The 53,934-nt window shown below is 62.5% G+C and carries 59 protein-coding genes, 1 tRNA gene and 2 pseudogenes (1 of these 62 only partly in view); 27 read left to right on the top strand and 35 right to left on the bottom strand.

From position 1 onward, the window contains the following. Nucleotides 1-208 carry the 3' portion of a LysR family transcriptional regulator gene (locus tag ACLFKU_RS31070; RefSeq protein ID WP_176123511.1) on the top strand. 800 nt of this gene lie to the left of the window's left edge, so only the last 208 of its 1,008 coding nucleotides appear in the window; its start codon lies off the left edge, out of view; it ends in the stop codon at nucleotides 206-208. 426 nt (nucleotides 209-634) lie between these two features. On the opposite strand, the gene ACLFKU_RS31065 is transcribed toward ACLFKU_RS31070, so the two are convergent. The 9 genes from ACLFKU_RS31065 to ACLFKU_RS31025 all read right to left on the bottom strand — a co-directional run bounded on the left by ACLFKU_RS31065 (nucleotide 635) and on the right by ACLFKU_RS31025 (nucleotide 8,288). Next, nucleotides 635-1,054: an ExbD/TolR family protein gene (locus ACLFKU_RS31065; protein WP_368586700.1), complete on the bottom strand. Its 420-nt coding sequence runs from the start codon at nucleotides 1,052-1,054 to the stop codon at nucleotides 635-637. 16 nt (nucleotides 1,055-1,070) lie between these two features. Further along, on the bottom strand, nucleotides 1,071-1,802 hold the full coding sequence (locus tag ACLFKU_RS31060) for a MotA/TolQ/ExbB proton channel family protein (protein ID WP_013088998.1): 732 nt from the start codon (nucleotides 1,800-1,802) through the stop codon (nucleotides 1,071-1,073). Between the two features lie 29 nt (nucleotides 1,803-1,831). Then, on the bottom strand, nucleotides 1,832-2,569 hold the full coding sequence (locus tag ACLFKU_RS31055) for an energy transducer TonB (RefSeq protein WP_410851655.1): 738 nt from the start codon (nucleotides 2,567-2,569) through the stop codon (nucleotides 1,832-1,834). A gap of 330 nt (nucleotides 2,570-2,899) precedes the next feature. Beyond that, nucleotides 2,900-3,157: a bacterioferritin-associated ferredoxin gene (locus ACLFKU_RS31050; RefSeq protein ID WP_026228088.1), complete on the bottom strand. Its 258-nt coding sequence runs from the start codon at nucleotides 3,155-3,157 to the stop codon at nucleotides 2,900-2,902. 147 nt (nucleotides 3,158-3,304) lie between these two features. Then, a complete protein-coding gene (gene murI, locus ACLFKU_RS31045) occupies nucleotides 3,305-4,192 on the bottom strand; it encodes a glutamate racemase (protein WP_410851654.1) in 888 nt (295 codons plus the stop codon). 164 nt (nucleotides 4,193-4,356) lie between these two features. Further along, nucleotides 4,357-4,836: a bacterioferritin gene (gene bfr, locus ACLFKU_RS31040; protein ID WP_013089002.1), complete on the bottom strand. Its 480-nt coding sequence runs from the start codon at nucleotides 4,834-4,836 to the stop codon at nucleotides 4,357-4,359. A 200-nt stretch (nucleotides 4,837-5,036) separates the two neighbouring features. Next, nucleotides 5,037-6,560 carry a fumarate hydratase gene (locus ACLFKU_RS31035; protein ID WP_410851653.1) on the bottom strand — a complete coding sequence of 508 codons (1,524 nt, stop codon included), beginning with the start codon at nucleotides 6,558-6,560 and terminating at the stop codon, nucleotides 5,037-5,039. Between the two features lie 48 nt (nucleotides 6,561-6,608). Further along, nucleotides 6,609-7,178: a TIGR00645 family protein gene (locus tag ACLFKU_RS31030; protein ID WP_217709947.1), complete on the bottom strand. Its 570-nt coding sequence runs from the start codon at nucleotides 7,176-7,178 to the stop codon at nucleotides 6,609-6,611. Between the two features lie 207 nt (nucleotides 7,179-7,385). Next, entirely contained in the window at nucleotides 7,386-8,288 is a 903-nt protein-coding gene (locus ACLFKU_RS31025) for a DMT family transporter (RefSeq protein WP_410851652.1), read from the bottom strand. A 470-nt stretch (nucleotides 8,289-8,758) separates the two neighbouring features. Between ACLFKU_RS31025 and acs the strand changes: the two genes are divergently transcribed. From acs to ACLFKU_RS30990, 7 genes are all read left to right on the top strand, one after another. Continuing rightward, the gene (acs, locus tag ACLFKU_RS31020) at nucleotides 8,759-10,741 is read left to right on the top strand and encodes an acetate--CoA ligase (protein WP_410851651.1); all 1,983 of its coding nucleotides are present in this window, start codon (nucleotides 8,759-8,761) and stop codon (nucleotides 10,739-10,741) included. A gap of 156 nt (nucleotides 10,742-10,897) precedes the next feature. Continuing rightward, nucleotides 10,898-11,326 (top strand): DUF4212 domain-containing protein, encoded by a 429-nt coding sequence (locus ACLFKU_RS31015; protein WP_368586706.1) that lies wholly within the window; start codon nucleotides 10,898-10,900, stop codon nucleotides 11,324-11,326. Nucleotides 11,327-11,330: 4 nt separating this feature from the next. Continuing rightward, on the top strand, nucleotides 11,331-13,349 hold the full coding sequence (locus ACLFKU_RS31010) for a sodium:solute symporter family protein (RefSeq protein WP_410851650.1): 2,019 nt from the start codon (nucleotides 11,331-11,333) through the stop codon (nucleotides 13,347-13,349). 70 nt (nucleotides 13,350-13,419) lie between these two features. Further along, nucleotides 13,420-13,510, top strand: a tRNA-Ser gene (locus ACLFKU_RS31005). A 121-nt stretch (nucleotides 13,511-13,631) separates the two neighbouring features. Further along, nucleotides 13,632-14,270 carry a DUF1902 domain-containing protein gene (locus ACLFKU_RS31000; protein ID WP_410851649.1) on the top strand — a complete coding sequence of 213 codons (639 nt, stop codon included), beginning with the start codon at nucleotides 13,632-13,634 and terminating at the stop codon, nucleotides 14,268-14,270. After that, the gene (locus ACLFKU_RS30995) at nucleotides 14,270-14,458 is read left to right on the top strand and encodes a type II toxin-antitoxin system HicA family toxin (protein ID WP_410851648.1); all 189 of its coding nucleotides are present in this window, start codon (nucleotides 14,270-14,272) and stop codon (nucleotides 14,456-14,458) included. The genes ACLFKU_RS31000 and ACLFKU_RS30995 overlap by 1 nt, the downstream gene beginning before the upstream one ends. 86 nt (nucleotides 14,459-14,544) lie before the next feature. Continuing rightward, nucleotides 14,545-14,742 carry a hypothetical protein gene (locus ACLFKU_RS30990; protein ID WP_410851647.1) on the top strand — a complete coding sequence of 66 codons (198 nt, stop codon included), beginning with the start codon at nucleotides 14,545-14,547 and terminating at the stop codon, nucleotides 14,740-14,742. Nucleotides 14,743-14,849: 107 nt separating this feature from the next. Here the strand turns inward: ACLFKU_RS30990 and ACLFKU_RS30985 are convergent, their stop codons facing one another. Then, on the bottom strand, nucleotides 14,850-15,860 hold the full coding sequence (locus tag ACLFKU_RS30985) for a P63C domain-containing protein (RefSeq protein WP_410851646.1): 1,011 nt from the start codon (nucleotides 15,858-15,860) through the stop codon (nucleotides 14,850-14,852). Between the two features lie 246 nt (nucleotides 15,861-16,106). Beyond that, nucleotides 16,107-16,511 (bottom strand): hypothetical protein, encoded by a 405-nt coding sequence (locus ACLFKU_RS30980; protein ID WP_410851645.1) that lies wholly within the window; start codon nucleotides 16,509-16,511, stop codon nucleotides 16,107-16,109. Nucleotides 16,512-16,602: 91 nt separating this feature from the next. Between ACLFKU_RS30980 and ACLFKU_RS30975 the strand changes: the two genes are divergently transcribed. Further along, a complete protein-coding gene (locus ACLFKU_RS30975; RefSeq protein ID WP_410851644.1) occupies nucleotides 16,603-16,938 on the top strand; it encodes a DUF3892 domain-containing protein in 336 nt (111 codons plus the stop codon). A gap of 130 nt (nucleotides 16,939-17,068) precedes the next feature. Here the strand turns inward: ACLFKU_RS30975 and ACLFKU_RS30970 are convergent, their stop codons facing one another. Beyond that, nucleotides 17,069-17,329, bottom strand: a complete 261-nt coding sequence (locus tag ACLFKU_RS30970; protein WP_410851643.1) for a hypothetical protein — start codon at nucleotides 17,327-17,329, stop codon at nucleotides 17,069-17,071. 831 nt (nucleotides 17,330-18,160) lie between these two features. On the opposite strand from ACLFKU_RS30970, the gene ACLFKU_RS30965 reads away from it, so the two are divergent. After that, nucleotides 18,161-18,469: a DUF3892 domain-containing protein gene (locus ACLFKU_RS30965; RefSeq protein ID WP_410851642.1), complete on the top strand. Its 309-nt coding sequence runs from the start codon at nucleotides 18,161-18,163 to the stop codon at nucleotides 18,467-18,469. 268 nt (nucleotides 18,470-18,737) lie between these two features. Here ACLFKU_RS30965 and ACLFKU_RS30960 read toward each other — a convergent pair whose 3' ends face one another. The 4 genes from ACLFKU_RS30960 to ACLFKU_RS30945 form a co-directional block, all read right to left on the bottom strand. Further along, the gene (locus tag ACLFKU_RS30960) at nucleotides 18,738-18,860 is read right to left on the bottom strand and encodes a hypothetical protein (protein ID WP_410851641.1); all 123 of its coding nucleotides are present in this window, start codon (nucleotides 18,858-18,860) and stop codon (nucleotides 18,738-18,740) included. A 185-nt stretch (nucleotides 18,861-19,045) separates the two neighbouring features. Beyond that, on the bottom strand, nucleotides 19,046-19,174 hold the full coding sequence (locus ACLFKU_RS30955) for a hypothetical protein (RefSeq protein WP_410851640.1): 129 nt from the start codon (nucleotides 19,172-19,174) through the stop codon (nucleotides 19,046-19,048). A gap of 16 nt (nucleotides 19,175-19,190) precedes the next feature. Then, the gene (locus tag ACLFKU_RS30950; RefSeq protein WP_410851639.1) at nucleotides 19,191-19,355 is read right to left on the bottom strand and encodes a hypothetical protein; all 165 of its coding nucleotides are present in this window, start codon (nucleotides 19,353-19,355) and stop codon (nucleotides 19,191-19,193) included. A gap of 481 nt (nucleotides 19,356-19,836) precedes the next feature. Beyond that, nucleotides 19,837-20,352, bottom strand: a complete 516-nt coding sequence (locus ACLFKU_RS30945) for a helix-turn-helix domain-containing protein (RefSeq protein ID WP_410851638.1) — start codon at nucleotides 20,350-20,352, stop codon at nucleotides 19,837-19,839. An 82-nt stretch (nucleotides 20,353-20,434) separates the two neighbouring features. Here ACLFKU_RS30945 and ACLFKU_RS30940 point away from each other — a divergent pair, with 82 nt between their 5' ends. Then, a complete protein-coding gene (locus tag ACLFKU_RS30940; protein ID WP_410851637.1) occupies nucleotides 20,435-20,656 on the top strand; it encodes a helix-turn-helix domain-containing protein in 222 nt (73 codons plus the stop codon). 26 nt (nucleotides 20,657-20,682) lie between these two features. Beyond that, on the top strand, nucleotides 20,683-21,015 hold the full coding sequence (locus ACLFKU_RS30935; protein WP_410851636.1) for a hypothetical protein: 333 nt from the start codon (nucleotides 20,683-20,685) through the stop codon (nucleotides 21,013-21,015). Here the strand turns inward: ACLFKU_RS30935 and ACLFKU_RS30930 are convergent. Continuing rightward, entirely contained in the window at nucleotides 21,012-21,218 is a 207-nt protein-coding gene (locus ACLFKU_RS30930) for a hypothetical protein (protein WP_410851635.1), read from the bottom strand. The two genes, ACLFKU_RS30935 and ACLFKU_RS30930, sit on opposite strands and share 4 nt — an antisense overlap. Before the next feature lie 200 nt (nucleotides 21,219-21,418). Here ACLFKU_RS30930 and ACLFKU_RS30925 point away from each other — a divergent pair, with 200 nt between their 5' ends. From ACLFKU_RS30925 to ACLFKU_RS30910, 4 genes and pseudogenes are all read left to right on the top strand, one after another. Continuing rightward, nucleotides 21,419-21,679: a hypothetical protein gene (locus ACLFKU_RS30925; RefSeq protein ID WP_410851634.1), complete on the top strand. Its 261-nt coding sequence runs from the start codon at nucleotides 21,419-21,421 to the stop codon at nucleotides 21,677-21,679. 54 nt (nucleotides 21,680-21,733) lie between these two features. Next, nucleotides 21,734-22,435, top strand: a complete 702-nt coding sequence (locus tag ACLFKU_RS30920) for a phage antirepressor KilAC domain-containing protein (RefSeq protein ID WP_410851633.1) — start codon at nucleotides 21,734-21,736, stop codon at nucleotides 22,433-22,435. Beyond that, nucleotides 22,432-22,692, top strand: coding sequence for a helix-turn-helix domain-containing protein (locus ACLFKU_RS30915; protein ID WP_410851632.1), 261 nt, complete (start codon nucleotides 22,432-22,434; stop codon nucleotides 22,690-22,692). The genes ACLFKU_RS30920 and ACLFKU_RS30915 overlap by 4 nt, the downstream gene beginning before the upstream one ends. Nucleotide 22,693: 1 nt before the next feature. Beyond that, nucleotides 22,694-22,798: pseudogene (locus tag ACLFKU_RS30910) on the top strand (hypothetical protein); the annotation flags it as partial. Here ACLFKU_RS30910 and ACLFKU_RS30905 read toward each other — a convergent pair. The 7 genes from ACLFKU_RS30905 to ACLFKU_RS30875 all read right to left on the bottom strand — a co-directional run bounded on the left by ACLFKU_RS30905 (nucleotide 22,753) and on the right by ACLFKU_RS30875 (nucleotide 28,452). Continuing rightward, nucleotides 22,753-23,145, bottom strand: coding sequence for a PriCT-2 domain-containing protein (locus ACLFKU_RS30905; protein ID WP_410851671.1), 393 nt, complete (start codon nucleotides 23,143-23,145; stop codon nucleotides 22,753-22,755). The pseudogene ACLFKU_RS30910 and the gene ACLFKU_RS30905 sit on opposite strands and share 46 nt — an antisense overlap. A gap of 755 nt (nucleotides 23,146-23,900) precedes the next feature. Continuing rightward, a complete protein-coding gene (locus tag ACLFKU_RS30900) occupies nucleotides 23,901-24,284 on the bottom strand; it encodes a hypothetical protein (protein ID WP_410851631.1) in 384 nt (127 codons plus the stop codon). Further along, a complete protein-coding gene (locus tag ACLFKU_RS30895; RefSeq protein WP_410851630.1) occupies nucleotides 24,281-24,796 on the bottom strand; it encodes a hypothetical protein in 516 nt (171 codons plus the stop codon). Before ACLFKU_RS30895 ends, ACLFKU_RS30900 begins: the two co-directional genes overlap by 4 nt. Further along, complete coding sequence (locus ACLFKU_RS30890) at nucleotides 24,796-25,011, bottom strand: helix-turn-helix transcriptional regulator (protein WP_410851629.1); 216 nt, start codon at nucleotides 25,009-25,011, stop codon at nucleotides 24,796-24,798. The genes ACLFKU_RS30895 and ACLFKU_RS30890 overlap by 1 nt, the downstream gene beginning before the upstream one ends. A gap of 102 nt (nucleotides 25,012-25,113) precedes the next feature. Next, nucleotides 25,114-26,025, bottom strand: a complete 912-nt coding sequence (locus tag ACLFKU_RS30885) for a hypothetical protein (protein WP_410851628.1) — start codon at nucleotides 26,023-26,025, stop codon at nucleotides 25,114-25,116. Between the two features lie 102 nt (nucleotides 26,026-26,127). Continuing rightward, nucleotides 26,128-27,363 (bottom strand): tyrosine-type recombinase/integrase, encoded by a 1,236-nt coding sequence (locus tag ACLFKU_RS30880; RefSeq protein WP_410851670.1) that lies wholly within the window; start codon nucleotides 27,361-27,363, stop codon nucleotides 26,128-26,130. A 333-nt stretch (nucleotides 27,364-27,696) separates the two neighbouring features. Then, nucleotides 27,697-28,452 carry a hypothetical protein gene (locus tag ACLFKU_RS30875; RefSeq protein ID WP_410851627.1) on the bottom strand — a complete coding sequence of 252 codons (756 nt, stop codon included), beginning with the start codon at nucleotides 28,450-28,452 and terminating at the stop codon, nucleotides 27,697-27,699. A 227-nt stretch (nucleotides 28,453-28,679) separates the two neighbouring features. Between ACLFKU_RS30875 and ACLFKU_RS30870 the strand changes: the two genes are divergently transcribed. Beyond that, nucleotides 28,680-30,647: a hybrid sensor histidine kinase/response regulator gene (locus ACLFKU_RS30870; RefSeq protein ID WP_410851626.1), complete on the top strand. Its 1,968-nt coding sequence runs from the start codon at nucleotides 28,680-28,682 to the stop codon at nucleotides 30,645-30,647. A gap of 34 nt (nucleotides 30,648-30,681) precedes the next feature. On the opposite strand, the gene ACLFKU_RS30865 is transcribed toward ACLFKU_RS30870, so the two are convergent. Further along, entirely contained in the window at nucleotides 30,682-31,377 is a 696-nt protein-coding gene (locus ACLFKU_RS30865) for a response regulator (protein WP_368586710.1), read from the bottom strand. A gap of 609 nt (nucleotides 31,378-31,986) precedes the next feature. Between ACLFKU_RS30865 and ACLFKU_RS30860 the strand changes: the two are divergent. Further along, a pseudogene (locus tag ACLFKU_RS30860) lies at nucleotides 31,987-32,698 on the top strand (ATP-binding cassette domain-containing protein); the annotation flags it as partial. 335 nt (nucleotides 32,699-33,033) lie between these two features. Here ACLFKU_RS30860 and ACLFKU_RS30855 read toward each other — a convergent pair. From ACLFKU_RS30855 to ACLFKU_RS30830, 6 genes are read right to left on the bottom strand one after another with little or no spacing between them, the layout of a single operon-like run. Then, entirely contained in the window at nucleotides 33,034-33,426 is a 393-nt protein-coding gene (locus ACLFKU_RS30855) for a Na+/H+ antiporter subunit G (protein WP_410851625.1), read from the bottom strand. An 8-nt stretch (nucleotides 33,427-33,434) separates the two neighbouring features. Beyond that, nucleotides 33,435-33,710: a K+/H+ antiporter subunit F gene (locus ACLFKU_RS30850; protein WP_368586712.1), complete on the bottom strand. Its 276-nt coding sequence runs from the start codon at nucleotides 33,708-33,710 to the stop codon at nucleotides 33,435-33,437. After that, the gene (locus ACLFKU_RS30845) at nucleotides 33,704-34,198 is read right to left on the bottom strand and encodes a Na+/H+ antiporter subunit E (RefSeq protein WP_410851669.1); all 495 of its coding nucleotides are present in this window, start codon (nucleotides 34,196-34,198) and stop codon (nucleotides 33,704-33,706) included. Before ACLFKU_RS30845 ends, ACLFKU_RS30850 begins: the two co-directional genes overlap by 7 nt. Continuing rightward, nucleotides 34,198-35,994 (bottom strand): monovalent cation/H+ antiporter subunit D, encoded by a 1,797-nt coding sequence (locus ACLFKU_RS30840; protein WP_410851624.1) that lies wholly within the window; start codon nucleotides 35,992-35,994, stop codon nucleotides 34,198-34,200. The genes ACLFKU_RS30845 and ACLFKU_RS30840 overlap by 1 nt, the downstream gene beginning before the upstream one ends. Then, nucleotides 35,991-36,323: a Na+/H+ antiporter subunit C gene (locus ACLFKU_RS30835; protein ID WP_410851623.1), complete on the bottom strand. Its 333-nt coding sequence runs from the start codon at nucleotides 36,321-36,323 to the stop codon at nucleotides 35,991-35,993. Before ACLFKU_RS30835 ends, ACLFKU_RS30840 begins: the two co-directional genes overlap by 4 nt. Next, nucleotides 36,323-39,124 carry a monovalent cation/H+ antiporter subunit A gene (locus tag ACLFKU_RS30830; RefSeq protein WP_410851622.1) on the bottom strand — a complete coding sequence of 934 codons (2,802 nt, stop codon included), beginning with the start codon at nucleotides 39,122-39,124 and terminating at the stop codon, nucleotides 36,323-36,325. The genes ACLFKU_RS30835 and ACLFKU_RS30830 overlap by 1 nt, the downstream gene beginning before the upstream one ends. Nucleotides 39,125-39,471: 347 nt before the next feature. Here ACLFKU_RS30830 and ACLFKU_RS30825 point away from each other — a divergent pair, with 347 nt between their 5' ends. Then, on the top strand, nucleotides 39,472-40,737 hold the full coding sequence (locus tag ACLFKU_RS30825; protein ID WP_410851621.1) for an MFS transporter: 1,266 nt from the start codon (nucleotides 39,472-39,474) through the stop codon (nucleotides 40,735-40,737). Nucleotides 40,738-40,797: 60 nt separating this feature from the next. Then, on the top strand, nucleotides 40,798-41,883 hold the full coding sequence (locus ACLFKU_RS30820; protein WP_410851620.1) for an asparaginase: 1,086 nt from the start codon (nucleotides 40,798-40,800) through the stop codon (nucleotides 41,881-41,883). Nucleotides 41,884-41,919: 36 nt separating this feature from the next. Here the strand turns inward: ACLFKU_RS30820 and ACLFKU_RS30815 are convergent, their stop codons facing one another. Next, on the bottom strand, nucleotides 41,920-42,912 hold the full coding sequence (locus ACLFKU_RS30815; protein ID WP_410851619.1) for a chemotaxis protein CheV: 993 nt from the start codon (nucleotides 42,910-42,912) through the stop codon (nucleotides 41,920-41,922). A gap of 350 nt (nucleotides 42,913-43,262) precedes the next feature. Between ACLFKU_RS30815 and ACLFKU_RS30810 the strand changes: the two genes are divergently transcribed. The 3 genes from ACLFKU_RS30810 (at nucleotide 43,263) to ACLFKU_RS30800 (ending at nucleotide 46,777) form a co-directional block, all read left to right on the top strand. Then, nucleotides 43,263-43,838, top strand: a complete 576-nt coding sequence (locus tag ACLFKU_RS30810) for a DUF4142 domain-containing protein (protein ID WP_410851618.1) — start codon at nucleotides 43,263-43,265, stop codon at nucleotides 43,836-43,838. A gap of 106 nt (nucleotides 43,839-43,944) precedes the next feature. Then, complete coding sequence (locus tag ACLFKU_RS30805; protein ID WP_410851617.1) at nucleotides 43,945-45,684, top strand: tetratricopeptide repeat protein; 1,740 nt, start codon at nucleotides 43,945-43,947, stop codon at nucleotides 45,682-45,684. A gap of 67 nt (nucleotides 45,685-45,751) precedes the next feature. Next, complete coding sequence (locus ACLFKU_RS30800) at nucleotides 45,752-46,777, top strand: aldo/keto reductase (protein WP_410851616.1); 1,026 nt, start codon at nucleotides 45,752-45,754, stop codon at nucleotides 46,775-46,777. An 84-nt stretch (nucleotides 46,778-46,861) separates the two neighbouring features. On the opposite strand, the gene ACLFKU_RS30795 is transcribed toward ACLFKU_RS30800, so the two are convergent. Further along, a complete protein-coding gene (locus ACLFKU_RS30795; protein WP_410851615.1) occupies nucleotides 46,862-47,605 on the bottom strand; it encodes an SDR family oxidoreductase in 744 nt (247 codons plus the stop codon). Nucleotides 47,606-47,723: 118 nt separating this feature from the next. Between ACLFKU_RS30795 and ACLFKU_RS30790 the strand changes: the two genes are divergently transcribed. Both ACLFKU_RS30790 and ACLFKU_RS30785 read left to right on the top strand, forming a co-directional pair. Beyond that, nucleotides 47,724-48,614, top strand: coding sequence for a LysR family transcriptional regulator (locus tag ACLFKU_RS30790; RefSeq protein ID WP_368586723.1), 891 nt, complete (start codon nucleotides 47,724-47,726; stop codon nucleotides 48,612-48,614). A gap of 134 nt (nucleotides 48,615-48,748) precedes the next feature. Beyond that, a complete protein-coding gene (locus tag ACLFKU_RS30785; protein ID WP_368586724.1) occupies nucleotides 48,749-50,281 on the top strand; it encodes an amino acid racemase in 1,533 nt (510 codons plus the stop codon). 134 nt (nucleotides 50,282-50,415) lie between these two features. Here the strand turns inward: ACLFKU_RS30785 and ACLFKU_RS30780 are convergent, their stop codons facing one another. After that, entirely contained in the window at nucleotides 50,416-51,387 is a 972-nt protein-coding gene (locus ACLFKU_RS30780; protein ID WP_410851668.1) for a LysR substrate-binding domain-containing protein, read from the bottom strand. 97 nt (nucleotides 51,388-51,484) lie between these two features. Between ACLFKU_RS30780 and ACLFKU_RS30775 the strand changes: the two genes are divergently transcribed. Both ACLFKU_RS30775 and ACLFKU_RS30770 read left to right on the top strand, forming a co-directional pair. Beyond that, complete coding sequence (locus ACLFKU_RS30775) at nucleotides 51,485-52,498, top strand: zinc-binding alcohol dehydrogenase family protein (protein ID WP_410851614.1); 1,014 nt, start codon at nucleotides 51,485-51,487, stop codon at nucleotides 52,496-52,498. Between the two features lie 24 nt (nucleotides 52,499-52,522). Further along, nucleotides 52,523-52,948: a GlcG/HbpS family heme-binding protein gene (locus tag ACLFKU_RS30770; protein WP_410851613.1), complete on the top strand. Its 426-nt coding sequence runs from the start codon at nucleotides 52,523-52,525 to the stop codon at nucleotides 52,946-52,948. Between the two features lie 285 nt (nucleotides 52,949-53,233). Here ACLFKU_RS30770 and ACLFKU_RS30765 read toward each other — a convergent pair whose 3' ends face one another. Continuing rightward, a complete protein-coding gene (locus ACLFKU_RS30765) occupies nucleotides 53,234-53,716 on the bottom strand; it encodes a cupin domain-containing protein (RefSeq protein ID WP_368587572.1) in 483 nt (160 codons plus the stop codon). Nucleotides 53,717-53,934: the final 218 nt, after the last annotated feature.

The following is a 53,934-nucleotide window of genomic DNA, read 5'->3' as shown; positions in this document are numbered from 1 at the left end:
GAGTTTTCCGACGCCGCAACTGTACGCGGTGTTCGTATCGCGCCAGGGCATGGTGCCGGCGGTGCGCGCGTTCGTCGATTATCTGGTCGAGATGCTCGATCCGGATGAAGGTAAGCACATCATGGGCGAGTGTCCGGCGCACGGCAACAAAACGGTGGCGCAGGCGTCGGTTGCGGCGGCGGCTCCGGTTGCGTCGACGGTGGCTTGATAAGAAGCTCGAGGAAACTCAAGAGTCGCACGGTACGCTGCGGGCGCTATCGCGCTTCGCAAATCGCTTTTAGCATTTAAGCGTGGCCTGTTATGGTTACTTTCAATGGCCGTTTGCTTGAATGCGCGCGCGCACAGGAATATAGTGAAATCCCTTTCGCTAAGGAGTCTCCTATGCGAAAACTCATGGCCGCTATCATAGCGGGCCTGATAGGGCTGACCGCGTTGTCCGTGTCGACCACGGCCCTCGCATGCGGTGATAAAAGCTATCAGTCTTCGGCCGATGGCAAATGATCCCGCCGCCCGAAGGCGCCGAGCGCGCACAAAAAAGGCCTTCATCCGACGATGAAGGCCTTTTACTTTCTGGCCGTGTTTCAACATGGTTTTCGCGTGGAGGAGCGTTCCGCTTCGCGTGTCACGCTACCCGTTACTTCGCTTTGGGCTGCGTGACGAAACCGATCTTCGTCAGTCCTCCAGCCTGCGCGGCGGACATCACCTGAGCGACCTTCTCGTACGGCACCTTGCGGTCCGCATCGAGATGCAGCTCCGGCTGCGGGCTCGCCTGCGAGGCCGCGGCGATCTTCGCGGCGAGCGCCGCGTCGTCGACCTTAGTGTTGTCCCACAGCACGTTGCCGTCCGCGTCGATCGACACCGTCACCTGCGCGGGCTTCGTGTCTTCCTTCTGACTGCTCGCATGCGGCAGATCGATCTTGACCGCGTGGCGGATCACCGGAATCGTCACCATGAAGACGATCAGCAGAACCAGCATCACGTCGACGAGCGGCGTCATGTTGATTTCGTTCATCAGGCCGTCGTCATCGTCTCCGGCGAAAGGGCTCATTGCCATCGGAATGCCTCGTCGATCAGTTGGCGCGGGTCGCGAGACGCAGGCCGTCGCCGCGCTTGGTCGACGACAGACGGGCACCCGTTACGAAGAACGCATGCAGGCCGTGCGCGAAACGGCTCAGCTTCGCGACGATCGCCTTATTGGCGCGCGTCAGCGCGTTGTAGCCGAGCACCGCCGGAATCGCGACGAACAGACCGAACGCGGTCATGATCAGGGCTTCGCCGACCGGGCCGGCGACCTGGTCGATCGATGACTGGCCGCTCGCGCCGATCGCGAGCAGCGCGTGATAGATGCCCCACACGGTGCCGAACAGGCCGACGAACGGCGCGGTGCTGCCGATCGACGCGAGAATCGCGAGACCGCTCTGCATGCGCGCGACGCTTTCGTCCATCGTGTCTTTCAGGCAGCGCGTGATCCAGTCCGACACGTCCATGCGGTCATGCAGATGCGGCTGCGTCTGGTGATGATGGTCGGCCGCTTCCTGGCCCGACAGCGCGAGTGCGAGGAACGGGTTGTCATGCGGCGTCGAGGCACCGCCGCCGAGCTTCTTCACGCCGTCGGCGAGATCGTCCGAATGCCAGAATGCCTGCTCGGCGTTCTTCGTCAGGCGCTTCAGACGCACCACATTCCAGCCTTTGACGACGATCACGCTCCACGACATCACCGACATGATCAACAGTGCGAGCGCGATACCGCGCGTCACGAAATCCCCTTGCGCCCACACGTGCGCCAATCCGTAGTTTTGCATCGCAATTCCTTGTTTTTTGAAAGCTTGTTTCAGTCGGTGAGATTGAAGTTGAAAGGCTGGGTGTACGCGGCCCTGACGGGCTCGCCATTCTCGAGATACGGTTTGCAGGCGCTCGCGCGCACGGCGGCGACGGCCGCGTCGTCGAGACGGCTAAAGCCGCTGCTCTTCTTCAACTCGATACCTTCGAGCTTGCCGGTCAGGCCGACCACGAAATGGACGTACGCCGTGCCGGCCTCGCCGCGGCGCCGCGACAGCGCGGGGTAGTCCGGATGGGCGATGTTGCAATCGAGATGCGACACGTTCTTTGGCGCGCTGATGTCCATCGTCTGTTTGCCGATCGCGGGCGCTGCCGCGGCGGGCGGCGTCGCTGGTGCGGCAGGCGCGGGCGGTGTCGGATCGGGCGCCGCGACGGGCGTCGGCGACGGCGCAGCGGCCTCGGGCAACGGGGTCGGCGTCGGCTTCGGCGTGGGCGCTGGCTTCGGCTGGACTTTGGGCTTCGTATGGACGGGCGGCGTCGGCTGAGGCGGCGGCGGTGCGATCGATTGCAGCGCGACCGGCGCGGCGACTGGTGCGGGCGGCAGCAGTTCGGCGGTCATCACGCGCGATTCGAGCGCGACCTGCACAGGCTCGTGACGCAGCGTCATGATCACGGCGAGCAGCGCGACGTGAACCACGGCGACCACGGCGGTGGCCGCCAGTGCGCGGGAATTCGGTCGGGCGGACGACGCCAGCGGGGCGCCTGCGGTAACGGGGTGCGGAGCCTGCATGGTCAGTGTGGCAGCGCACCGTTCAGGCGGCGCGGTGGACAGGACATCGTCATGTTCGGAAAATCAGCAGCGAAATGAACAAAGTAGTCACGAAACCAATCAGCAATTCCATCTCAGACTCCTTTCGAAAGGGAGAGCGGGGTTAGCTGGCTGGTACGAATACTGGCTTGCTGACGGCAGTGGGATAACGCGGTATGGCGGACTGTACTGCGGTTGTGTTGCAGGTATGCGGCACTCTTTCAATGCCGCATTAAGCGTTACATTAAACGTGCATGAAGTAGGGGGCTTTGGACACACCGACACGGCTTGCACCGCGCCCCGCTAGCTAACTTAGGCTGCCTTGCGCTCGTAGAACGTGACCTGCACAACCTCGGCGACGCTCTGCACCTGCTGATGACGCTCGACCACGCCGCAACGACTCGCGCACACGCCGCTTTGCAGCATCACGTCGCGCACGGATTCCTCGCACTTGCCGCAGCACGAGGCGACGCCAAGTTCAAACTGCAACTCGTCGAACGAGTCGATGCCGTCCGCAATGGAGGAGCGGATTGTGCGGTCGGAAACGGATTTGCAGACACAGACGATCATGGCAGGCGTCATAGCTAACCTTAATGCGAATTATTATCATTTTGTTTGGTTCGTTTGGCAAGCGTCCCGTGCGATTTTTTGTAACAAAACCAGCCTCTTAGAATGGATTCCGTCGGAGGAACGGGCAGCGGGCGCCCTGATCTAGCGCTACGCGGCGCGGGAATCCGATGCGACCGTGCGGCGGGACGGTATCGATACCTGCTCGACCACGGCCTCGATCCGAAGCAGTGTGGCGGCCAGTTGCTGCTGATGGATGCCGTCGTCGGTGGAGTAGAAGCTTGGTGGTGGCGTGCTTGCGGCCGGCGTGGCGGCGCGCAGGCCGTGCTGCTCGAGCACGCGTTCGAGCTGGCGCGCGATCGCCACGCTCGTGTCGATCAGCGCGAGCCGCTCGCCGACGATGTCGCGGATCGCCGCGTCGAGAAACGGGTAATGGGTGCAGCCGAGCACCAGCGTATCGGCGCCGGCGTCGAGCATCGGTTGCAGGTAGCTGCGCAGCAGTGCGCGCAGCTCGGCCGAGCCGACGTCGCAGCGCTCGACCGCCTGGACGAGCCCGTGCCCGGGTTGGCACAGAAAGCGGCAATCGGCGGCGTAGCGTTCGAGCAGCCCCTGGAAGCGGGCGCTGCGCAACGTCGCCTGGGTCGCCAGCACGCCGGCGACGCGGCTTTTCGATTGCAGTGCCGCGGGCTTGACGCCCGGTTCGACGCCGATGAGAGGAATCGGCAGCTTTTCGCGCACCAGCGCGATCGACTGCGCGGTCGCCGTATTGCACGCGACCACGAGCGCCTTCGCGCCTCGTGCGGCGAGCCATTCGCCGATCGCTAGCGTGCGGTCGGTGATGAAGTCGTCGTCGCGCTCGCCATAGGGCGCGTACAGCGAATCGGCGACATACAGCAGCGCCTCGTCAGGCAGTTGCGCGCGCACCGCACGCAGCACCGACAGTCCGCCGAGCCCCGAATCGAAAATACCGATCGGCGCCTGCGACGCGGCGCCAGCGGCAACACTGCGGACAGTCGGGGACGGCGCGGGGACGGGCATAGTGAAGAAAACGATCGTGACGTGGCGGTCGAAGAAACAGGGGGAGCCAGCGGCGAAGCGCGAGCAGGCGCGCAAGTATATCGCCCACGCGGTACGGTCCGGCGCGAATGCCTGCTGGGCAGGTGTCGGGCCGCTACCGCGCGGGATGCTTCAACGTGCCTCGCTCACGACTCGACCGAGCCCATCGCGCTTTGCTGGTAGTTCTGGATACCGACCTTGTCGATCAGATCGAGCTGGGTCTCGAGCCAGTCGATGTGCTCTTCGGTGTCGTCGAGAATCTTCGTGAAGATTTCACGCGAGATGAAATCGCGCACCGATTCGCAGTAGGCAATCGCCTCCTTGCAGGTGCTTTGCGAAACCTGTTCGAGCTTCAGATCGCATTCGAGGATCTCTTTGGTTTCCTCACCGATCAGCAGCTTGTGCAGGTCCTGTAGATTCGGCAGACCGTCGAGCATGAAGATCCGTTCGATCAGCATGTCGGCATGCTTCATTTCGCCGATCGACTCGTCGTACTCGTGCTTGCCGAGCTTGTCGAGGCCCCAGTGGCCGTACATCCGCGCATGCAGGAAGTACTGGTTGATCGCGGTCAGCTCGTTCTTCAGCTGCGCGTTCAGATATTCGATGACCTTCTTGTCGCCTTGCATGTTATTTCCTTTTTCGGGGACCTTGAATTTCCAACAACAATAAACGCCATGCCCAAAAAAGCCAAGAATCCGTCACAACTTTTGGCGCCGTTCGCGGCCTCGTACGTGCGGCGCCTTGCGCATGCATGATGCGGGCAAAAAAAAGCCGGGACCGCAGCCCCGGCTTTTCGACTGATCTGAGTGGCGTTAATCGCGACTCATTAAGCCGTGGCGACCGGAATCTTGCCGATCTTGGCCTGCCATTCCTTCGGGCCGGTCTGGTGCACGGAGGTGCCGTTCGAATCGACGGCGACCGTGACCGGCATGTCTTGCACGTCGAACTCGTAGATCGCTTCCATGCCGAGGTCTTCGAACGCGAGCACCTTCGCGCTGCGGATCGCCTTCGACACGAGATACGCGGCGCCGCCGACAGCCATCAGATACGCGGCCTTGTGCTTCTTGATCGCCTCGATCGCGACCGGGCCGCGCTCGGCCTTGCCGATCATCGAAATCAGGCCCGTTTGCGCGAGCATCGTCTCGGTGAACTTGTCCATCCGCGTCGCGGTGGTGGGGCCTGCCGGGCCGACCGCTTCGTCGCGCACCGGATCGACCGGGCCGACGTAGTAGATTACGCGGTTGGTGAAATCGACCGGCAGCTTCTCGCCCTTCGCGAGCATGTCGGCGATGCGCTTGTGCGCGGCGTCGCGGCCCGTCAACATCTTGCCCGACAGCAGCAGCGTCTGGCCCGGCTTCCAGCCGGCCACTTCTTCCGGCGTCAGCGTGTTCAGATCGACGCGCTTGCTGGTTTCCGTGTTCGGTTCCCAGTGCACCTTCGGCCATGCGTCGAGCGACGGCGCTTCGAGCCTGGCGACGCCCGAACCGTCGAGCGTGAAGTGCGCGTGGCGGGTCGCCGCGCAGTTCGGGATGATCGCGATCGGCTTGGACGCGGCGTGCGTCGGCGCAGCCATGATCTTGACGTCGAGCACAGTGGACAGGCCACCGAGACCCTGCGCGCCGATACCGAGCGCGTTGACCTTCTCGTGCAGTTCGACGCGCAGCTCTTCGATCCAGTCCTTCGGGCCGCGTGCGATCACGTCCTGGATGTCGATCGGGTCCATCAGCGATTCCTTCGCCATCACCATCGCTTTCTCAGCGGTGCCGCCGATGCCGATGCCCAGCATGCCCGGCGGGCACCAGCCGGCGCCCATCGTCGGCACGGTCTTCAGAATCCAGTCGACGATCGAGTCCGACGGGTTCAGCATCGCGAACTTCGACTTGTTCTCCGAGCCGCCACCCTTGGCCGCGACCTGCACGTCGACCTTGTCGCCCGGCACGATCTCGTAGTGGATCACGGCCGGCGTGTTGTCCTTGGTGTTCTTGCGCGCGCCTTCGGGCGGGCTCACGATCGATGCGCGCAGTACGTTGTCCGGGTTCAGGTAACCGCGGCGCACGCCTTCGTTGATCATGTCGGTGACACTCATCGTGGCGCCGTCCCAGCGCACGTCCATGCCGACCTTCACGAACACCGTGACGATGCCGGTGTCCTGGCAGATCGGGCGCTTGCCTTCGGCGCACATGCGGCTGTTGGTCAAGATCTGAGCGATCGCGTCTTTCGCTGCGGGGCTCTGTTCGAGCTCGTAAGCGCGGCCGAGCGCTTCGATGTAGTCGAGCGGATGGTAGTAGCTGATGTACTGCAGCGAATCAGCGATGCTCTGGATCAGATCTTCCTGTTTGATGACGGTCATGGCTAGCTCAGTGGGGAGGCGCTTGTTGTCGGATCGCAGCGCGTGCGGTCAGTCTTGCGCCTTCAGGGGAGTGGAAACCTTGATGCCGCCCACGGCGTGCAATGCCGCGGGCTCTTCGAAATGCTTGGGATGCGTGTGGGTGGTGAGGCGGTCGACGAGCGCCATCACGAGCGCGGAAACGAGGAACGTGACGTGGATGATCACCTGCCACATGATCGTGTGCGTCGTGTTCTGGTCGGGGCTGATGAAGGTCTTCAGCAGATGGATCGACGAGATGCTGATCAGCGCCATCGACAGCTTTACTTTCAGCACGCCGGCGTTCACGTGATCGAGCCATTCCGGTTCGTCCGGATGGCCGTCGAGGCCCAGGCGCGACACGAACGTTTCATACCCGCCGATGATCACCATGATCAGCAGGTTCGAGATCATCACCACGTCGATCAGGCCCAGCACGACGAGCATGATGCTGGTTTCGTCGAGCTTCATCGCGTCCGACACCAGATGCCAGACTTCCTTCAGGAACAGCACGACGTAGACTGCCTGCGCGACGATCAGCCCGAGATACAGCGGCACCTGCAGCCAACGGCTCATGAAAACGAGGTGGGGCAGCGCGCGCATAGGGCGGCGCGGACGGGCAGAGGCGGGTCGCGAAGCGGACATAGGCAACGGTCAGATGAAGCGGGGGTGATGTAACACGGGCCAGGCGCCGACGGCGGCGCGGGGCGCGGCCATCGAAGGAACGCGAGACTCGCGTCGGGCGCCGTATTGTACAGCGTCGGTCGAATCTGCTGCTCCGCGGCGGGCAGCGCGCCGGCCATACTGGAATTACGATGCGACCGGCGGCACGCTGCGCGCCTTCAGGCTCGCGAGAGCGATACCCGCGACCACGCAGGCAAGCGCGATGCCGTGCGCGAGCGTGGGCCGCTCGCCGAGGAACACGATGCCGTAGAGCGCCGCGGCGACCGGCAGCACCGCGCTGAACACGCCGGCGAGACTGCCTGGCACGTGGCGGATGCCTTTCATCCACAGCCAGAACGAGAAGATGCTCGCCGACAGCCCGTACCACAGCACCAGCATCCAGACGCTCGACGGCACCGCGCGATAGTCGAAATGCGCGAGCGCGCCGGCGCCGAGCGGCAGCATCAGCAACAGGCCGAACAGATGCGTGTACGCGCAGATGTCGATCGGCGCGAGCGTCTGCGTGAGGCGGCGCGACAGGATGACGTACAGCGATTCGCAGCACACGGCGCCGAGCACCATGAAGTTGCCCGCGAGCGAGCCGGTGCCGGCCGTCGCATACGCGCCCGCCTCGCCGTGCGCGACATTGATGACGACGACGCCGACGATCGCCAGCACGATCGATGCGATCGCGCGGCCATCCGGCCGCTCCTTCAGGATCAGCCACGACAGCAGTGCGACGACCGCCGGAATCGTGCTCGTGATCACGCCGGCCGCGACCGCGCTGGTGCGCGCGACGCCGTTGAGCATCAGCAGCGTGAAGCCGAAGGTGCCGAATAGCGCTTGCAAAAACAGGTTGATCCATTCGTCGCGTTTGACGCGGCGCAGTTTTGTCACGCGCAGCAGCGGCCATAGCACGGCCATCGCGATCACGAAACGCAGCAGCGCGAACAGCGGGACGGGAACGAAGGCGACGATCGATTTACCGATTCCGACATTGCTGCCGACCAGCAGCATCGAGGTAATGAGAAGCAGGGCGTAGCGATTCAAGCTGGAATCCGGGCGGCTAGTTCAGTTAGCATTGTCATTGTAAGAGGCCGTGCGATAGAGCGTAAGTGTGCGAAAGCAAGCGATCTGGCGGTGCATCCAGTTCGCATCAGCGGCATGCGATGTGCTGCGGATGAACGTAGAACGGGCGATCTTTTCCGCGCGCATCTCGTCTGATCAACGTGCAAGCACGTCGGTGGCCCGCCCGATCTAAGGGTTTTCGCTTGCAGATCAACACGATGCACGTAAGTGGCCGGTAAGTTGCGGCGCTTATGGTTGAGCCTGACGCGGGTGATGGATCGAGCAGGGCGCCCGCAAGCACGGATGTTGCGATGCCGCACGCACGCGCGTTTGACGGCATTGCGAGGTGGGAGACAGCGCCGCTCGTGGCGGCTCGAACAGGATAAGTCCCGCGCGCGCGATGCGCGCCGGTACAGGTTTTTCCGTTTTTCATCTTCACCAAGGGGTTGTCGATGTCTGCGATTGAATCGGTTCTTCAGGAACGCCGCGTTTTCCCGCCCTCCGCTGACACGGCGAAGGGTGCCACGATCTCCGGCATGGACGCGTACCGGGCGCTCGCCGCCGAAGCGGAGCGCGACTACGAAGGCTTTTGGGGGCGTCTTGCGAAGGAGACGCTAAGTTGGCACAAGCCATTTACGAAGGTGCTCGACGAATCGAAGGCGCCGTTCTACACGTGGTTCGAGGACGGCCAGCTGAACGCGTCGTATAACAGCATCGACCGTCACGTCGAGGCGGGCAATGGCGGGCGCGTCGCGATCGTGTTCGAAGCCGACGACGCCACCGTCACCAACGTCACCTATCAGGATCTGCTGCAACGCGTATCGCGCTTCGCGAATGCGCTAAAAAAACGCGGCGTGAAGAAGGGCGATCCGGTCGTCATCTATATGCCGATGTCGATCGAGGCCGTCGTCGCGATGCAGGCATGCGCGCGTATCGGTGCGACGCACTCGGTCGTGTTCGGCGGCTTCTCGTCGAAGTCGCTCAACGAGCGGCTCGTCGACGTCGGCGCGGTCGCGCTGATCACGTCCGACGAACAGATGCGCGGCGGCAAGGCCTTGCCGCTGAAGAGCATCGCCGACGAAGCGCTCGCGCTCGGTGGCTGCGAGAAGGTCAAGAGCGTGATCGTGTACCAGCGCACCGGCGGCAAGGTCGCGTGGGACGCGGCGCGCGACCTGTGGATGCACGAACTCACGCAGGGCGAGTCGGACCAGTGCGCGCCCGAATGGGTCGACGCCGAGCATCCGCTCTTCATCCTCTATACGTCGGGCTCGACCGGCAAGCCGAAGGGCGTGCAGCACAGCACTGGCGGCTATCTGCTGTGGGCCGCGCAAACGCTGAAGTGGACCTTCGACTGGCGCCCCTCCGACGTGTTCTGGTGTACCGCCGACATCGGCTGGATCACCGGCCATAGCTACATCACGTACGGACCGCTGACGCTCGGCGGCACGCAGGTCATGTTCGAAGGCGTACCGACCTATCCGAACGCCGGACGCTTCTGGCAGATGATCGCGAAGCACAAGGTCACGCTGTTCTATACGGCGCCGACGGCGATCCGCTCGCTGATCAAGGCCTCCGAGGCCGACGCGAAAGTGCATCCGAAGAGCTACGACCTGTCGACGTTGCGCATCATCGGCACGGTCGGCGAGCCGATCAATCCGGAAGCGTGGGTGTGGTACTACGAGAACGTCGGCGGCGGCCGTTGTCCGGTCGTCGATACGTGGTGGCAGACCGAAACCGGCGGCCACATGATCGCGCCGATGCCCGGCGCGACGCCGCTCGTGCCGGGTTCGTGCACGCTGCCCCTGCCGGGCATCATGGCCGCGGTCGTCGACGAAACGGGCCAGGACGTGCCGAACGGGCAGGGCGGCATTCTGGTGGTCAAGCGTCCGTGGCCGGCGATGCTGCGCAACGTGTGGGGCGATCCGGACCGCTACAAGAAGAGCTACTTCCCCGAGGAACTCGGCGGCAAGCTCTACCTCGCCGGCGACGGCGCGGTGCGCGACAAGGAAACCGGCTACTTCACGATCATGGGCCGCATCGACGACGTGCTGAATGTGTCGGGCCATCGCCTCGGCACGATGGAGATCGAGTCGGCGCTGGTCGCCAATCCGCTCGTCGCGGAAGCTGCCGTGGTGGGCCGCCCCGATGCGACGACCGGTGAGGCGGTATGCGCGTTCGTCGTGCTCAAGCGTGCGCGTCCGCAAGGCGAAGAGGCCGTCAAGCTCGCGAACGAACTACGCAACTGGGTCGGCAAGGAGATCGGTCCGATCGCGAAACCGAAGGACATCCGCTTCGGCGAGAACCTGCCGAAGACGCGGTCGGGCAAGATCATGCGTCGTCTGTTGCGCTCGCTCGCGAAGGGCGAGGAGATTACGCAGGACGTGTCGACGCTGGAAAACCCGGCGATTCTCGACCAGCTCGGCGAGTCGATTTAAAGCGTTGTAAGCGGGTCCGCTGGACGGCGGCGGTGTGTCGATCGACACACCTGCCGGTGTATCGAGCAGACCCGTCGTTCGAGCGGACGGCCTGCACCATGTCATTGGGCGGACAATCCCAATTGCCTCGCCGTTGCCTTTTTGATACATAGGCGCATGGCCGCGCCGCACCTATCCTCCCATGCCACGTTGAACCCCCCGCCCGAACCGCCTCCGGTCTCGGCGGCGATGGCGCTCGCGCATCGCAAGTACTGGCGCTTCAACCTCGCGCTGATCGCGGTGCTGATGACGCTCGGTTTCTTCGTCTCCTTCGTCGTGCCGTTGCTGGCGCCCGCGCTCGCGCAGGTGCGCGTTGGCGGCTTCAGCCTGCCGTTCTACTTTGGCGCGCAGGGCGCGATCCTGATCTACCTCGCGTTGATCGTCGTCTATATCGTGCTGATGCAGCGCGCCGATCGTCAGTTGCAGCGCGCGTTCGAAGCGGATTCGCAGCGCGATGCCGCAAGCGCTCCCGCCGCGGATTCCACCCGCGGCGCGAACGATGAAGTCAACGTCGGCACGGATGCGCCGGCCGCGCGCGGACGCTGAACCGATGAAGCTCACGCATCGGCTGATCCGCTCGTACACGCTCTATACGCTCGGCTTTCTGCTGTTCGTCTATGTGATGTGGCGCATCGAGCGCAGCACCGGTCCCGGCGTGTGGATCGGCTATGTGTTCCTGTTCGTGCCGATCGCGGTGTATGCGGTGATCGGCGTGCTGTCGCGCACGTCCGATCTGGTCGAATACTACGTGGCCGGGCGGCGCGTGCCGTCGGCGTTCAATGGCATGGCGACCGCGGCCGACTGGCTGTCGGCCGCGTCGTTCATCGGTCTCGCGGGCTCGATCTACGCGACCGGCTACGATGGCCTCGCGTACCTGATGGGCTGGACCGGCGGCTATTGTCTCGTTGCGTTCCTGCTCGCGCCGTATGTGCGCAAGCTGGCGCGCTACACGATTCCCGACTTTCTCGGCACGCGCTATTCGAGCAACGCGGTGCGCGGCCTCGCGGCGCTCGCCGCGATCCTGTGCTCGTTCGTTTATCTGGTCGCCCAGATTCAGGGTGTCGGGCTGATCGCGACGCGCTTTATCGGCGTCGATTTCGCGGTCGGCATTTTCTGCGGGCTCGCGGGCATTCTGGTGTGCTCGTTTCTGGGCGGCATGCGCGCGGTGACGTGGACCCAGGTCGCGCAGTACATCATCCTGATCCTCGCGATGCTGATCCCGGTGTCGATGATCGCCCACAAGGACGGCCTCGGCTGGGTGCCGCAATTCAGCTATGGGCGCCTGATGGAGCGCATGGAAGGGCTCGAGAAACAGGTGCGCGACGCGCCGCTCGAGGAGCGCGTGCGCGACGACTATCGACGCCGTGCCGCGCTGATGCAGATGCGGCTCGATACGCTGCCGCAATCGTTCATCGACGAGAAGCAGCGGCTCACGCAGGAGGTCGGCGATCTGCGCCGCCATAACGGTCCGTTGCGCGAGATCAAGGAACGTGAGCGTGCGCTCGAACAGTTTCCGCGCGATGCCGCCGCTGCGCAGATCGTCTGGAGCCAGAAGCGCGACGACATGCTGATGCGGGCGACCGCCCCGGTGCCAATGCACGAACCGTTTCCTGCTGTCGCCGATGAAGACCGGAGCACGCATGCGCGTAACTTTTTGTCGCTGCTGCTGTGTCTGTCGCTTGGCACGGCGAGCCTGCCGCATATCCTGACGCGCTATAACACGACGACGTCGGTCGCGTCGGCGCGCCGCTCGGTGGGGTGGACGCTCTTTTTCGTCGCGCTGTTCTATCTGACCGTGCCGGTGCTCGCGGTGCTGATCAAGTACGAGATCCTGTCGAATCTGGTCGGCCATCATTTTGCCGATCTGCCGCAGTGGCTGATGCAATGGCGCAAGGTCGAACCGAGCCTGATCAGCCTTGCCGACACGAACGGCGACGGCATCGTGCGCTGGAGCGAGATCCAGATGCAGCCCGATATGGTCGTGCTCGCGGCGCCCGAGATCGCGGGGCTGCCGTATGTGATGTCGGGCTTGATCGCGGCGGGGGCGCTGGCGGCGGCGCTATCGACCGCGGATGGTCTGCTGCTGACGATCGCGAATGCGTTGTCGCACGACGTCTATTACCACATGGTCGATCCGAATGCGTCGAGCCAGCGGCGCGTGACGATCTCGAAGATTCTGCTGCTGGGTGTCGCGCTGTTCGCGTCGTATGTGGCGTCGCTGAATACGGGGAATATTCTGTTTCTGGTCGGCGCGGCGTTTTCGCTGGCGGCGTCGAGTCTGTTTCCGGCGCTGGTGCTCGGCGTGTTCTGGAAGCGCACGACGCGCCTCGGCGCGGTGGCGGGGATGGTCGCGGGGCTCGTCGTGTGCATCTACTACATCGTGTCGACGTATCCGTTCTTCACGCAGATGACGGGCTTCACGGGTGCGCGCTGGTTCGGCATCGAGCCGATCAGCTCGGGCGTGTTCGGCGTGCCGGCGGGGTTTCTCGTGGCGATCGGGGTGAGTTTGATCGATCGCAAAGCGGACGCTTATACGATCGCGCTGGTCGACTATATCCGGCATCCGTAGGCGGTTTTCTCGCGGCGTTGGCGGGGGTGTGGCGCACGGCGCGAAGTTTGCTATAATTCGGCTCCCCGCCGGAGAGATGGATGAGCGGTTTAAGTCGCACGCTTGGAAAGCGTGTATAGGTTAATAGCCTATCCGGGGTTCGAATCCCCGTCTCTCCGCCACCCTTCCAACAAGGCCTTGCGGCCTATCAAGTTTCCTCGCTGTGCCAATCAGGCGGCTTGTGCCATTGCGGGCAGCATCGGGCGATCATCGCCGGGAAGCGATTTGCCTACGAATGAGGCGGTGTCCGCCAACGATGCCGATGCGACAAGGCTTTTGCAGAACATCAGTCGGCCAGTCCACCATCCGGCCCACCATTGGCGCGCCCACTCCTCAGCCGCGAATCGCTCTTATTTACCACGGGCGCCGCATGCGCGAGCCTGGCGGGCTGTCATCCTCGCCGTGCGGAAAGAGGATGAAGCGGTGCCGGCGGCAATTGTGCGAAAATCACTGAGAGTGGGGCGACGCGTGGCATGCAGAATGCATGTCCGTCGGCAGATGGGGCGAAATGTTGTCGTCAATCAGACACGTCGTGAGAAGTTTTTCGAAGACTGCTTCGTTAACCCTATAGACGCCGGCGATTTGCGGCGATACCTTTCACCGAAGAAGGATGGCTACCTAGCCAAGGATGCCCAAGGATTCGCGGAGGGCGATATGTTACAAGTAAAAGTTACAGCGTTTCACGACGCTGAGGCGGACGTCTGGGTTGCTGAAAGCGAGGACGTTCCTGGTCTGATTACAGAAGCCGATACGCTCGAAGCCCTTATTCGCAAACTGCGTGCGCTCATTCCTGAGCTACTGGCCGCGAATGGGAAGGATGCACGGCAGGACGTTCCGTTTACAGTCGAGGTCAAGGACGTTGCCCATGCAATGGAGGCCTGATGGACTTCGCGCCAGAAGTGAAAAAAATCCTGCGCGATAATGGCTGCAAGTTCTACCGAGAGGGAAGGGGTGATCATTCCATCTGGGAAACGCCGGGCGGTCATCGATTTCCGGTCGACAGCAAGATCAAGTCTCGGCACACGGCCAATGGCATCATGAAGCAGGCCGGCATCAAGCATCATTTCTGAGAGAACCCCGCCCAGTGCGGGGTTTTTTTACTTCCAGTTTGCGCCCTGCGCCGGGGCGACCCTCAAGTTTTTATCTGCCGTGCCGAATGCTCGGTCATGAGCCAAGAACAAAACCCAAAGTTGCCTACTACGCCATCGAAGCGGCATCAGTCGCGATGGATGCCTTCTGCGAGGCCAACAATATCGACGTTCTCGACCTGACCGAAGAGCAGGCCGACTCATTCCTCTATGCGGCGCTCAGCGAAGCTTTCTCGCCGCACACGAAAATGAGTGACATCTGGTAGGGCGCGACGGACAGAACGGTCGGCGAGGTCACCGGCGGCTAAGCCATCGACAGCTGATCGCGCAGCTGTTGCTCCTGGAGCCTTGCGTCGGCTCAGTCCAGGAGCGATTATTCATTGCCGAAATCAAATTCCTGTTGATCGCCGAAGAGGGTACGGACGTGTCGCTCGTATTCCTCTTTTGACTTGGAGATTCGGGCGATCCCTAAAAGCTGACCAAGGTGAGTACGGAGCGCGCGGGTGCCTATCTCAGATAGAAATTGATGGAGTTTTTTAGTCCGATCGCCGCTCTTCGCCTTATTTGCCTGAATTAGCTCTAGGAGCTTGCCGTTGCTCCGGGCCAACGGGGAATACACATGAGTCAGCGTCAGCTTTTTAAACTCCCACGGCCGGCCGCGCTCGAATTTGGGAATCTGATAAAGCTTGTACCACTCGTTATATAACTGCGGCGGAAATTCCTTCTCGTATTCCTTCGCTTCCTGTTGAACGTACAGCTTGAACGCCGTAACGATTTCTTCGCGAGTCGCGTCGTAACCGGACAGTGCATAGACCAAACCTTTGATGCCAGCCTTTGCAGAGGCATTCAGAACGATGTGCGCCTGTTTCGCGACGTGCATCTGCTGAGACTGCAGTTGGCCATCCGCCTCCGCCTTGATAATCGCCTTGCATACGTCAATCAAAATGGTGACGTCGTAGCCGTATACGGTCATCGGTGGCTGGTCGAGACCCGGGGGTACCCCGTTAAAGATCAATGGGTTATTGATTTTTTCGACGAGATCGAGGCCCAGGGCATTTGAGATGGCCTTGCCCTGCACAAATCGCTGAAATGCCGCACCACTATCGCTCTTGAGGCCAATGCTTGCGCTCATTCCCCGTTGACTAATCACGGCCGTCTTCTGCTCGTCATTCAACACATAACAGTCGACATCGATCCCGAAGTCTTCTTTGAAGCTACCCCTGTGAGTCGCTTGTGGCGGCTTCATGCCCCAACGGGCAACCGCCGCTTTCTTGGCGATCAGACTGCGCTCTTCGCTCGAAAGCGATTCGGCCCGCGCAACGCCGCCTTTGGCGCGTCCGGCCGTCTTCTTCGCCGCAACCTGCTTCTTATCGTCTTTTTTCATGCAAGCATCCCAGAAATTTGGATGCTTGCATCCTAGCCGCTAATATACGAAAAAGCAAGCATGTAAGATTCGGTGATGCTTGCTTTGATGTTGCTGCCGTCAATCTCTCAAGTTTGCACCGCGTGGCTCATCCTGTAGTAGTGTTCGTCTCAGGCAGCTAGCCCGCGCCGGATGATGACGGATTTGCCCATCTCGAGAAGTAAGGTCCCTGTCGGCGTGGTTGAACCACAGAGCATTGACTGTCCCTCAGGAGGAAATATGCCTGTTACCAACGAGCAATTGGCAGAGCTTCTGGTTGGCATCGCCCGGTCTCAAAAGGCGATTATCGATGCCGTCGCGAACCATCTTGGTCAGAACGGAAACGCATTTCGCATGGGAGCCGTGATTCCGACCGTCCAAGGCTATGCGGGTCTGGGGAACCGTCAAGCGCCGCCCACCCTTCATGACCTGCCAGCCCGCATTCTGCTCCAGATCCAAGGAACTCCACGGGCTGGAGCGCAACCTCTCGAAGAGTGGGTAGAGCAGGAACTCACCCGGATCGTAGGTCCGTGATGAAGATCCAGCTTGGCCGGTTTTGGAGAGCTCCCCCGCGTCGGCGACATTGGCTGAAAAATCAATTCGAGATTTAGAATCTGATTTCGTAGAAGGCATTGAAAATCACGTTTGTTTTCGGGAATCCAGCTCTTTTGATGTGCGCCAATACATCTCGCATAAGTCACGGGTAAACCTTCAATTCCCTCGCATGATGGATCGTGCAATATCAAACTCCATCATAAAGAGCGGAGGTTTTATGGCGCAGCGTATTCAGGTTCTCTGCATCAGGAAGACAAGAAAGCAGAGAAGGCACGAAGCCATTTCGCATATCGGCGGAAAGAACCCCGACGGGAGCCGGTGGAAGATCAGCGAGAAAGACGCGATTAACGGGATTGAGACGGGTAGGTGGAGCTTCTATGTCGGCGTAAATGGCCAGCCGGTTGATGTGCTCGTCTGGAAAACGCCGGAAGGCCACAAATTCCTCAGGACCGGGCACGACGTGACCACTGCGGACAACCTTCTCAGCCTGCCCCAGTGCCGGTAAACGTTTCACGCCTCGCGGCGCTCGACTATGTCTGGCTTGCCGAAAGGGTGGCCCAGTCGGCTGGCTTGGCCAGATTTGAAATCTAGGCAAGGCGCGCTGCAGGCCGGGTTGGAGAGTTGCGAATTGAAAATTACTCGCCTTCCAGCGGATCGCGTTCACCCAGCGCCTCGTCAATTAGCCGCCTGGCTCGTTGCATGGCTTGGCCGGCGGCCGCAGTTGCGGGGTGCATCGAGTGGTAGTGCTCCGGTTTTGCGATCGGCGCGCCGGTGCGCACGTCGTCCCGGTGGGAAAAGATGCGCTCGACAAGCAGCGTGACATTGGAGCCGCCGCGTAAGTCGTCGCGCGCTGTCACCGTGATGCTGAAGCCTCGGTGCATCTGTCTATCGAACATGTCATGTCCAGGCGGTACAAGCGATAGGTCAAGTTTAGCGCGGTGGGTAGGCTGACGGATCCGTCTCCTGCACGACTATCGATTCGAGGTCGAGCTCGCGACACCGACGAAAAGGGTGTGAGTTCACAATTCACACGGCTATAGCTCGAGCGGCTCCTCGACGACAGCCCGCTCGATGCGGGCTGGGCGCTAACGGCCATCGTTGCGATGACCGGCTGTCGCGCTGAGCGTGCGTCAGACTTCGCCGGCTAGCACCAGTGACGCTGGAACGACACTTCGTCACGGAGCCTTACGATAGATCTCCACGAGACCCTTGAATAGCTCGGCGAGATATTCGGTGTCGCCTTGGGCCCGACCTTCATGAGTTTGGCCCATTCCGATGGGGGCAGCTGATAGCTGAATGGACTGGGATTCGATGAGCTTGTGAAAAGTTGCAATTGCGTGTTCACGCGCCGCAAGTTCGTTTAATGGCATTTAAATACCCGTTCTGGTGTAGTTGAGGAAATGGCAAGCTATCACGAAAATTGCGGCGAGACGATGCGACGCCTTGACGCCGACGAAAAGGGTGTGAGTTGAACTCACCTGCCTTGGCGGCGCTCTAACTCGAGCGGGTCCTAGACGCATGCTGCGGGCCTCGTCAGCATCGGTGCGGATTATTCCGTATTTGAAATCTGATTTCGCAGAAAGCATTGAAAATCATTTTTGTTTTCGTTAAACCGGCTTTATGTATTAATGTACGTTAATGCACATCAACTAAAGCCTCAGGTAAACCTGTAATTCCTTAATGTGCACGATCATACAATATCAAAATCCATCATAAAGATTGGGGGTATGGCAATGCGTATTAAGGTTTTCTGCATCAGCAAGACGAATAAGGAGGGTAGGCACGAGGCTATTTCGCATATCGGCGGAAAGAATGCCGACGGGAGTAGGTGGAAGATCAGCCAGAAAGACGCTATTAACGGGATTGAAACGGGTAAGTGGAAGTTCTATGTTGGCGGAGATGGCCAGACTGCTGATGTGCTCGTCTGGCAAACCCCGCAAGGCCACAAATTCCTCAGGACCGGGTGCGACGGGGCCACTGCGGACGATCTTCTCAGACTGCCCGAGTGCCCAATGAATGCCTCTCCTTGTTTCTGATTGCGGGAGTTTCCGGTATCGGTCAGCGCCGCGCGTCTAGTCTGCGGCGCTAAACACCGCGGACGCGCCACACAAGGCCCCGAACGTTCCCGCCGCGGATTGTGCGTTCGGGGCCTTTCTCTTAACGAAGCGGCTTCACGCGCTCCGGTTTCCTGCGGTAAATCCTTTCCGTTAGGCGCCAATGACGCGGTCGTCCCGCGTGAAATAGTCGAGTTCATCGAACGTACGCGTCCCGGCGGTGTGCTGCGGTCGTTGTTGGGTGCTCACTTCAACCTCCTTCAAGTTGCGATTTGACGCCCGGCGCGATGATATTTAGCGCCAGCCGTATCAGTTCGATCGACGTCGGGTCATCGTGGCGCAGCTCGAGCAAATCTTTAGCGTTTTGGCTCAAGACTTCTCTCCGTTAGCGCGGGGTCACAAGCTTGCCGGCCGAGAACGCCGCCTGAATCCGGGCACGAGGGCGGTGAGCGATGTCAGTGAGTGTCATCACCATCAAAGTTCGGTCTACCAACGCGAGGAAGCGAACGTGGCCGTCGAGACTCTTCGCCGCGGCCCGGTGCATTGCCTTGCGGGCGTTCACTTGCTCACCTGGACGGTAAGAGCAGCGTTGATGCGCTCGGAGACCGTATTCAGACCGCTGAAAACGGCATAACCGATGATCGATACTGACGCGACGACGATGAGGATTGCAGGTGCGTATTTCATTATGGTCTCCTATGGTCTAGCACCCGGGAATCGAAGCGACGCCCTGAATTCCCTCGGGCCGCCACGACATGAAAGTTTTTGAATCAATCTGCGACATGTAGAACGCCGTCTGCAGCGCACGGACGAAGTCAAACCAGATCTTGAGCATGGTGAAAACGATCACGCGGCGCACCAGCTGCACGGGAGCCCTACGATTCCTTCCGGCGTCTCGTGCGCCACATCCCCTTCACGGCAATCCGGGTTACGGCAAGTCGCGTCGTGCACTTCGTTGCTCTCCGCCTGATTCATCGCATTTGCAAATGCAACGAGTTGGCCGGACGGGATGAATCGCGTGGCGATCGAGATAACTTGGTCTGCAGTTAGGTTGCTCATTTCGGGTCTCCAAGGGCGCTAAGTGGTGCGCCCATGGAGATCACTCTATACATCGACGAATATATTGTCAATGCATCTATGAATAGACTCGCGCGAAAAAAAGCCCGCGCGTTGCGGGCTTCCATGCGGAGCTGAATCCGGGTCAGTCCTCCCGGGCCGTGATGACCCGTACCGCCATGAGAAGGTGTCGAGCGACTTCGTCTAGGGCATCTTCGGCGTCTTTCGGTACTGGCTTTGCATCCGGTATAGGGATAGACGTCTTGACGCGCCTTTGACGGTAGGTTGATAGATCAACTACGCCTCTTTCTCTCATGAGTTCTTGCGGCATTTGGACCTCTGGCTTGATCAACGTGATCCGCCAATTTCTGCTCTTGTAGACGCAGCTCGCGGATCACATCGACATCCTGCATTCCCAACATTTGGCCTGCAAGCGTCAGAAGTTCGAGGTGCCCCGCAAGCACCTTTCGTCCGACGATTCCGAGGCCGTCCAGGCGCTCGACACACCGAATCAATGATTCCGCTACGTCGGAAAGAGGCTCTCTTGCCTCGCTTATCGATGAATTGGGCCCGACGCCGGATTGATCAATCAGCCACGTAACGCTTATGCCAAGTGCATCAGCCAGTTTCTTGGCGGTTCCGATATCAGGAGTATTTCCCTTCAGGATCCGGTTGATAGTCGGCTGAGGCACGCCTGAGAGTCGCTCAAGAGCTTTCTGGCTCTCGATCGCCCGGGCCTTCATGGCCTTGTCTAGGTTATCGCCAATGTTCATGGCCGGACTATACGCCCGCGCATATTCAGGCTTCAAACATTTATCCGCAGATGCATTGACAGAGCTATTCATAGACGTATAGACTGTGTGGGCGTTGATAACCTTTGGACCCCCGAACATGGACGCCCAACCTCCCCGCGACATGCTCGCGGAAATCAAGAACTTCACCGGCATGACGGAAGTCGCGTTATCGGCTTCACTCGGCGTATCTCAGCCAACCGTGAACCGCCTGCTAAATGGTCAGGAACGCTGCTCCTCAACCACGTTGCTCGCGATCCTTCGACTGCATACCGCCTTGAAGGCCGGCAAGTTAAAGCCGACTGAGCCGGCCGCAGCCTGACTAACTGCATCAAGGAGGCTGTCTAAATGACTAAAAAACAGAGTGGTTCCAGCGTAACGATTGACGTGAATGGCGCAGGCCTCGGCAAGGTCATGGTCGACGGTGTCGAGGTTCCGTGCGTCAAGGCTGTTTCGAGCATCGTCGAGGCCAATAAGGTGCCGGTCGTGACGTTTGATCTGGCCGTCAGCCGCGCCTGCAAGATCCAATATGAGGCCGCAGCGATCCGTATTAATAGCTTGACCATCCCGCTGCCCATCGAACTGGAGCTGTGGAAATACCTCGCAGCGAAATACGGCCGGGAGATCGACGTGACGACGCTCGGTTCGACAGCGCGCGAGTGGATCCTGCGTGATCGCTAGATCAGTTTGATCACGATGCCGGTCAGGAGGATTTCGAATGTTCGATTGCCATCCCCCACAGGTGTAAGCCGTCGACCATCCGCAAGTCGGAACTCGGGAGTGCTGTAAATCGGTGGATCTGCATTGCGAATCACGGTGCGGTAGGCGACAACCTGATAGATGTTCCCGTCTTCGTCTTTTGCTTTGAATATTTCCGTAACCATGAGGGTTCCCGTAGAGGATGGTTGTGTGAGAACTACCAATTCTACTGGCGAAAGCCGGAACCCTCACCCAAATGCCGGAAAGACTGTGCACTGAAGCGCGCAGTCGGTTAACCCAGATCATAAATTGCGACCGGGCAGCATAAAACGCCAGAAAGGCGAGCGAAATTAGAAGAGAGCGGCCCATAACATGGACCAAAAGAGTGAACGACAGACAGATAGGTGACGGCATGGCACGCGGAACGACTAGCAATGCGATCGGCAAGCTGACCGCTGAAGTCAAGACGAAAATCCCCGAAGACGAAAAAGAGGCGCTTGAGCGTATTGCTTTCGAGGCTGGCCTGAACGTCGCCGAGTTTTTGCGCGAAATGATAATGATCCGAATCCACGGGCGCGACCATGTTGTAAGGCTACACCGGGCCCGGCTGAATGTCGTGGCGGGAATAGGTCCTGACGAGGACTGAATTAGGCCCACATCAAGTAGCCAATAGGTCCCAGCCAGTACGGAGAGAAGCACCATGAATCAAATCTCATGCGTTAGTAGTCCTACGATGTCGAGCCGGGAAATCGCCGAGCTCGTCGAAAAGCGTCACGACAACGTGAAGCGAACTGTCGAAACACTCGCGGAGCGTGGCGTGATCGAACTTCCTCAATTTGAGGAAGTTAAAAACCACCTCGGCCAAGGGGTCACCGAATACCGAATCGGCAAGCGCGACAGCTATGTAATCGTCGCGCAGCTCTCGCCGGAGTTCACCGCACGCCTGGTTGATCGCTGGCAGGAACTTGAGGCCAAGGTCGCCGCGCCCACATTCAACGTCCCCTCGACCCTGTCCGGCGCTCTGCGTCTCGCGGCCGAACAAGCGGAACAGATTGAGCAGCAGGCCGCGCAGATTGCGGCTCAGAAGCCCGCCGTCGAGTTCGTTGGCAGATACGTTGAGGCGGATGGCAGCAAGGGTTTCCGCGAGGTGTGCAAGCTGCTCGGCGCGAAGGAGACCGAATTCCGCGCATTCCTCCCAGATGCCGACATTGTCTACAAGCTGGGTGGCCGGCTCGTTCCATACCAGCCACACATCGATGCGGGTCGATTCGAGATCAAAGCTGGCGTGACGCAGGACGAGTACGCCTACGCATTCAATCAAACACGGTTCACACCCAAAGGCGTCGAGTGGATCGCCGGAAAGTGGATGGCACACAAGCTCAATGGAGCGACCGCAGCATGAGTTTTCACCTCGTCAATCTCGCCTGGCAGAAGGACCTCAAGCACTCGCCGAAGATCGTTCTGCTGGCGCTCGCCGATTTCGCCGTTCAGTCGACTGGCGAGTGCGAGCCATCCATCCGTGTTCTGTCGGCGAAGTGCGGGTTGTCGGCTTCGGCCGTTCGCGCGCAGATCCTGCATCTGGAAAGAGCGGGTCTACTGGATGTTTTCCCCGTGATGGGGACGAACATCTACCGTGTGAAGTTGGGGGCGGCTGCTTAACATGGCACTCGCCGACGTCATCCACATGCCGGAGTACCGCTCGCCGCAGCTCGAGCAAGGCTACACGCGCATTGCAAACGAACTGCTCGAGGCAATCACGCTCGCGCCGTTCAGCCAGAACCAGTACAAGGTCATTATGACCGTATGGCGGATGACCCACATGACGAGCGTGCCGATCGTCGCGACGTTCGTCGTGCGGCCGAAGCTTTCCCATTCCTTTTCGCACAGGCCCGGCTTATACATCGGTTCGCCGTCATCCTTGACGCGCTCGTCTTGCGCCGACCAGTGGTCCCACAGTTCGAGCCATTCGTCATCTCCTTCGCCCTGGTGATGCAGGATCATGCCGAGTTTCAGCCAGCGGGCGCGATCCCATGCAGCGGCGTTCGGATCGAGCTGCGGCAGCAACTCGTGCTTGACGCGCTGCAGGGTCCAACGCAGATCGGGCTGCTTCATCTCCATGAAGCTGAAGTCGTCGTCGTTGCGCGCCTCGGTCGCAATCAGCATCGCCGCTTCAGCGCTGGCCTTCGCCAGGAAATAGTCAGGGTTGAAGTAGCCGCAGCCACGGTGCGACCAGGACTTATATTCGGCTCCCTGGTTCTGCACGGGGCAATACATGGCGCGCTCGGCCTGCGCCGAACTGGGATCGAGCTTTGCTCGAAAAAATGAGGCAATCGCGGGTGTCACCGCGCGGTGCTCGGCGCGCGACATATCACGCCCGCCGGGAATGATAATCCTCAGGCGCGGTGCTTCCGGCGTGTGCGAGCGCGTGGTATGCGCCAGGTAATCGAAGGGCGCGAGCACCTCGCCCCGGAGCAGAGCAAGGTACAGCTCTGCCGTGTCCTCGTCAAAATCGAGCACCACGGCCGAACCATACTTGAGTGCATCACGGGTGCGCCTGTGCCCGTCGAAAGCACCCCATGCGATGAACGGATCGCCCGTTTTTGCTGCGTTGCGCTCCGCTTTGCTCAGAGCCATGAAGTGGTGATGCGACATCGGGTTTTGCATCGGCTTCGAGACAAACGCTTCGAGCGCGTCGAAACTGATCGGCTTCGTAGGGCGGACAACACCCAGGTTCCCTTTGCCGGTGGACGCCGACAGAAGGCGTTCCGGAAGGGTTGGGGAAATTTGGCTATCTGCCATGAATTTATAAGATAAGTAATCCTTAAGATACCGGTCACCTGTTTCTCACAGGTGACCGACGCTTTCTTTCAGTTACCGAGCATGAAGCAGATATCCGGATCGAACGTTGCGCCGGGGGCGGACGGGGGATCGTAGATACCGGCAGTGACCGCAGCAGAAAAACGGGAAAGACGGGAAAAATGGCGTACAGGTCTCAGGCCCCACCCCTCGAATTCCATTGCGACAATATCCGCGATATCCCGGTAGGCGCTGAGAGAGGTCACCCGGCGCAAGCAAGGGATATCGACGGCCAAAGGCGGCACGCCGAGTGCGCGTTCGCGCCACCCATAGGAGAAACGGAAGGGTCCGAGCCAGCGCGACCTTGCCCAGATCGTGTCGAGTGCTCCCAACAGCTCGCGAGGGGTATTGTGGAAATCGAGCGCGAGAAAGTCAGCCGAAAAAGAATTCCTCATGCCGGGCTCCTCGTCAGTTGTTCGACCAAATCAGCCGGCCGCATGAGACGACCGCGCGGCAACTCCACCGGCTGAAGGTAGAAAAGGATGCCGCTCTGGTAGAAACACGTGCGGACGTCAAAGGCGATGGCGTTGGAGCCGCCGCAGAAATCGTGACGGAGATTGATGTCAATTCGGGTAGGGCTGCCGCCCGGGGAAAAGCCCAGGCCGGGCAGTGACCGGTCACGATGAAGCGCCTTGAATGCCGTCTGTTGATCGCTCCAGGTCTCAGGGCGATTCGACTTCGTGCTGCGACGCGTGACGGCGTTGATCGGCGTCTTGACCCACCTGTGACACTGGCCGTCCAGTACATTTTTCCAGGCGCACCAGCACGACTCGGCCTTCAGGGCCGCGGGGAGATGCCCGAACTGAACCTGCGGCGAAGCGGGCCTTTCCGGCGGCGAGGCCGCAGCGCGGGATGCACTCACAGGCGTCGTTGGATGGGCGAGGGTGTAGGAAAAGGAACGATCCATTACGCTGCGCCCCCGCCAAGGAGGACAACGCGCAGCTCGCCCACATTCCAGCGGGTCGAGCCGCCGATCTTGCGCGGGGCGGGAAGTGCGCCGCGCTTCGAGCGCTCCCACACGGTGGCGACATTGCACGCGCACAGCGCGGCCACGGTGCGCACGTCGACGCAGGCCGCGTCCGGCAACGCGTCGAAGGTCTTCAGGTCAGTCTTGTGAGCCATCAGTTTTCTCCAGTACCCGTCGGGATTGACGGGCAGGGAGAAGCGTATCGGGGCGGACGTTGCACAGCACCTCAAGTCACCTCAAATGCACCACATTCTCATTTAGGACGCCGCGAGAACCTCCAAGATTTTTGTCGTCGACAGATTGGGACGTCGTCCGCTAATCGCCTGTATGACCGCCGCCCGATCCGCTGGGCCGGTCGGGTCATTGAGTTCGAGCACAGAGAGCAGCACCTTGACACAACGCCGGCATGCGGCCGAAAGGCTTTCATCGGCGTCGCCCCTGTTGGCTGCTGCGAACACTTTATTGAGTGTCACTTTGCGCAGGCCTTTCACAAGGTCGGCGTCGATGATTTCCTCGATGACCTTGCTTTGGGATATGTCGCGTGTCTCTTTGATCGTCTCCAGCATCGCCGCTATGACAGCCAGGCAGTCGCCGGTGGTGATGTGCGAGCCCGATTCCCGTGCGATCTGCTCGACAGCCTTTCGCCAAGCGTCGACCCACGGGTGATACGTAAGCCCCCGTCGTTGGGCTATCTCAAGCCACTGATACATCGTGCGGCCAGGTGCGGGTTTCGCCTGATGTACAGCCTCGAATGCAAAGCGGAGCTCCCGATATGCCTCGGCCAAGGTCTTCCGCCCGGTCACCTTGCCGGTAGCCGCATCCCGAACCGTGAGTTCGTCAAGGCTCGTCTCTGCGACTTCTTCCGCTCGATACTGCTCCGTGACCCTGAAGTCCCTAGGATTGACCCTGCAGAAGACGAGGGCCGCCTGCGCGGGCGTCGCAGTCTGCTTCCGGTTGAACCAGTATTCCGTGCTCATCGCTTCGGCCCACCAGGCAACGACGTACCCGGGGTCCGACGGCGCCATCACGGGCGCGACGTCCACCCATGCTGCAACTGTGTATGGTTCGCCGGCTGGAACGCCCGGAACTCCATCAACGTCCGCGGCTGAAACCCGGTCTTGACCGGAATCCTGGACGACGTTTGCGGCGACAGACTTTATTTCGGACATGCACCGAGGTCCTGTTTCGTTGGGATTGTTTGGCCTGCGTTCATGCGGCACCACGTGCCCACGCACCGATGTCGCCGATTCTGTCTGGCATGGGAGCGGCGCCTACGCCGTTCGCTGCATCGGAATGACGGCCCCCTTCGGAAGCGGTGTCGCTATGAAAACGGCCCAGTCGTTCATCAGGCACCGCCGCCGCTCCAGCACGTCACCGCGCCAGTAGGCCGCTTCGGATTCGTCACCCTTCACGTGCGCGAGTGCGACTTCGGCCAGTTCGCGCGGATAGTCCGTGCGCTCGCCCGCCCAGTCACGGAAGGTTGAACGGAAGCCGTGCGGCGTAGCTTGCAGTCCGGCGCGGCGCAGGATCGCCAGCAGTGTCATGTCGGACAGCGTCCTGCCGGTCGGGCTGGGGAAGACGAGGGCACCGTCATCATCGGGACGCGGCAGGGCCTGGAGCAGCACCACGGCCGCATCGGACAGCGGCACGCGATGCTCTTTCTTTGCCTTCATCCGTTCGGCCGGAATGCGCCAGACCGCCTTGTCGAGGTCAATTTCGGTCCACGTTGCTCCGCGGGCCTCGCCCGAGCGGGCGGCAGTCAGGATGGCAAACTCCAGACAGCGCGCGGCCGTCGTCAGCGTGCCGCGCAGTGACACCATGAATGCACCCATGTCGTCGATGGCCATCGCCGGATGGTTGCGAACCCGCTTCGTCTTGCTGGGTGCGGCCAGCAGCTTGTCCAGATTGCCGCGCCACGTCGCGGGATTCTCGCCTGCGCGATAGCCCTTGACGCGTGACCAGTCGAGCACGTTCTCGATCCGGCCGCGCAGCCGCGACGCGGTTTCCGTCTTCGTCGTCCAGATGGGTTCGAGCACGGCGAGCACATGCTCGCGGCCGACATGCGCGACCTGAAGCCTGCCGATCAACGGATAGGCGTATTCTGCAAGCGTGTTACGCCACTGGCTCGCATGCTTCGGGTTGCTCCATTCGGCCGACTTCGCCTCGATGAAGCGCTTCGCCGCGTCTTCAAAGGTGATTTCGCGCGCCTGCATGGCCCGTAGCTGGCTATTACTTTCCTTGCGCGCGAGCACCGGGTCCACGCCACGACCGATCTCCTCGCGCTTCGCACTGGCGTGTTCGCGGGCAGTCTTGAGCGATACGGCCGGATACGCGCCGAGGCCGATCTCGCGCCGCCTCGCGCCAACCATCACGCGCAGGATCCATGAGCGTGCGCCACCCGGCGTGACCTGTAACGCCAGGCCCGCTACCCCGCCGACCATGTGTAAGCCGGGTTCGGTCAGGCGTGACACCGCCAGCGCGCCCAGCTCTCTTGCAATCTTCGGCATTCGTCTACCCCCCAATCTACCCACCATAAAATTTACGGTTAAAGGCGACAAAAAGCAATGGGGTCGGATAATTTAACGGCGCGCCTAAACGATAACCGACTGATTACACGTGAAAATTCCCGGCTGATTGCGACAAAGGACAACAGTCTGGCGGACCCTCTCTCCGCCAAACTGCCTTTTCTGGCAGCCCACCAGTCCAAGCCAGACACTCCAAAAGCCTTAGGGTTGGTCACAGCTTAGCCAGCCAGTGATTTCTTCCTGCAGCACGACCTCCAGCGCGTAACGATCAAGCAAAACGCCCATCGCGCTTGCGTGCTGATGCCTGCGTATCGATCATCGATTCCGGTCGGACAATCGCCCGACAAACTTCCATCCCTGATCCGCTACCCAAACATAAGTGAAGCCCGACGGACCGTCGATGAAAACGGTCATGGGCCGATCCGATCTTGCCGCCTCCTGTTGTCGCTCAGTCGACGCGGGAGTGATTCGCGCTTCGTCCTGTTTCAATGGCACGGCGCGCTCTTCAAGCCGCCAACCGTCTTCATTGACGTAAGTGAGCCGCGACGTTCCCCCTGACGGTGTTTGCAGCGTCAGTGTAAGCCGGCCTCCGTTGACGTCCGCTGGCTGGGCGCCATGGGAGTCCATGCTCGCCGTCACCGATGCATCCGCACCCGCGATGACGACACCCTCTACGGGCGTAGCAGCCAAAACCATGCTGCACGCAGCTTCGAGGGTCATGAGTGCTGCGAAGGCGAACACCGCGCGTTTGATAAGCGGGTTTTTCATGTTAAGTACCTCCTTGCTGGCCGCGCTGTAGGCGTCGTCCATTCGTGCTGTTGAGGGTGTGTCAAACGGTACGTTCGGTCGAGGAGCGGCCGTCTCTCGATGAGCTTCACTATCGACCGAACCGTCTTCGAGCAAAACCCACACTCCGGGGGGACCGTCTCCCCCCAAGCGGAGCCGTTTCAATTGCAGGTAGGTCACGCAGAGATCGCTTTTCACGCCCAATGAGCCCTCGGCCTTGGCCGTGCCCGACAGCCGCTTCCATATGAGGAAAGCCGGGATCGCGGGCGATGGATGCGTCGGCATTTCCGCGCATTCCCGGCTATGTCCTCGTGTCGGCGATTTACATGATCAGTGAATAAGCCGCGGACTCGAGCGTCGAAAACGTACGCCGCCCGGCGGGCACCGATGCGCCGATTGTTCGGGGGGAAGGCGCGACCTAGAATGATTGAGCTACCTTCATCAACGCGCCCGGCCAGCGCCGATCGCGACCAACGACGATGAACCTGTTCAGCTTGCCGCAGGCGTCTGCCTTGAAACGCCTGCAACAGCAGCCCGCGCTCGCGACATTCATCGCGCGGCTCGTCGAAACATTGTGCTGGCCCGCGCGTTTCGCCGACCCCGAGGTCGAGCGCCAGTTCACCATCGAATATGGACGCGGTTTCGCCGATTTCCGCCGCGCGGCGATCATTCTCGGTACGTTGGTGTGGATGTGCTTCGGCTGGTGGGAGATCAGTCTTGCGCGTCATAGCGAGGCATTCCGGCCGTACTTCGCCGAGATCTTCTTTTTCCGCGTCGCGGGAACGCTCGCCGCAACGGCCGCAATCGTGCTGTCGTTCCGGCCGACGTTCGTGCGCGATGAGACTGCGCATCGGGTCATGCTGTCCGGGATGGCGGTCATGTTCGTCTGCCTGACCGTGCAGACTTTCCTCGCACCACGGCCCTTCAACTACACCCATTTCTTCGTCGGCTTCTACCTGATCCTGTTCTATCAATTCGGTTTTCTGCGTTTGCGTGCGAAGGCGACGTTACTGCTGACGCTCGGCGCAACCGGCGCGATCCTGCTGGCCCAGCTTGTGTCGCAAGGAATCGATCCGGACCTCTTCTGGGCGGGCATGTTCTACATCGCCAACGTCGTGGTGATCGGACATAGCGTGAACGTGAATGCGGAGCGGCATGTGCGCGATCGCTATCTCGCCGTGCAGGCGCTCGCGCACAGCAATGGCGCGTTGCAGGATGCCAATGTGGAACTCGCGCGCAAGCATCAGGATCTGGAGCAGGCGCGGCGCGAGCAGCAGACGCGCTCGGATGCGCTGATGGCGTTGCGCGAGCAGCAGAAAGAAGCCGCCGAGCAGGCGAGCCGCGCCAAATCGCGCTTTCTCGCCGCGGCGGCGCATGATCTGCGGCAACCGATGCACGCGCTGAACATGTTCCTCGCGGCTGCCGACGAGGCGCTCGCGAAGCACGACATCGAGACTTCGACCGCACTGATCGGCGATGCACGCAAGGCGTCGGCGCTGAGCGCGCGGCTCTTCAATGCCGTGCTCGATCTGTCGAAGCTCGAGTCGGGCCACGTCAAACCGAGCTATTCGGGTGTCGATCTGGACCGCGTCGCGCAGGATGTCGTCGAGCAGCTGGCGCCGTTCGCGGCGAGTCTCGGCGTGAAGCTGCGCTACTCGCGCGGCGGCCGCAACTGCGCGATGGTCAGGACCGACGCCGACTGGATTCCGCGCGTGCTGAGCAACCTCGTTTCAAATGGCATCAAATACGCCGATCGCGCGAAGGCCGGACGTTGCGCCGTCATCGTCGCGATCGTGCGCATGCGCAACTACGTGCGCGTCGATGTCGTCGACAACGGCATCGGTATCGCGTCGAAGCATTGGGACGCGATTTTCCAACCCTTCGTGCAGATCAGCAATCCCGAACGCGATCGGGAAAAAGGCTTGGGTCTCGGGCTATCGATCGTCAATGCCGCGGTGTCGCTGATGGAAGGTCACCGGATGGAGTTCAAGTCGATCGAGGGCAAAGGCTCGCGCTTTTCGATTCGTTTGCCGGTTGCGCAAGCCGGCACCGAAGTGGCTGTGCCGATGACGGACGTCGCGCCTTCGCGGGCTTCGTTGCGCGGCCTGTATATCCTGCTGGTCGAAGACGACAGGCTGGTGCGCGCGTCGACGGAGGCGTTGTTCGGGCAGTGGGGCGTGTTGTTCGATTCCGCGAATTCACTCGCCGAGCTGGAGACTTTGGTGCATACGATCGAACGCTTGCCCGATCTCGTGATTACCGACTATCGGCTGCCCGAGCGTCACACTGCGCACGACGTGGTCCATTTGATTGCAGTGCAATTGCCGCGGCCGGTGCCATGTCTCGTCATCACCGGCGAGGCCGGCATCAATGCGCAGGGCGTTTTGCCGGAGCGTTGCATACTCAGCAAGCCGCTTTCCGCCGAAACGCTGGCGGCGCGCATGGTCGAACTGGCGAGCCGTCAACGCAGTGTCGTCTAGCACTTGCGCATGGCGTTTGCGTATAACCAGCGCCTCAGGTTGCCGATGCTTGCGCGGCGGTGGGAATCTCGATGCCGCGGCGCGCCATCTCGACGATCAGGAACGTGCGCCGCGATACATTGAAACGGCTCAACAAATCGCTGATGTACTCTTTCGCCGTGTTCTCGGTAATGCACATTTTTCGCGCGATCGCCTTGTTCGATAGTCCATGCAGCACGTAGCGCAAGGTCTGCGCGAGTCGCGGCGGCAGATTCAGCGAGTCGATCGGAATGCCTTTGCTGGGCGCCGGCGCTTGTGGGGTGTGTCCGCCTTTGCCGAGCACGCTATTGGGCAGGTACACGCGTCCGTTCAGAATTGTTTGTAAGGCTTCGCGAAATACCGCGCCGCCTTCTTCGCTGGCTTTGGAAATGAAGCCACCCGCGCCATTCTTGATGCAGTCGAGCACTGTTTCGCGATCGTCGCGCGCGGAGAGCATCACGACGTGTAACGACAGTTCCTGCTGCTGCACCCAATGCAACAACTCGAGCCCGGTGTGCTCGCGCCCTAGCTGATAGTCGAGAAAGATCAGGTCATAAGCGTCGCGCTGCAACCGTTCGACGGCCTCGTCATAGCTGCCGGCTTCATCGATATCGAGCGTCGGCTCCGAGCTGAGGATCAGGCTTTTCATCGCCGAGCGCGTTAGCCCCTCGTCTTCGACCAGCAAAACGCGGCGAAAAAACAGATTGTCCATGACACCTCCCCGGTCTTGACCATCGTAGCTCCATTGGGGGGATCTGGAATCCCTCCCTTTCGGGGGACGATCTGCTCATCGCACCTTTCTTCTCGCGTTTTGTTCCATCGATTTGATAGGCAAGTTACGCAGGATTCCGATAGACCTAGGACAGTCCCCTATACGACGTCCCGCGCTTTGTAAGCGTCGGAGGTTTCCTCCTGCCAGCAATGGTCAGCCACAAACCCGAGCCCTTTGGCTTCAAACGAATTCCATTTGCAGTCGCGCTTTTCTGCAAGAACTACACAAAAGTCCCCTATTACCAAATGTATGGAAAAGTACCCAGAAAATGTACCTGGGTAGTGCAATTTGACGCGCTACTCTGCAACGCATGCATTAGGCACCGTTGAACGCGATCTACGCATGGTTATTCTGCGTCCTCCGCAAAATATAGCGTTTCGTTCAATTGCACGGCGCCGCAATGTTTGCTTTCGGCTCTTGCATTCGCACTTCTGCGATGAAACCGGCTCGGAGGCGGCTAAGAGGAGCGAGACACGCAAGTTACGCCCTGAAAAGGTCAATACGTCACGCGCTTCAATTTTTTTTTAACCTGCCAATTGAGATGACAGAATGGCCCAAACCCTGACGTTCGCACCAGCAGACGTAGTCCATCCCGGTGCAATCAACGTGGAAGACCTTTCCGCCGCAGCGAAATCAGTCGCAGTCTCCGGGACCGATATTCTTTCGGTCAAGAATCTGTCGAAAATCTTCGGACCGAAGCCCGAGCGCGCCGCTGAACTCGTGAAGCAAGGTCTCGGTCGGAACGAGATTTTCGAAAAGACCGGCAACATGGTTGCAGTCAATGACGTCAGTCTCACCGTCAAGGCGGGCGAGATTTTCGCGGTGACGGGCCTGTCGGGTTCCGGTAAGTCGACGCTGGTTCGACTCCTCTCCTGTCGTTCGCGCTTCTGCCGAATCGCACGGTACTCGACAACATCGCGTACGGACTCGAGGTCGCTGGTCTGAAGAAGGCCGAACGGTACGATACCGCGCGTGCCGCGCTGACGCGAGTCGGTCTGGGCTCGTACGAAAAGCTGCTTCCCAGCGAATTGTCCGGCGGCATGCAGCAGCGCGTCGGCCTTGCACGCGCACTGGCCGTGAACCCTTCGGTGCTTCTGATGGACGAGGCGTTCCCGGCACTCGACCCGCTGATTCGGTTCGAAATGCAAACGAGCTTTTGCGGCTACAGAAGGAAGAGCAGCGGACCATCGTGTTCATTTCGCACGACATCGAAGAAGCCATCAAGATTGGCGGGCGGATTGGCATCATGAAGGACGGGCGTGGAGTGCGGCTATGTATGCGACGGCGCAGGTCGATACCACGGCTGCGTCACGCCAGCATCACTTCATAAGGCAGATACGCGTCCGGTACGTGACGCGCTGCTCCGCGATGTGAATGCGGTTTCACTCGATGCGGACTTGCACGAGCTTGCGTTCATCGCATTGAGCCAGGAACACGATGTACCCGTCACTGCGGAATTCAGGTTCCGCCGCGGACGACGTTCGGCGAGGCAGGGTCCTTCGATTACGTCGTGGTCGTCGGTGGAGTTCAGAAAGGAGTTTGCGTGACACGGAGCTTGCGCATCAACGTCAAGCGAAGCCCGACGCCCGGCACGCCTCACCCGTCATCGCTCTCCCGCGACTCCCCCGTATCCCCCCGTTTCGCACTCGCCCCCGTGGCAGGCGGCCGCCCCCGCGTCGCCCGCCACAGCGGCACCCCCTGCTGGGTCCCCGCCTTGGCCAGCATATGCGCACTGATCGGCGCGGTAAGAAACAGGAACGCAGGAATCAGTAACTCATGCAGGCTCGCGAAGTTGTTACGCGCGCTGAAATACACCACCGACGCGAGCACGATGCCGCCGACACCGAGCGTGGTCGACTTGGTCGGACCGTGCAGCCGCATGAAGAAGTCAGGCAGTCGCGCGAGCCCGACCGCCCCGATCAGCGTAAACAGACTGCCGGCGAGCAACAGCAAACAGACGATCGCTTCGACAAAGGTTTCCATCGGCATACTTCACGCTAGTTGAGTTCGATGATGTCGCCGCGCTGCAGGTACTTGGTGAGCGCGACCGTGCCCACGAAACCCATTACGGCAATCAGCAGCGCCACCTCGAAGAGAACCGTCGAGCGCAGGCTGATGCCGTACACGACGATCATCGCGATCGCATTGATGTTCAGCGTGTCGAGTGCGACGATGCGATCGGGCAGCGACGGACCGCGCACGAGGCGCCACAGCGTGAGCAGGAACGCGATGCCGAGGATCGCGAGCGAGATCGGAATCACGATGGCTAGCATGCGAAGATCTCCATCAACGGGGCTTCATAACGGGACTTGATCAGCGCGATGAGCGCCGCTTCGTCGTCGAGGTCGAGCACGTGCACGGTGAGGCGCGTGCGGTCGTCGCTGAGTTCGGCGCACAGCGTGCCGGGGCTCAGCGAGACCACGCTGATGAGCACCGTGAGCGCGATCTCGTGAGTGCTGTCGAGCGGCACTTCGATGAACGCCGGGCGCAGCCGCCTGGTCGGGCCGAGCACGAGCAGCGCGACCTCGACGTTGGCCACGATGATGTCGACCAACACATGCCAGGCAAGACGCACGAGCAGCCACGGCCGGCCGAAATGCATCGGCCGCAGCCACAAGCCTTCGGCGACGCGAAAAGAGATCACGCAGCCGAGCACGGCGCCGAGCAGTAGATTGCCCGGCGAGATGTCGTTCATCAGCAGCACCCAGCAGATGATCAGCAACGCGGTGAGCCATGGGTGGGGAAAGAGCCTTTTCAGCATCATCGGTTCCCCTGAATGTCGGCCGAGGGTGCGGCGGCCGCTGGTGGCGAAGATCGCGGCCCGGGCAGGATCGCGTGCACATACGCGGCGCGATCGAATAGCTGCGCGGCAGTATCGGCGAGATAGTGCCGTACCGCGCCCGCGCCGAGCGTGATCGCCACGACGCAGCCGAGCAGGACCGCGCAGGCGGCGAGCTTCGCGTTGCTGCCGCGCGGCGTGTGCTCCTCTTTGCCTTCGGCGGCGCGCGCGGCCGGCGCGGCCCATAACAGGCGCGTGCCCGTGCGGCTCAGCGCGACGATCGACAGCAGGCCTGATAACAGCACGGCCGGCCAAAGCACGACGGCCGCGCCGCTCGGCGTGGCGGCCAGCACCATCGCCTTGCCGAGGAAACCCGAGAGCGGCGGCAAGCCCGCGGCACCCACCGCGGCGATCAGATAGAGCAGCGCGGCAAGGTTCGACGGCCACGGTGCACGCGTGCGCGAGGTGGCGTCGACCGGAGCTTCGGCGTCGGCGCGAGCCGGTTCCGCGGCGAGCACGGCGAGCGCGCCGGCCGTCTCGACCTGCAGCGGCCGCATGCGCGCCCGCGTCGCCACCGCCTCGCCGTCGGGGTCGGGCGAGAAGACCGCCGCGGCCGCGTCGTCGAGCGCTTCGAGCGAGCCGGGCTCGACCGCATCGGCATCGGCATCGGCATCGGCGGAAACGGCTGGATGGATCGCGTGTGCTGTCGATGCTTGTTCGGGTTCGAGCGTGTCGGCGAGCAAGAACAGCGCGCCTGTGCAGAGCGTCGTGCTGATCAGGTAGTAGAGCAGCGCGCTCCATGCAAGCGGCGTCTGTTGCGCGATCGCCGCGATCAGCAGCCCCACCGAAACCAGCACGAGATAGCCCGTCGTGGTCTTCAGACTCGACACCGCCAGCGCACCCAGCGCGCCGAACGCGATCGTCGCGATCGCGAGCCACCATGCCCACTGATGCATGAACGAATCGAGCAAGCCGCCCGCAGCGCCGAACACGAGTGCATCGCAGCGCAGCATCGCGTAGATGCCGACCTTGGTCATGATCGCGAACAGCGCGGCCACCGGGCCGATGGCGCTGCGGTAGGCCTGCGGCAACCAGAACGACATCGGAAACACGGCGGCCTTGAGGCCGAACACCAGCATCAGCGTCGCACCCGCGAATTGCGCGAGCGGCAGCGTCTCGGGGCCGAGCCGAGCCAGACGTTCGCCCATGTCGACCATGTTCAGCGTGCCCGTGACGCCGTAGAGCACGCCGATCCCAACAAGGAAGAACGACGAACCGACGAGGTTCAGCAACAGATAGTGCAGTCCGTTGCGCACCCGTCGCGCGCCGCCACCATGCAGCAGCAGCGCGTACGACGCGATCAGCAGCAGCTCGAAAAACACGAACAGATTGAAGAGATCGCCCGCGAGGAAGGCGCCGTTCAGGCCCATCAGCTCGAACTGGAACAGCGCGCGGAAATAGCGGCCGCGCCTCGCGTCCTCGCTCGACGTGCCGAGCAGGCAGCAGACCGCGAGCACGGCGGTGAGCACCAGCATCAGCGCGCCGAGCCGGTCGAGTTCGAGCACGATGCCGAACGGCGCGGGCCATGCGCCGAGCGCGTAGCTGACGATCTCGCCTTGCGCGGCGCGAGCCATCAGCAGGCACGCGACAGGCAGCAGCGCGATGATGGCGAGCGCGTTCAGCGCACGCTGCAGGCGCTTCGCGCGCAGCGGCAGCGCGACGATCACGCCCGCGCAAAAGAGCGGAATCAGGATCGGGAGCAGGAGGACGTGGTTCATGCGCCGCGCGTCTCCTCGCCATTGACGTGATCGTTGCCCGTGCTCGCGAACGAGCGCAGCGCGAGTACCACGGTGAAGGCCGTCATCGCGAAGCCGATCACGATGGCCGTCAGCACGAGCGCCTGCGGCACCGGATCGACGTATTGCGCCCCCGCCGTGATCACCGCGGGTTTGCCGATCGCGAGCCGGCCCATGCCGAGCAGGAACAGGTTGATCGCATAGGAGAACAGCGTGATGCCGAGAATCACCGGCAACACGCGCGCGCACAGCAGCAGGTAGATGCCGCACGCGCAAAGCACGCCGATCGCGACGGCAAAGGCGGCTTCCATCAGCTTTTCTCCACGGACTGCATGTCCTTGTCGCGCACGCCTAGGTGCGAGACGATCGTGAGCGTCGTGCCGACTACCGCGCCCATCACGCCGAGATCGAACAGCATTGCCGTGGACAGTTCGATCTCGCCGATCAGCGGCACGTGCAGATGCCCGAACGCGCTGGTCAAGAACGGCTGGCCGAACGCGAGGCTGCCGAGCCCCGTGGCCGCGGCGATCAGAATGCCGAGGCCCGCGAGCGCGCGGTAGTTGAGGTGGATGCGCGACTCGGTCCACAGCACCCCGCTCGCGACGTACTGCAGCAACAGCGCGATCGAGACGATCAGCGATGCGATGAAGCCGCCGCCGGGCAGGTTGTGGCCGCGCAGGAATACGAACACCGCGACGAGCACGGTGAGCGGCAGCATCAGCCGCGCGAGGATCGCCAGCATCAGCGGATGCGATTGCGACGACCACGGCCGGCCGTCCGGCCCCGCCTCGGGCGACTTCAGACGCAGCCCGCGCAGCAGCGCCTTGACGGCGAGCCCTGCGACCACCAGCACGCTGATTTCGACCATCGTGTCGAAGCCGCGGAAATCCACGAGGATCACGTTGACGACGTTATGGCCGCCGCCGCCGGGCAGCGCGTTGGCGAGGAAGTACCGTGCGATGCCAGGCAGCGGCGCGCTCGTCATGATCCGGTACGACACGGCGCCGAGCACAGCGCCGCCCGCGAGCGGGAGCGCACCGTTGCGCAGCCGGACGGGGAGCGGCTCGACCGCGCGTTGCAGCGCGGGCAGGAAATAGACGGCCAACACGAGCAGCAGGATCGTGACCACTTCGACGGAGATCTGCGTGAGCGCGAGATCCGGCGCGGAGAAGCGCACGAAAGCGAGCGACACGAGCAGACCGCAGGTGCTCAGCATCACGAGCGCGTAAAGCGTGCGCGCACGCACCAGCACCACGCCGATGGCGAGCAACGCCATCAGCACGAGCCCGCCAAGCGTGAACGGATCGGGCGGCAGGCGCGGGTGGCTGCCGCTCCATGTGTCGAGCGCGACGAGCGGCACGCCCGGCACGATCAGCATCGCCGCGATCAGCCATGCGAGGTAGGCCGGCAGCGAGCGCGTCTCGAATACGCGCACGATCACGCCGGCGCCCTGTTCGAGACGCTGCACGAAGCGGTCGAAGATCTCGCTCGCGTTCAACTCGGTGAGCGCCGTGCGACGGTGACGGAACGTATTGCGGCGCAGGAAAAAGAGCGTCGCGCCCGCCGCGAACGACACCACGCTCATCACCAGCGGCGTGTTGACGCCGTGCCACAGGCTCAGGCTGTAGTCGGGCAGCTTGCCGCCGAGCGTGATCCACGCGGCCGACTCGAGCAGCCTGCCGATGCTTTGCTGCGGGAACAGGCCGATCAGCAGGCACAGCGCCACCAGAATCTCGACCGGCAGCCTCATGAAGCGCGGCGCCTCGTGCGGCGGATAGTGCGGCAGGTCGCGCGGCGTCTCGCCGTCGAAGAACACGCCCCACACGAAACGCAGCGAGTACGCCACGGAGAGCGCCGCCGCGGCGATCGCGATGACCGGCACGGCGAAGTTCAGCGGCCCGAACATGTTTTGCGCGAGCGTTTCGCCGAAGAACATTTCCTTCGACAGAAAGCCGTTGAGCAGCGGCACGCCGGCCATCGACAGCGACGCCACGCTCGCGAGCAAGGCCGTATGCGGCATGTACCTGCGCAGGCCGCGCAGACGGCCCAGATCGCGCGTGCCGGTTTCGTGATCGACGATGCCCGCCGCCATGAAGAGCGACGCCTTGAACACCGCGTGGTTGACCGTGTGAAACAGCGCGGCGACGGTGGACAGTTGCGTGTCGAGGCCGAACAGCAGCACGATCAGGCCGAGATGGCTGATGGTCGAATAAGCGAGCAGGCCCTTCAGATCGCGCTGGATCAACGCCATCCCCGCGCCGCCGACGAGCGTGACGAGCCCGGCCACCGTCGCCGTGTACGCCCACAGGTGGGTGCCTTCGAAGACCGGATAGAGACGCGCGAGCAGGAACACGCCGGCCTTCACCATCGTCGCCGAATGCAGATAGGCCGACACGGGCGTGGGCGCGGACATCGCGTGCGGTAGCCAGAAGTGGAAAGGAAACTGCGCGGATTTCGTGAACGCCGCGAATAGCGTGAGCAGCAGAATCGCCGGATAGAGCGGATCGTGCTGGACCCTGGCAAGCTGGGCGAGCACGTCGTTCAGCTCATAGCTGCCGCATACGTGGCCGAGCAGCAGCACCGCCGCAAGCAGTGCGAGTCCGCCCGCGCCGGTGATGGTGAGCGCCATGCGCGCGCCGCGCCGCGCGTCGGGCCGCGATGGCCAGAAGCCGATCAGCAGGAACGACACGAGGCTCGTCAGTTCCCAGAAGACGACGAGCAGCAGCAGGTTGTTCGACAGCACGATGCCGAGCATCGCGCCCATGAAGAGCAGAAGCTGCAGGTACAGACGCGGCAACGCATCGCTGCCGGCGAGGTAGTAGCGAGCGTAGATGAAGATCAGCAGGCCGATCGCGAGTACGAGCAACGCGAACATGAACGACAGGCCATCGAGGCGCAGCGACAGCGCGAGGCCGATGTCGGGCACCCACTGATGGCGCCATTGCAGCACGTCGTGGTCGGCCATGCCCACGCGTTCGCTCAGCAGCAGCGCGCAGCCGAACAGCGCCGTCGCGAACGCGATCCAGGTGCTGAGCGCGGCGGCTCGCTGCCTCGTGAGCGCGATGAGCGCCGCGGCCATGAATGGAAGTAGGACGAGCCACGCCAATACCATTCGATGCCCTCCGGGAGTTCGAGTGTTAGGCGGTGTCGCTGGCCGGTGGCGTAGGCGTGAATCGCACCTGACGGGCGGCTGCCCAACGCACACAATCATAGCCGCAACCGGGTCGGCTTCTCGCATCGATGCATGAGGCATCGATATATGCAGTCGAACGGGCCGAGAACCAACCGATCTCCGATCATGCCGCCAGATCATTGCGCTAAGTCTTACGACGTGAGTATAGAAACGGCCTCCCATCACGCCGCCCACGCCAGCCGCCTTCCTGCACGCCCCCAGATCTTGCTCTAAACTAGCGCCCGCCCAATCCACGCCGCGATGCACCCCGTCACGAGCAACGACCGATGCCCCCAGCCTCCACCGATCCCGCCGATTCCCCGCATTTCAGTCTGCCAAAACACCCGCCGTTCCAGCGTTTCTGGTGCACCCGCATCCTGTCGTCGCTGTCGTTCCAGATGCTCGCCGTCGCGATGGGCTGGCATGTCTACGCGCTCACGCATAGCGCGTTCGCACTTGGCCTCGTCGGTCTCGCACAGTTTCTGCCGATGTTTCTGCTGACGCTCGTCGTCGGCCATGTCGCCGATCGTTACGATCGCCGCCGCATCGCCGCCGTCTGTCAGAGCCTCGAAAGCGTCGCTGCATTGCTGTTCGCGATCGGTACCTTCAGCGGCTGGATCAGCGCGCCGGTGATCTACGTGCTGGCTGCCTGCGTGGGCGCATCGCGCGCGTTCGAATCGCCGGCCGTGTCGTCGCTGCTGCCGGCCGTCGTGCCGCGCGGCTATCTGCCGAAGGCGACCGCATGGTCCACGTCCGCCAATCAGACCGCGCAGATCGCCGGGCCCGCGCTCGGTGGCCTGCTGTACGGCATCGGTCCCGGTGCCGCGTATCTCGCGTGCACGCTGTCGTTCGCGGCCGCCGCCGCGTCGGTGTGGAGCATTCCGCTGCAAGTGAAGCCGGCGAGCCGCGCGCCCGTCACGCTCGAATCGATCTTTTCGGGGATCGCGTTCATTCGCCGCGAGCCGGTGATTCTCGGCGCGCTGTCGCTCGATCTGTTCGCGGTGCTGTTCGGCGGCGCGACCGCGCTGCTGCCGATCTTCGCGCGCGACGTGCTGCACGCGGGCCCGATCGGTCTCGGCCTGTTGCGCTCGGGCACGGCGATCGGCGCGCTCGCGGGCACGATCTGGCTCGCGCATTTTCCATTGCGCAACCGGCCCGGCGCGGCGATGTTCGGCGGCGTGATCGCGTTCGGCATCGCGACGATCGTGTTCGGGCTGTCGCATCAGTTCCTCGTGTCGCTGCTCGCACTGATGGTGCTCGGCGCGTCCGACACCATCAGCGTGGTGGTGCGGCTGTCGCTCGTGCAACTGCGCACGCCCGATGAAATGCTCGGCCGCGTCAGCGCGGTCAATTCGCTGTTCATCGGGACGTCGAATCAATTGGGCGAGTTCGAATCGGGCCTGACTGCCGGATGGTGGGGCGCGCAGCCGGCGGTGCTGGTCGGCGGCTGCGCGACGATCGCGATCGCGCTGTTGTGGATGCGATTCTTTCCCGAACTGCGGCACACGCGCACGCTGGAGCGAGAAGAAGAAGCGCTCGCGGCGAGCGCCTGATCGAATGCCGGGCCTTGGGCGCCATCGCCCGATCGAATAAACGACGCGGAGACGATACCGATGAGCCAATCCGAACTGCATGCTGCCGCGCCGGTCGCGGCGACGATCTATCGCGGCGAGTCCGTCGAGAACACGCATCTGGCGCATGTCGCGGTCGTCGATGCGGACGGCCGTCTACTGTATTCGTTCGGCGACGCCGCGCGCGTGACGCTCGCGCGTTCCGCGGCGAAGCCGGCCCAGGCGCTCGCGGTGCTCGAAACCGGCGCGCTCGAACGTTGTGGTTTCGACGAAGCCGATCTCGCGCTGATGTGCGCATCGCACAGCAGCGAGCCGCGTCATATCGAACGCACGCGCGCGATGCTCGCGAAAGCGCAGGCGAGCGAGGCCGACCTGCGCTGCGGCGGTCATCCGCCGTTGTCGGATGCGGTGTACATCGACTGGATCCGGCGCGGCTTCACGCCCACCGGCGTGTGCAGCAACTGTTCGGGCAAGCATGCGGGCATGCTGGCCGGCGCGCGTTCGATCGGCGCGGCGCTGGCCGGCTATGAACTGCCCGGGCACCCGTTGCAGGTGCGCGTGAAGCAGACGGTCGCGAGCGTGTGCGATCTGCCGGACGACGGCGTGCAATGGGCGATCGACGGCTGCAATCTGCCGACCCCGGCGTTTCCGCTCGACCGGCTCGCGCGTCTGTTCGCGAAGCTCGCGGCGGCACAGGATCGGCAGGAAGCCGAAGCTGCCGCGACGCCGCCGCGCACGGCCGCGCTCGCGCGCATCTATCGCGCGATGACGTCGCACCCGGAACTGGTCGGCGGGCAAGGGCGCTTCTGCACGCTGCTGATGCAGGCTTTCGATGGCGCGCTGGTCGGCAAAGTCGGTGCGGACGGCAGCTATGCGATCGGCGTGCGCGGGTCGCGGCAAACCGCTCGGCTGGGTGCCAAGGGCGCGCTAGGCATCGCGCTGAAGATCGAGGACGGCAATGCCGCCGCGCTCTACGCGGTCACTGCGGAGTTGCTCGCGGTGCTCGACATCGGCACGCCTGAACAACGCGCGACGCTCGACGGCTTTCATGCACCGAAGCGGCTCAACACGATGGGCGTCGAGATCGGCCGGATGGATTTCTCGATCGAACTTGCCGCGCATCGTTGAGCGCGGCGATTCGCTTCACCGCCCGGCTCGCGAGACTCAAGCCGCCGTCGCTTTCGCCGGCGCGCAGCCCAGCGCTTGACGGATCGCATCGGCGAGCTCGCTCGCCGCGAACTTCGCGACATAGCCGTTCGCGCCCGCGTTCTTCACATGCGCCTCGTTAGCCGCGCCCGTCAGCGACGAGTGGATGAGCACCGGAATATCGCGCGTGCTTGCATCGGCCTTGATCTGGCGCGTCAGCATGAAGCCGTCCATCTCCGGCATCTCCAGATCCGTCAATACCAGCGCGATGGTGTCTCTCGCGCGCATGCCTTTTTGCTGCGCTTCGCGTGCGATCTCCTGTAGCGTCTGCCACGCTTCTTCGCCGGTCTTCGTCATGATGTAGTCGGCGCCGATCGCGGTGAGCGCCTGCTCGATCAGTTTGCGCGCGAAGCCGGAGTCGTCGGCGGCCAGGATCTTCGCGCCGGGGCGGATGCCGAGCGCTTGACCGACCGAGGCCGGATCGACGCTCGGATGCTGCGACGGGAACACGTCGCGCAACACCTGCTCGACGTCGATCACCTGGGCGAGCCGCGAGTCGCCGGTATTGCCGTCGATGCGCGCGATGCTCGTGACGAGCTTGCCGCCCGCCGAGCCATCGGCCGACAGCACCTGGTTCCATTCGAGCCGCACGATCTCGTCGACTTCTTCGACCGCAAACGCCTGCGTCGAACGCGCGAATTCGGTGACCAGCAGAATGTTCAGGCCGCGTGTCGGCTCGCAGCCCATCAGCCGCGGCAGGTCGATCACGGGAATGATCTGCCCGCGAATGTCGACCGCGCCCATCACGTACGGCGACGATCCGGCGATCGGCGTAATGGTCGGCATCGTCGAGATTTCGCGCACCTTGAACACGTTGATCCCATACAGTTCGTGCGCGTCGCTGCCCGGCACGTGGCCAAGGCGGTATAGCAGCAGTTCGAACTTGTTGGAACTCGTCAGGTTGCTGCGTTCGGTGTGGCGCTCGTGATTGGCACGGTGGTCGTCTGCCATCGGAATCGTTCTCCAGAATTGCGGTGCTGAGCGGTGCTAAGCGGTGCCTGTCTCTGGTTATCGGCGCCGATGGCGAAAAATTCAGCACTGCGTCGCAGTGTCGAGCGGCGCGCGTGATTGGCGCGGACACGCAAACGTGTGCGCATTCATATGAGGGTTACCTAAGGTTACAGAAGCGACAGCAGCGTTTCACCTGCCCGACGGCATGGCTTCTAGAATCGGCAGCGATAAAAGCGTGGCGCCGCGCTGGGCTCGCAAGCAGTCCGCAGCGTTTTGCATCGCACGCTTCGTTCGCGGCGCACACGTGTCCTTCGTTTTGCTTTCAGATGCTTTCAACTCAAGGAGAACGTATGATCCGCCTGCCTTCCGTCCCTTCTGTCGCTATTGCCCGCATCGCCGCTGCTGCCTGCTTCGGCGGTCTTCTGACGGCCGCCTCGGTGGCCAGCGCGCAGAGCGCCGCGCCCGCGGACGCAGTCCGCCTGCATGCGGCCGATCAGACCTTCATCGCGGACGGCACCAAAGCCGTCGCGACGCAGCGCGATGCCGCGCGTATCGCCACCGCGCGCTCGGCCGATCGCGACGTGAAGGCGTTCGCCGAGCGCGTGTCGGATGACGACGCGAAGATCACCGACGCATTGCGCGCGGCGAGTCCGCGCGGTGTCGACGTGCCGAAGAACGATCCCGACGAGGCCGTGCTCGCCAGCATCAACAATCTGCGCGGCGCCGATTTCGACAAGAGGTATATCGAGCAGGTCGCGCTCGCGGGTGAGCAGAAAGCGTTGTCCGCGTTCCAGGCGGAAATCGCAGCGGGCCGCGACGAGAAGTTGAAGGCCGCGGCGAAGCAGGCGCTGCCCACGATCCAGCAGCACTACGCGATGGCGCAGGAACTCGCGAAGCGCAAGCATCTGTCCGTGGCCGCGCAATAAGCGGCGGCGCGACGCAACACGGCGGCGGTACTTCGAATCGAGGCTTTTCAGCGATAATCGTGCGCTTCATCCGACGATTCTTCGCGCCTTCGATTCCAGGTACCGCATGAGCAAGCAAGCCAGTCTGCCGCAACAGTTGGACCATCTGCTTCGACAAGCCGTCGCGCTTCAACAGAACGGCGCGCTCGTCGAAGCAGAGGAGATGTATCGCGAGATTCTCGAACTGAAGCCGAAGCACGGCGACGCGTTGCGCTGGCTCGGCGAACTCGCGCTGCAAACGGGCCGTTTGCAGGAAGGCGTCGATCTGCTGAAGAAGGCGCTCGCGGTGAACGCGAGACAGCCGGCCGTGCATTCGAATCTCGCCTATGCGCTGAACGCGTTGCAGCGTCATGACGAAGCGCTTGCGTGCGCCGATCGGGCGCTCGTGATGCAGCCGAAATTCGCCGATGCATTGAACAATCGCGGCAACGCATTGGCGGCGCTGAACCGTCCGCTCGAAGCGCTCGCGAGCTACGAGGTCGCGGTGTCTATCGTGCCGGAGTTCGCGCCGGCCTGGAACAATCGCGCATGCGTGCTGCGCGATCTCGGCCGTTACGCCGATGCACTCGATAGCTGCGACCAGGCGCTCGCATTGCAGCCCGGCTATCCGGATGCGTGGAGTAATCGCGGCAACGTGCTCGGTGATCTGAACCAGCCGCACGAAGCAGAGCGCTGCTACCAGCGCGCGCTGGAACTCTCTCCTGGTTTCGTCGATGCATGGAACAACCTCGGTCTCGCGCAGATCGATCTGAATCAGCGCGAACAGGCGTTATCGAGCTATCAGCGCGCGCTTGCGTTGAGTCCGGCGTCGGTTGAAACGCACTGGAACCAGGCGCTGTGCCTGCTGCAAATGGGCCGCTTCGAGAGCGGCTGGCGCGAATACGAATGGCGTTGGGAGCGTAGCCGCATCAAGGCCGGCCGGCGCGCGTTCGCGCAGCCGCTGTGGCTCGGCGATTTTCCGCTCGACGGCAAAACGATCCTGCTGCATGCGGAACAGGGCCTTGGCGACACGCTGCAATTCTGCCGCTATGCGACGCTCGTCGCGAAGCTGGGCGCGAAGGTCGTGCTCGAAGTGCCGGGTCCGTTGTTGCGGCTGCTGTCGACGCTCGATGGTGTCGATCAGTTGATCGAAGCGGGCCAGCCGTTGCCGCGGTTCGATTGTCATTGCCCGTTGCTGAGCTTGCCGCTTGCGTTCCGCACCGACGAAGCGAGCATTCCGGCAGCCACGCCGTATCTTTTTGCGCAGCCAGCGGCCGCCAATGAATGGCGCGAGCGTATCGAATCCGACGGCAACACCAATGCGGATCGCAACGCAATCAAACCGCTGAATGTCGGCCTCGTATGGGCCGGCGAGAACCGCGCGCATGTCGCGGAGCTGCGCAAGATCGATGCGCGTCGCTCGCTCGCGTTCGAGCAATTCGCGCCACTCCTCGACGTGCCGAACGTACGCTTCTTCAGCGTGCAGAAGGGCGCGGCCGCAGCGCAACTCGCGGAAAGCGCCTACCGTGAACGCGTCGCCGATTACACGGAGCTGCTGCACGATTTCGCCGATACCGCCGCGCTCGTCGCCAGTCTCGATCTGCTGATTTCGGTCGACACGTCCACCGCGCATCTGGCCGGCGCGCTAGACAAACCGGTCTGGATTCTGAACCGCTTCGACACCTGCTGGCGCTGGCTGCTCGAACGCAGCGACACGCCGTGGTACCCGTCCGCGCGTCTTTTCCGTCAACCGCAGCTCGGCGCCTGGGACAGCGTGATCGACGCCGTGCGTGATGCGTTGGCCGATCTGAGCGCGTCGCCTTCATGACGCGTTTGCGCCGACGCGCGTAGACTGAATCTCCGTTCATCGACGGCAATGCCACGGAGATTCTGCAATGGAATACGGACATCTGGGTGCATCGGGTTTCAAGGTGCCGGTGCTGAGTTTCGGTACTGGTACGTTCGGCGGCAAGGGTGAATTTTTCGAGGCGTGGGGCGCGACCGACGTCGCCGAAGCGCGGCGTCTGATCGACATCTGCTTCGACGCGGGCGTCACGATGTTCGACACCGCCGACATCTATTCGAAGGGCGCGTCCGAGTCGGTGCTCGGCGAGGCGCTGAAAGGCAAGCGCGACAAGGCGATCCTGTCGACCAAGGCGACCTTCCGTTTCGACGGCGATCCGAACGGCGTCGGCTCGTCGCGTTTCCATCTGATCAACGCAGTCGATGCGGCGCTCAAGCGTCTGCAAACCGATTACATCGACCTGTTCCAGCTGCACGGCTTCGACGCGAAAACGCCGATCCCCGAAGTGCTGTCCACGCTCGACGACCTCGTGCGGGCGGGCAAGATCCGCTATGTCGGCGTGTCGAATTTCTCGGGCTGGCATCTGATGAAGTCGCTCGATATCGCCGACCGCTACGGCTATCCGCGCTACGTCGCGAATCAGACCTACTACTCGCTGGTCGGACGCGACTACGAATGGGAGCTGATGCCGCTCGGCGTCGACCAGGGCGTGGGTGCGGTGATATGGAGTCCGCTCGGCTGGGGGCGTCTGACCGGCAAGCTCAAGCGCGGCCAGCCGCTGCCCGAGACGAGCCGTCTGCACAAGACCGCCGACATGGGGCCGCCGGTGCCGGAAGAGTATCTGTTCCGCGTGCTCGACGCGCTCGACCAAGTCGTCGCCGAAACCGGCAAGACCGTGCCGCAGATCGCGCTGAACTGGCTGCTGCAACGGCCGACCGTCGCGACGCTGCTGATCGGCGCGCGCAACGAGGAGCAACTGCGGCAGAACCTCGGCGCGGTCGGCTGGAATCTGACGGCCGAGCAGGTCGCGAAGCTCGACGCGGCAAGCGCGGTGCGCCCCGCGTATCCGTACTGGCATCAGGAAGGTTTCGCGGAACGCAATCCGAAGGCGGTTTGAGCGGCGGATCGATCGCGTTCCAGGCGCCGCGGCGGGCGCCATGCGGTGGTCCAGCGCGGCAGCACGCTGGACCACCGCATCCCATCAAGCCAAACCGCCATTGGCCCGCAACGTCTGCCCATTGACCCAGCTCGCATCTGGGCCGACCAGAAACGCGACCACGCCCGCCACGTCTTCCGGCTCGCCGAGGCGTTGCAGTGGCGGCATCTTCGCGAAGGTTTCGATCTGCTCGTCGGTCTTGCCTTCGAGGAACAGCGCGGTCGCGATCGGTCCCGGCGCGACCGCATTCACGGTGATGTTGCGCCCGCGCAGTTCCTTCGCGAACACACGCGTGAACGCTTCGACGGCCGCCTTGGTCGCCGTATAGATGCCGTAGCCCGGCAGGTTCAGCGCAAGCACGCTGGTCGAGAAATTGACGATGCGTCCGCCGTCGTTCAGGCGCGCGGCCGCTTCGCGCAGCGTGTTGAAGGTTCCGCGTACGTTGATGTCGAAGGTCTGGTCGTACAGCGCGTCGGACGTGTCGGCGAGCGGCGTGGGCTTCATCACGCCCGCATTGTTGACGAGCACGTCGACCTTGCCGAGTTCTCGTTCGGTGATCTCGAACATGCGACGCACGTCGTCGGGCTTCGACACGTCCGCTTGCACCGCGACCGCCTTGCCGCCGGCTTCGCGGATCGCGCCGACGAGCGCGTCGGCCTCGCCCGCGCTCGATGCGTAGTTGACGGCGACCGCGTAGCCGTCCTTTGCGAGCCGCTGTGCGATTGCCGTGCCGATGCCGCGCGATGCGCCGGTGACGATGGCGACTTTCGGTTGTTGGTTCGTGCTCATGATTCGTTTCCTCACAGAAGGTGGTGGATCGGTGAGGTGAATGATGAGCGCTTTCCGCGTCGTGATAATCCGGTTAGACTCGCCATCATCATTCCATTCGCTTTAATAATCCGCCGATATGGACCGTTTCGAGGAAATGCGGGTGTTCGTGCGGATCGCCGAGCGCCAGAGCTTTACGCGCGCCGCCGACGATCTGCAAATCCCGCGCGCGACCGTCACCAACCTGATGAAGCGTCTCGAGCAGCGGCTCGGCGCGCGGCTGCTCGAACGCACGACGCGCACGGTACGGCTCACGCCCGACGGCGAAGCGCACTACCAGCGCTGCGTGCGTCTGATCGCCGACATGGAGGAGGCCGAGGGGGCGTTCTCCAATGTTGCGCCGAAGGGGCTGTTACGCGTGAACGTGCAGGGCACGCTCGCGCGGCATTTCGTGGTGCCGGCGCTGCCCGCGTTTCTGGAACGCTTTCCCGACATCGAACTGATGATCGGCGAGGACGACCGGCTCGTCGACCTCGTGCGCGAGGGCATCGATTGCGTGCTGCGCGCGGGCGTGCTGCAGGATTCGTCGATGGTCGGGCGGCGCGTCGCGCAGCTGCAGCAGGTGACGGTCGCGAGTCCTTCGTACCTGGCCGCGTATGGCGAGCCGGCCGATCCCGGCGCGCTGTCGACGCATCGCGCGGTCAACTACGTGTCGAGTGCGACCGGCAAGCCGCTGCCGCTCGAATTCCGCGTCGACGGGCGGGATACCGCGCTCGTGTTGCCGTCGGCGGTGTCGGTCAGCGGCGCAGAACTGTACGCGGGCGCGGCGATTGCCGGGCTCGGCATCGTGCAGGTGCCGCGCTACCGTGTCGATGACGAACTCGCGGCGGGACGGTTGCGGATCATTCTGGCGGACTATCCGCCGCCGCCGATGCCGGTGTCGGTGCTGTATCCGCAGAACCGGCAGTTGTCGTCGCGGGTGCGGGTGTTCGCGCAGTGGCTGCGGGAGATTTTCGAGCCGGTGAGTTGAACCAGCGCAAACCCAAAGGTGCTTTGACGTGGTTAACCCCTGGACATCTGCGTCTCGCATAGTGTCATTCTCAAGCGCGCAGAAAGCCACCCGCGAGCGAGGGTGGACGCACAGAACGACCGGGGGATCTGACCATGAAGCGTTTTCGTTCGCTGGGTGTGGCGACTGGCGCGGCCCAGTTCGCCAGCGCCGACATCCTCGGCCGGCTGAGCACGGCGTCGCGCCGGCCAGGTGCCGCGCGCCCCTTCGATCTGATTCTCGAACCGCGCTCGTGGCCCGGGCTCGCGGCGCCCGATGCGACGGACGCGCGGTTCAAGATCCACGTGCTCGACACGATGCGCGCGTTCGAAAAGCGCGGTGTCGATGCGATCGTGCTGCCATGCTTTCTGAGCCACACCTTCATCGACGAACTCACGGCCAACGTCGCCGTGCCGGTCGCCAACATCATGACCGCGTTGTCCGAGCACGTGCGGCGCACCTATCCGTCGGCGCGGCGCGACGGCGCCCGGCGCATCGGCGTGCTGACGTCGGCGGCGATTCGCGCGAACGGCCTGTTCGAGCGTTACTTCGAAGCCGGCCAGTTCGACGTGTGCTATCCGCGCAACGACACTGGTTTCGACTGTGTGACGAGCGCCGTTTTCGGCGACGAGGGCATTCGCGCTGGCCGCCTGCACGGGCGGCCCGTCGAATTGCTGTGCGCGGCGTGCGCGGACCTGGTCGCACAGGGCGTCGACGTGATCGTGCCGGGGCTCACGGAAATCGGCCTCGTGCTGGGCGCGCTCGGGTGCATCGAGGTGCCGCTCGTCGATTCGAACCAGGTGTACGCGCGCTATGTCGCGGCGGCGCAGTATCCGCAGCCGCAGCGGGCGTTTCGCCTCGGCGTGGTCGGCGGCATCGGGCCGGCCGCGACCGTCGATTTCATGGCCAAGGTCGTGCGCAACACGCCGGCCTCGCGCGATCAGGACCATATCCGGATCATGGTCGAGCAGAATCCGCAGATCCCGGACCGTACCGCGGCGCTGTTCGGTCGCGGCGACGATCCCACCCTCGCGCTGTACGCGGCCTGCAAGACGCTCGAGGAGGGCGGCGCGGATCTGATCGCGATTCCGTGCAATACCGCGCATGCGTTCGTCGAGCGGCTTCAGCCGGCGCTGCGCGTGCCGATCGTCAATATGCTCACCTGTACCGCCGATTATCTGCGCGAGACCTTTCCGGAGCTGCGCGAAGTGGGCGTGCTGGCCACTTCGGGCACGCTCGCGAGCCGCGTCTACGAACAGGCGCTCGACGCGCGCGGCCTCGTGCAGATCGCGCCGTCCGCGGCCGCGCAAGCGCGTCTGATGAACGCGATCTATGGGCCGCGCGGCGCGAAGGCGGGGCATACATCGGGCGAATGCTGCGACGACCTCGCGGCGGCCGTCGACGATCTGGTCGCGCGGGGCGTGCTGGTCATCGTGCTCGCTTGCACCGAGTTGCCGTTGCTGTTGCATGAGCAAGCGCTCGCGTGTGCGGGAGGGCGGGTGGTGCGGCTCGTCGATCCGACCGACGTGCTGGCGAGGCGTTGCGTCGAGTATGCGCTTGACGACAGTGCCACACGCGGGACGCGGGTGGGTAGTACGGTGCTGGCGGTGGCAGGGTGCGCGTCGCCGAAGGAAAGCGCGGTCGGCTAACGAAGTATTGTCGTCGCCGCGCAGTGATTCGCCGCATTCCCGCAGATCGAGGCGCAAGGATACGGAATTGGTGAGGGGCTGTCGGACTCAGTACGGCCAACAGACGACCTTCGCGGGCAACGACGTTCGGACATTCAGACGTCCGTTGCGCCCTGGAGGCGGCCATTTAAATCGCGAGTACGGCCTGAGTGCCCTCTCAATGGATAGCTGGCGAGCAATGCAGCACATCGCTCCTGCAGGAAAGCATGCAACGCGTTGATCGCCGGCGACAGTTGCGCACGGTGAGCACAAATCAGGTGCAGCGGCGCAGGTTCGCAATACTCCGGGGGAAATAACTCCACCAGTCGACCTGCCTTCAGATCGTCGATGAGGTCCAGCCGCGACTTATAGACAAGTCCTTCCCCGGCTATCGCCCAGCGACGGACAACATCGGCATCGTCGCTGATGCGATTACCCGTGACTGCCACGGTGCGATCGCCACCAGGCGGGGTAAAGCACCAGCGTTCGTGTATCTGCTCGCTCCAGACATACCGAAGGCAGTTGTGTCGCCGCAGGTCCTCTACTTTGGCCGGTGCGCCATGCCGCTCGAGGTATGACGGCGCGGCACACAATGCACGTCGGTTGTTGTCGACCAGCCTCATGGCCAGAAGAGACGAATCAGCTAGCGCTCCGTAGCGCACGACGGCATCCAGCGGCTGGCGGATCAGGTCGGCCGCCCGGTCGCTCATTTTCAGGTGCAGCGACAATCCAGGATGCAGGTGCTGAAATTCATCGAGCCACGGCAATAGCAGGTTTCGACCAAAGTCAGACGGAGCGGACAGCCGCAGCGGCCCGGTCAGCGCCCCCCGGCTGTTTGCCAGGGCCTGCTCGCCTTGCTCCAGCGCACCAATCATGACCCGCGCATGCGGCAGATATCGCTCCCCGGCGTCCGACAGTTGCATGCTTCGCGTCGAACGGGTGAACAGGCGCGTGTCCAGCGCCCTTTCGAGTCGCTGCACTGACGCACTCGCATGGGCGGGCGCGATATTCAACTGGCGCGCCGCCTCCGAGAAGCTGCCGTAGTCCACCGTGTGCACGAAGATCTGGACGTCATCGAGTCGAATCATTTTCATTGAAATGCCGAAACTGTTTGAGCTTGGCGCGTATTTATCCGTATATCGACGAAAGATAACATGGTCTCATTGCCCCTTGGAGACCACGTGTATGAAAGCCATCGGCTTCTATCAGAACCATCCCATCAGCCACCCGCAGGCGCTGCAGGATATCGAGCTGCCGACACCGGAACTGCGCGACCACGATCTGCTGGTGGAGGTGAAAGCGCTATCGGTCAACCCGGTCGATACCAAGATCCGGCGCGGTGGAGATGTTCCGGAAGGCGGTGCGCGCATCGCCGGCTGGGACGCGGCGGGAATCGTCCGCGCGACCGGTCCGCTGGCCACCCGCTTCAAGCCAGGCGACCGTGTCTGGTACGCGGGGGACATCAAGCGGCCCGGCTGCAACAGCGAACTGCACGCCGTGGACGAACGCATCGTCGGACCCATGCCGACCTCACTGGATTTCGCAGAAGCCGCTTCGTTGCCGCTGACCGCGATCACCGCGTGGGAACTGCTGTTCGACCGTCTGCGTGTTCAGGCAGCGGATCCGACCGACAACAACGTGCTGCTCGTCATCGGAGCGGCGGGCGGCGTCGGCTCGATTCTGACCCAACTGGCACGTGAGCTGACTGGTATGACCGTCATCGGCACGGCCTCGCGGCCGGAAACCCGCGAGTGGGTGCTGGCCCATGGCGCACATTACGTCCTCGATCACCATCAGCCCTGGGCAGCTCAACTGGCCGCGCTCGGTATCGAGCACGTCACCCATGTTGCGGGGTTGAACAACAGCGCCGCCTACGTGCCTCAGATCGCCGCCGTGCTGCGCCCGGAAGGCCAGTTCGCCCTCATCGACGACCCGGTGGGTCTGGACATCGGCCCGTTCAAGGGAAAATCCATCTCGATTCACTGGGAGCTGATGTTCACCCGCGCGATGTTCACCACCGACACCCTCGCGCGGCAACAAGCGTTGCTGCGCCGCGCGGCGCAGCTGGTCGATCTGGGCCGCCTCAAGCACACGCTGACCCGCCGCATTGACGGCATCAACGCCGCAGGTCTGATCGAAGCGCATGCGCTGGTCGAGGCGGGCAACATGATCGGCAAGGTCGTCGTCGCCAACCACTGAACCCTTCTGAGAACGAGCATCAACATGACATCGCAAATCATCAGCACGACAACGATCAGCCTGGAAGCCGCGCAAGCACTGCTGGCCGAGGCGCGCCGCGCCTGCGCCGCGCGCGGATTCGCCGCGACAATCGCCATTACGGACGCGGGAGGTCACCTGCGCGCTTTCGAGCGCGCGGATACCGCCCCGTTCCTCACCGTTGGCGTCGCCATTGACAAGGCATGGACCGCCGCATCGTTCGGCATGGCCACGCACCAATGGAATCAGTACATGGCCGAGCCCGCCGTTGCCCCGCTGGCACACCATCCGCGGCTGACGCCGGTCGGCGGTGGCGTACCGATCTTCCACGAAGGGCATCTGGTTGGGGGCATCGGCATTTCTGGCGGCGCATCCGTTCAAGATCATCAGGCCGCTGAGGAAGCGCTGCGTAACGCAGGGTTTCTGCAATAGACCGTGCGCTACCCATGAGGCGCCGGCGCGGATGACCGGATCACTTCGATAGCTGCCGCCGAAGCTGTGGTTGCTCAAGCGGCGGTTCAGGGTCGACTGCGGTAGTTCGCCCAGAGGTCATGTTGAACCATGCGGGCTGTTAGCAAACTGCCGGCGTCGGCCAAGAAGCGTCATTCGTCCGCACCATTGCGCGGACGGTCAGATGTCGGATCCAACCAGCAAGCGGCCATTCAATTCGCGTGGACGAATCATGCTTAATCGCCATTGCGGTCATCCGCGTAAGCCTCAGTCCGGCATCCCGTTATGGTCGCCGAGTGGTCTAGCGGGCCAGTCCACCCAGCGGTCCTCGCGGGTAAGTTCGTACGCTTCGTTGAGCGGGTAACGAATACGGTTGTCGTCGCGCGGACGTTCGCCGATCACCATCAGCCTGACTTCGTCGTTCGTATTGTTGATGAAGGTGTGGCAGATTCCGGTGCCTGCCGGAAACGCGACGGAATCGCCTTCAGCAATGGGATGCAGCACGCCGTCGATCCAGACGTCGGGCTTGCCCTCGAGCACGTACACGAACTCCTGCTCGGTACTTTCGGCGTGCGGATATGACGTTCGCCGGCCGGGCAGAAGCCTCACATGATGAATGCCAATACGCGTAATGCCGAGTGCGGCGGAAAGCGGCGCGTCTAGCGCCATTGGCTCGGTATCGCCGCGATAGGAATGCGCATCCGGTTCTTCGAGTTCAGTCCAGTGTTTGATGAAATCTGGTCGGCTCATCGGTCGTTCTCCTCTAGGGCGAACATCGATGATAGCGGTTTAGAAACGGTTTCAAAAAGGCTTTGTAGGGGCTGTTAACCCATAGCACAACCTGTAATGGGATGGTCACCCCCTCCCCGCAGCAGGGGTACTCTGCCGGGATTCCTTGGGAGATCTGCCATGCAAAACGTCACATTGGTCGGTATTGATCTGGGTAAGCACGCTTTTCACCTTCATGG

It is taken from the genome of Paraburkholderia sp. EG304 (assembly GCF_046543485.1).
Taxonomy (GTDB): domain Bacteria; phylum Pseudomonadota; class Gammaproteobacteria; order Burkholderiales; family Burkholderiaceae; genus Paraburkholderia; species Paraburkholderia youngii.
Note: the sequence above shows the minus strand (reverse complement) of the source record. Positions and strands in the feature narration are given on the sequence as shown.

Excerpts from the sequence above, each read along its gene's own strand:
- ACLFKU_RS31065 (WP_368586700.1), bottom strand. The coding sequence starts at position 1,054 with ATGGCAATGAGCCCTTTCGCCGGAGACGATGACGACGGCCTGATGAAC.
- ACLFKU_RS31060 (WP_013088998.1), bottom strand. The coding sequence starts at position 1,802 with ATGCAAAACTACGGATTGGCGCACGTGTGGGCGCAAGGGGATTTCGTG.
- ACLFKU_RS31055 (WP_410851655.1), bottom strand. The coding sequence starts at position 2,569 with ATGCAGGCTCCGCACCCCGTTACCGCAGGCGCCCCGCTGGCGTCGTCC.
- ACLFKU_RS31050 (WP_026228088.1), bottom strand. The coding sequence starts at position 3,157 with ATGATCGTCTGTGTCTGCAAATCCGTTTCCGACCGCACAATCCGCTCC.
- murI (WP_410851654.1), bottom strand. The coding sequence starts at position 4,192 with ATGCCCGTCCCCGCGCCGTCCCCGACTGTCCGCAGTGTTGCCGCTGGC.
- bfr (WP_013089002.1), bottom strand. The coding sequence starts at position 4,836 with ATGCAAGGCGACAAGAAGGTCATCGAATATCTGAACGCGCAGCTGAAG.
- ACLFKU_RS31035 (WP_410851653.1), bottom strand. The coding sequence starts at position 6,560 with ATGACCGTCATCAAACAGGAAGATCTGATCCAGAGCATCGCTGATTCG.
- ACLFKU_RS31030 (WP_217709947.1), bottom strand. The coding sequence starts at position 7,178 with ATGCGCGCGCTGCCCCACCTCGTTTTCATGAGCCGTTGGCTGCAGGTG.
- acs (WP_410851651.1), top strand. The coding sequence starts at position 8,759 with ATGTCTGCGATTGAATCGGTTCTTCAGGAACGCCGCGTTTTCCCGCCC.
- ACLFKU_RS31015 (WP_368586706.1), top strand. The coding sequence starts at position 10,898 with ATGGCCGCGCCGCACCTATCCTCCCATGCCACGTTGAACCCCCCGCCC.
- ACLFKU_RS31010 (WP_410851650.1), top strand. The coding sequence starts at position 11,331 with ATGAAGCTCACGCATCGGCTGATCCGCTCGTACACGCTCTATACGCTC.
- ACLFKU_RS30995 (WP_410851648.1), top strand. The coding sequence starts at position 14,270 with ATGGACTTCGCGCCAGAAGTGAAAAAAATCCTGCGCGATAATGGCTGC.
- ACLFKU_RS30990 (WP_410851647.1), top strand. The coding sequence starts at position 14,545 with ATGCTCGGTCATGAGCCAAGAACAAAACCCAAAGTTGCCTACTACGCC.
- ACLFKU_RS30985 (WP_410851646.1), bottom strand. The coding sequence starts at position 15,860 with ATGAAAAAAGACGATAAGAAGCAGGTTGCGGCGAAGAAGACGGCCGGA.
- ACLFKU_RS30980 (WP_410851645.1), bottom strand. The coding sequence starts at position 16,511 with ATGCCTTCTACGAAATCAGATTCTAAATCTCGAATTGATTTTTCAGCC.
- ACLFKU_RS30975 (WP_410851644.1), top strand. The coding sequence starts at position 16,603 with ATGATGGATCGTGCAATATCAAACTCCATCATAAAGAGCGGAGGTTTT.
- ACLFKU_RS30970 (WP_410851643.1), bottom strand. The coding sequence starts at position 17,329 with ATGTTCGATAGACAGATGCACCGAGGCTTCAGCATCACGGTGACAGCG.
- ACLFKU_RS30965 (WP_410851642.1), top strand. The coding sequence starts at position 18,161 with ATGGCAATGCGTATTAAGGTTTTCTGCATCAGCAAGACGAATAAGGAG.
- ACLFKU_RS30955 (WP_410851640.1), bottom strand. The coding sequence starts at position 19,174 with ATGAAATACGCACCTGCAATCCTCATCGTCGTCGCGTCAGTATCGATC.
- ACLFKU_RS30940 (WP_410851637.1), top strand. The coding sequence starts at position 20,435 with ATGGACGCCCAACCTCCCCGCGACATGCTCGCGGAAATCAAGAACTTC.
- ACLFKU_RS30935 (WP_410851636.1), top strand. The coding sequence starts at position 20,683 with ATGACTAAAAAACAGAGTGGTTCCAGCGTAACGATTGACGTGAATGGC.
- ACLFKU_RS30930 (WP_410851635.1), bottom strand. The coding sequence starts at position 21,218 with ATGGTTACGGAAATATTCAAAGCAAAAGACGAAGACGGGAACATCTAT.
- ACLFKU_RS30920 (WP_410851633.1), top strand. The coding sequence starts at position 21,734 with ATGAATCAAATCTCATGCGTTAGTAGTCCTACGATGTCGAGCCGGGAA.
- ACLFKU_RS30915 (WP_410851632.1), top strand. The coding sequence starts at position 22,432 with ATGAGTTTTCACCTCGTCAATCTCGCCTGGCAGAAGGACCTCAAGCAC.
- ACLFKU_RS30905 (WP_410851671.1), bottom strand. The coding sequence starts at position 23,145 with ATGAAGCAGCCCGATCTGCGTTGGACCCTGCAGCGCGTCAAGCACGAG.
- ACLFKU_RS30900 (WP_410851631.1), bottom strand. The coding sequence starts at position 24,284 with ATGAGGAATTCTTTTTCGGCTGACTTTCTCGCGCTCGATTTCCACAAT.
- ACLFKU_RS30895 (WP_410851630.1), bottom strand. The coding sequence starts at position 24,796 with ATGGATCGTTCCTTTTCCTACACCCTCGCCCATCCAACGACGCCTGTG.
- ACLFKU_RS30890 (WP_410851629.1), bottom strand. The coding sequence starts at position 25,011 with ATGGCTCACAAGACTGACCTGAAGACCTTCGACGCGTTGCCGGACGCG.
- ACLFKU_RS30885 (WP_410851628.1), bottom strand. The coding sequence starts at position 26,025 with ATGTCCGAAATAAAGTCTGTCGCCGCAAACGTCGTCCAGGATTCCGGT.
- ACLFKU_RS30880 (WP_410851670.1), bottom strand. The coding sequence starts at position 27,363 with ATGCCGAAGATTGCAAGAGAGCTGGGCGCGCTGGCGGTGTCACGCCTG.
- ACLFKU_RS30875 (WP_410851627.1), bottom strand. The coding sequence starts at position 28,452 with ATGCCGACGCATCCATCGCCCGCGATCCCGGCTTTCCTCATATGGAAG.
- ACLFKU_RS30865 (WP_368586710.1), bottom strand. The coding sequence starts at position 31,377 with ATGGACAATCTGTTTTTTCGCCGCGTTTTGCTGGTCGAAGACGAGGGG.
- ACLFKU_RS30855 (WP_410851625.1), bottom strand. The coding sequence starts at position 33,426 with ATGCCGATGGAAACCTTTGTCGAAGCGATCGTCTGTTTGCTGTTGCTC.
- ACLFKU_RS30850 (WP_368586712.1), bottom strand. The coding sequence starts at position 33,710 with ATGCTAGCCATCGTGATTCCGATCTCGCTCGCGATCCTCGGCATCGCG.
- ACLFKU_RS30845 (WP_410851669.1), bottom strand. The coding sequence starts at position 34,198 with ATGCTGAAAAGGCTCTTTCCCCACCCATGGCTCACCGCGTTGCTGATC.
- ACLFKU_RS30840 (WP_410851624.1), bottom strand. The coding sequence starts at position 35,994 with ATGAACCACGTCCTCCTGCTCCCGATCCTGATTCCGCTCTTTTGCGCG.
- ACLFKU_RS30835 (WP_410851623.1), bottom strand. The coding sequence starts at position 36,323 with ATGGAAGCCGCCTTTGCCGTCGCGATCGGCGTGCTTTGCGCGTGCGGC.
- ACLFKU_RS30830 (WP_410851622.1), bottom strand. The coding sequence starts at position 39,124 with ATGGTATTGGCGTGGCTCGTCCTACTTCCATTCATGGCCGCGGCGCTC.
- ACLFKU_RS30825 (WP_410851621.1), top strand. The coding sequence starts at position 39,472 with ATGCCCCCAGCCTCCACCGATCCCGCCGATTCCCCGCATTTCAGTCTG.
- ACLFKU_RS30820 (WP_410851620.1), top strand. The coding sequence starts at position 40,798 with ATGAGCCAATCCGAACTGCATGCTGCCGCGCCGGTCGCGGCGACGATC.
- ACLFKU_RS30815 (WP_410851619.1), bottom strand. The coding sequence starts at position 42,912 with ATGGCAGACGACCACCGTGCCAATCACGAGCGCCACACCGAACGCAGC.
- ACLFKU_RS30810 (WP_410851618.1), top strand. The coding sequence starts at position 43,263 with ATGATCCGCCTGCCTTCCGTCCCTTCTGTCGCTATTGCCCGCATCGCC.
- ACLFKU_RS30805 (WP_410851617.1), top strand. The coding sequence starts at position 43,945 with ATGAGCAAGCAAGCCAGTCTGCCGCAACAGTTGGACCATCTGCTTCGA.
- ACLFKU_RS30800 (WP_410851616.1), top strand. The coding sequence starts at position 45,752 with ATGGAATACGGACATCTGGGTGCATCGGGTTTCAAGGTGCCGGTGCTG.
- ACLFKU_RS30795 (WP_410851615.1), bottom strand. The coding sequence starts at position 47,605 with ATGAGCACGAACCAACAACCGAAAGTCGCCATCGTCACCGGCGCATCG.
- ACLFKU_RS30790 (WP_368586723.1), top strand. The coding sequence starts at position 47,724 with ATGGACCGTTTCGAGGAAATGCGGGTGTTCGTGCGGATCGCCGAGCGC.
- ACLFKU_RS30785 (WP_368586724.1), top strand. The coding sequence starts at position 48,749 with ATGAAGCGTTTTCGTTCGCTGGGTGTGGCGACTGGCGCGGCCCAGTTC.
- ACLFKU_RS30780 (WP_410851668.1), bottom strand. The coding sequence starts at position 51,387 with ATGATTCGACTCGATGACGTCCAGATCTTCGTGCACACGGTGGACTAC.
- ACLFKU_RS30775 (WP_410851614.1), top strand. The coding sequence starts at position 51,485 with ATGAAAGCCATCGGCTTCTATCAGAACCATCCCATCAGCCACCCGCAG.
- ACLFKU_RS30770 (WP_410851613.1), top strand. The coding sequence starts at position 52,523 with ATGACATCGCAAATCATCAGCACGACAACGATCAGCCTGGAAGCCGCG.
- ACLFKU_RS30765 (WP_368587572.1), bottom strand. The coding sequence starts at position 53,716 with ATGAGCCGACCAGATTTCATCAAACACTGGACTGAACTCGAAGAACCG.